This window comes from Vibrio sp. YIC-376, from assembly GCF_052353105.1.
Taxonomy (GTDB): domain Bacteria; phylum Pseudomonadota; class Gammaproteobacteria; order Enterobacterales; family Vibrionaceae; genus Vibrio.
The window spans coordinates 1-49,035 of record NZ_JBBWFK010000024.1 but is presented as its reverse complement, the minus strand read 5'-3'; the positions used below and the strand labels follow the sequence as shown (position 1 = coordinate 49,035).

Genomic DNA, 49,035 nt, shown 5'->3' with positions numbered 1-49,035 from the left:
GGCTAGTCCTTTGATCTAATAGGAGTATCGAAATCTGGATACCTCGACATGCTTCAAGAACCTTCTCCACAACAATACGAACTTGAAATGGTGACGATGGAACAACTTGTTCCCAAAGACCACCTTGTGCGTAAAATTGACTCTGCTATCGATTTTGAATTCATTCGTGATGAAGTCGCCCACCTCTATTGCAAAGACAATGGCCGACCACCTGTAGACCCTGTCCGCCTATTCAAAATTATCCTACTGGGGTACATCTTCGGCGTAAAAAGCGAGCGTCAGCTTGTCAAAGAAATCGAAGTGAATGTCGCATATCGTTGGTTCCTCCGCATGTCCCTCACTGAAAAGGTCATCCATGCCTCGACACTCAGTCAAAACCGTATCCGTCGCTTCAATGGTACGGATGTCTTCGAACGTATCTTTATTAACATCGTTCAACAAGCGATGGCTAAAGGCTTAGTCGCTGGACAAGAGCTCTTTACTGACAGCACTCACCTCAAAGCGAACGCGAACAAAAACAAGCACACCAATAAACAAACGGCAGTCCGAGCGAGTGCATATTTAGATATGCTGGATGAAGACGTTGCACTAGACCGAGCAAAAGAGGGAAAGAAGCCACTTAAAGAACGAACTTCTGAGCAGAAAGCTAATAACACGAAGAGCAGTACGACTGACCCAGAAAGTGGCTTCATGACCCGAGACAATAAGCCGCAAGGGTTCTTCTATCTCGACCATCGCACGGTTGATGGTCAGCATGGCATCATCGTTGATACCCATGCGACCGCGGGGAATGTCAATGACTCCCAGCCTTATATCTGCCGTCTCGACCACACGCTTGAACAGTTTAACCTCAATCCTATCGCCGTTGGTCTTGATGCCGGTTACTTCACGGCCCCTGTTGCTGAATCCCTTGAGCGCCGAGGGATACTTGGCGTGTTCGGCTATCGCCGACCATCACGCACAAAGAATGCCTTCAAGAAGAAACACTTTATCTATAACAAAGAAAAAGACAGCTATCGTTGCCCCAACGGACAGGACCTTATCTACAAGACGACGTCACGCGGCGCTTACCGAGAGTATCACTCAGACCCTAAAGAATGTGCGTTCTGCCCAATGCGTGATGACTGTACTCAAAGTAAAAACATGAAGAAGGTCATCACGAGGCATATCTATACGGAGGCCATGGATAGAGCCAACCAGATGCGGCTCTCTGCTTATGGAAAGAAAACCTACAGGCGGAGAAGTGAAACGGTAGAAAGAAGCTTCGCCGATGCAAAACAACATCACGGTCATCGATACGCTCGCTTTCGAGGGTTAGCCAAGGTGCAGATGCAGTGCTGGTTGGCGGCGGCTGCTCAAAACATCAAGAAGATAGCGTTGGTGGTGAGCACTCTGCGTAAACTCGGCCTAAATCGAGGTGAAATAGCGCAAATCCTCACTTATATACGCCAATTTAAGAACACTAACGCTCTAGAGTTTATCTAACAAAAAATATCGCGATCGCGGCCTGCGGCCGCAAAAAAAACAGAACCCCACCTTAAAAGTGGGGTTCGTCATCAATCTGAAGCCCAATGATTACATTGGGCTTTTTCGTGTAGGGGATGTTAATCAACGTTTGGATTCACACGAACGATATCGCTTTCATGACCACTGAACTGCTTTTTCAATTCTTGCTTAGACTTAAAACTGATTTCCCCGCCGACTGCAACGGTCATATGTTGTGCTTCAGTATTATGTTTTGATTGATACAACATCACAGCTTGCATACACGAGTCTCGCTGCTCTCTAGAAAGTGTTGTACCCTCTGGCCATCTTCCCGTTTCCACTGCATAAACCAAGCGATCATAAACTTCTGGCGTCATCGCTTTTAATAGTTGTTCTGTATCCATAATGTACCTTCTTATTACATTCTGTTCACAGAACATAGCGGGTTAAGAAACTGAGTCAAGGACACAGAAATGAATTGGTGTAACGGATCACAGGCAAAACCATGAAAACAACATACTGGTTACTAACAACCCTCGCCACTCTGGCTATAACAGGTTGCTTTGAACGGAATGTAACCACTGAAAATCTTTGCCAAAACACCCCTGAACTGCGTTGTGAAAACCTCAATATGGATGATGGGCAATGCCGGATTCCGCGCACTAACCTGATTTGGCATCGTTACGAGCAACTCAAAAACCCATCTGAGTCTAATCAAATAAAAGAGTATGGCATCGTCGCTGAATACCGAAAGTGTCTGGAGCTTGCTTCTCAAATCACGCCAATCGATCAAAGCGCTCTAAAACGACAACGCTTCAATGCATTGGTACACAGTATCGATGAGCTGGAGCGTGTCGTCGCAGAACTAAAATCGTCGCAAGAACCGGAGACCTTATATTTTCTTTGGTCACAGACCGGAGACACAAACGCACGTCGCCAACTTTTACAAATGGAAGGTTCAACGAAACTGAATACTGCAGAAATGCAGTACGCCTTAGCCACGTTTTATACCAACAGAGATACTCCTAAAACGCTTATTTTATTAAATAACGCGCTAACGCTGTCGAACAAAGACAATCTAAACCCCGTAATTCTTAAGTCGTTGGCGAGTATTCATCAAGGATTAGGAGATAAAAAGCGTGCTTACGTGTGGGCAATGGTGGCCAAAAGGTTTGATGTTCCCGTTGCTGATGAAAAGCACCTGAAGCGCATGTTCGATTTTAATGATCCAGACCAGTACCGGCAGCTCGACGATCTCGCAAAATCTATCGCGAATAATATCGAAAAGGGAAATTACTCCCCCAACTTAATGCCTCAAAATATTTAAAGTCATAAAACGAAAAAACTCCCGTCTAGCGGGAGTTTTTTATTTGTGCGAGTTGACTATGTTTATAAGTTGACCAATTCAGTTTTGAAAGGATTAAACACTCATAACTGTAATATTGTCATTAATCGTCAGATTTGTTGAAAATTAACGACACTGAGTTTACACAATAGCGTTCGCCAGTTGTCTGTGGGCCATCTTCAAAAACGTGCCCTAAATGACTATCACATGTCGCACATCGTATCTCTGTACGCACCATTCCGTGACTCAGATCATTTAAATAGCGCACCGCTTGATCGTTAATCGGAGCATCGAAACTCGGCCAGCCACACCCTGAATCATACTTGTTATCAGAGACAAAAAGAGGGGCATTACAGCAAGTACAGCTGTAAACGCCAGTTTCCTTATTATGCAATAACTTACCACTGAATGGCGGCTCTGTTCCCTGTTCTCGACAGACACGAAACTCTTCATCAGATAAACGCTCACGCCAATATTCATCGGACTTCGTCACTTTTCTTCCGCTTTGTTCCACTAATTTTAGATCCTTATTTCCTGTTTTTAGCAATGACTTTTTTAGCAAAAAACTTGATTCTCGTAACAGTTGTAGCACATACTTTCTCACCAGGACACCATGTGTAATTAATTTGATACGAGCACTAATCTCGCAGGTTATATTACGCCAACTGAGCTAGAGTAAAAGCAGTAAAAAGTTTAAAAAACGAACATTTGCAAAGAATTGTTAAAAAAAGCGTCGCTTTTTTTTGACTTTAAACAAGTTAAGTCCGATTATCTGTTGCAGATGTTTACTGGATTCTGTAATTTTACTACCAGTTATCTTTAATCAGAAATTAAGTTGTGGAGCAACTATAATGACTATCAAAGTAGGTATTAACGGTTTTGGCCGTATCGGTCGTTTCGTATTCCGTGCAGCGCAAGAGCGCGCAGACATCGAAGTTGTAGGTATTAACGACCTTATCGACGTAGATTACATGGCATACATGCTTAAGTACGATTCAACTCACGGCCGTTTCAACGGTACTGTTGAAGTTGAAGGCGGTAACCTAATCGTTAACGGTAAAACTGTACGTGTTACTGCAGAACGCAACCCTGAAGACCTAAAATGGGATGCAATCGGTGTTGACGTTGTTGCTGAAGCAACTGGTCTTTTCCTAACTGACGAGACTGCACGTAAGCACATCACTGCTGGCGCGAAAAAAGTTGTACTAACTGGCCCATCTAAAGACGCAACTCCAATGTTCGTTAACGGCGTAAACTTCGACACTTACGCTGGTCAAGACATCGTTTCTAACGCTTCTTGTACTACTAACTGTCTAGCACCTATCGCTAAAGTTCTTAACGACAAGTTCGGTATCGAATCTGGTCTTATGACTACAGTTCACGCTACAACAGCAACTCAAAAAACTGTTGACGGTCCTTCTGCTAAAGACTGGCGCGGTGGTCGTGGTGCTTCTCAAAACATCATCCCATCTTCAACTGGTGCTGCTAAAGCTGTAGGCGTTGTACTTCCAGAAGTAAACGGCAAACTAACTGGTATGGCTTTCCGCGTACCAACTGCTAACGTTTCTGTAGTTGACCTAACTGTTAACCTAGTTAACGGCGCATCTTACGAAGCAATCTGTGCAGCAATGAAAGAAGCTTCTGAAGGCGAACTAAAAGGCGTTCTAGGTTACACTGAAGATCAAGTTGTTTCTCAAGACTTCATCGGTGAAACTTGCACATCTGTATTCGATGCTAAAGCTGGTATCGCTCTAACTGACAAATTCGTTAAAGTTGTATCTTGGTACGACAACGAAATCGGTTACTCAAACAAAGTTCTTGACCTAATCGCACACATCTCTAAGTGATTAGCTCTTAACTGAGTTGAAAAAGAGGCGGCTTACAGAGTCGCCTTTTTTGTATCTGGAATTTGAGGGTTGTGTAATCAAGCGCAGCTATAAAAACATCGTGAGCTCGTTACCCCCCTCTCCCAGCGATAGGAAATGAATCAGATGGATTTAAATACCCTTCCTGCCCTAACCGTCCTTTCTGACAACGTCACGGTAGTAGAAGTCGACCAAGTAAAAATTGTTCGTATCATTCACGATAAAGCCACTGCGGGTATTTCTCTGCATGGTGGCCATGTGGTGTCATATAAACCTGCAGGTCAAGAAGACCTGCTCTGGATGAGTGAAAAAGCCGTCTTCGATGGCAAAGCCGCTCTTCGTGGTGGTATTCCAGTTTGCTGGCCTTGGTTTGGACGCATTGCCGCACCTGCTCATGGCTTTGCACGTTCAGCTGAATGGGAACTGGTTGAACACCGTGAAAATGAGAATGGTGTGATTGTTGAACTCGCGCTATTCCCAACGGAAGAGACACACCAAATCTGGCCACATATGTTTGATGCGCGCCTTATCGTTGAAGTCGGTGATGAGCTGAAAGTGACACTAAAAGTGCTCAATATTGACGATGAAGCCTGGAACTTCTCAGGAGCACTTCATACGTACCTCAATGTAGGCGACATTTTGCAAGCTCAGACTACTGGCATGGGCAGCGAATACATCGACAGCCTAAAAGGCGGAGAAGTATGTCAAGGTGGTGAAGTTCTGCAACTGAGCGACACTATCGACCGTGTTTACTCAAAACCAGAAGCTCAAATCTTGGTAAAAGACCCTGTTCTTGAGCGCACTCTGAGTGTGGAAAACCACGGCCACAACTCTGCAGTTCTATGGAACCCTTGGGCTGAAGGTGCTCAATCAATGGGTGACATGGCAGACAATGGTTACCAAACCATGTTATGTGTCGAGTCTGCTCTGCACGCTTCCAGCCTAGAGCAAGGGAAAACCTTGCAGCCTGGTGAAAGCCACGAGTTAATTACTGTGATATCCGCGCAGTAATAATGTTAAAGGCCGGTTTATCCGGCTTTTTTATTACCAGAACATTTTCAAACCACACCATCAAACAAGTGACTTATCCAGAGTGGATGACTGAAGAGCATAACGTCAAGCAATATTGTTCAAGATTGCCACTAGTACACGCATCTAAGTTCTTTTTGTTTCACTTGAAGTCACGCTTTTTGATAGAATTTATCGCCCTACTTTCAGCCTGAGATCGCCATGAACTACCAATGCCCTCTATGCCACCAGCCTCTTGCACTTAACGACAAAACGTTTAAGTGTGAAAATAACCATCAGTTCGACATGGCAAAAGAAGGCTACGTGAATCTGATGCCTGCACATCACAAACGTTCTAAAGATCCCGGCGATAACAAAGAGATGATGCAAGCTCGTCGTCGATTTCTGGAAGGAAATTATTACGACCCAATGCGTCAGGAAGTTGCGCGTCTTTGTTCAGAGTATACTGACGGAACCACTCACCAGTTGTTAGACATTGGCTGTGGAGAAGGCTATTACACAGATCAAGTGCAACAATCCTTACATGCTCAAGATGAGAATGCTGTTACCTTTGGTCTGGATATTTCAAAAGTAGCGATTCGCTACGCTTCCAAGCGCTATCCTCAGTGCCAGTTTAGCGTTGCATCTAGCCATAGACTTCCGTTTTCTGACCAATCTCTGGACGCTATCTTACGAATTTACGCACCATGTAAAGCAGAAGAGCTAAAACGTGTCGTTAAAGACAATGGAGTGGTCATTACCGTTACACCCGCAGGTCGTCACCTGTTCCAACTTCGTGAGCGCATTTATCAAGACGTACGTCTTCATAACGAAGAACCAGAAACCATCGAAGGTTTCGAACTTGAACATCAACAGCAGCTTAACTATATGATGGATTTGAAAGATGGTGACGCGTTTGACCTGTTACAAATGACACCATTTGCCTGGAAGGCAACGGATGAACTCCGTGAAGAGCTAAAGTCGGCTACACTTTTCCGATGCGAGGCGGATTTTATGTTGCGTGTTTATCGTAAAATAGCGCGTTAACAGCACCCCAAAATACCACAACGATATTCATTCTCATTTACATTGATTAATCGCGCTGCCTCCATTAATATCACGCGGACATTTTTGGAGGTCTTCATGCGCTTTTCATTTTTAGGTTTTGCATTAGCAAGCGTACTTACTGGCTGTGTATCTTCCTCGCCAACAATTTCTCAATCCACTTCACCTGAGGTGACCAGCTTTTACGATTACAGGCTGTATTCTCCTTCTGGTGATCCCGTTTCAATAACGACGCTAACACCTGAACTGCAGCAAGCTGACGTCATTCTGATTGGCGAATGGCACACTCACGCCGGTATCCACCGTTTCCAGACGGATATGCTAAAACACTTATCCACCGGTAAGCGCCCTATCGCCCTTTCTATGGAGCAAATAACACGTGATAAGCAAGACGTGCTAGATGCGTATTTAGATGGCCAAATTGGCGAGCAATACTTCATCCAACAGAGTAACGCCTGGCCAAACTATGAGAGTGACTATCGCCCTCTCATCGAGTTTGCAAAGCGTTCTGACATGCCGGTTATTGCCGCCAACGCGCCGAAAAAGATAGTACGTTGCATAGGCCGCCAAGGCGTTGACTACCTGAATAAACTGGATAGCAGAGAACGTAGTTTTGTTGCTGAAACCATCAATACTGGCGACAGCCTGTACAAAGAAAAATTTATGTCCTCTATGCACCACGGCAAACCAGAACAGACAGAAAAGCAATACGCGGCACAAATGACTTGGGATGAGACCATGGCAGAGTCCGTGGTCAATTATCTCGCCAAGCACCGAGGGACTTTAGTTGTTCACATAGCAGGTAATTTCCACACGGAAGGTGGGTTGGGTACGGCAACATCAATTCTAAGCCGTAATCCAAATTTAAAGGTTATAATCATCACTCCAAATGCTGAAATCAGCTCTGATAGCACTGACTACCAACTCGAAGTATTAGCCCCGCCGATACGCTATGTGCAAGAGAACAATCGCATTCAAGCGTTTAAGCATCTTGCGATGCGAAACACAGAGCTTGAATGTCAATAAACCATTAGCGAGTCTGATTTCTCGAGCTACATCATCATCCGCATAGCCTCAGCCTAGTGCATTTCAAGTTACATCAAAAAAATCGGTCTGCTTTTTGCTTTAATCCCCAGATATTCATAGGAGGCGGCAAAAACTGGCCTGATTTTTATCCAATTCATTTAAGAAATGCCACAAGCCGTCGATATATAAAACGATTAGAATTATTACCCGCGCTCATTGACCGAGTGTCGATTTTCAAGGAGTACTCGATGAATCCAGTAGGAAGCAACACCGTTAATTCATATGCGAACCTGCAATCCACCACTACTCAAGCAAAAGAGATTACGGAGGACATTGCCGCGTCACCATTAAAAGTTGAACAAAACAAAGTGACGCTCTCTTCTGAAGGCAAAGCACTCCTTACGGCACTACAAGAAATTGAGCACGAAAGTAAAAAAGCAGAAGCGGAAAATAAAACCGTCAGCGAAAAGGTTGAATCATTCACCCATGGTGCTTTAGGAATGGGGCATCCAACTGAACTTGAAGAAGAAGATGGCTCCTACTCTGCAGGGAAATACCTTTCTGCCGCGCTTAGCGTCGGTGGGATTATTCTCGCTCTTGTGTAGCGGCAATAAATTTGCTCGACACGATAGTAAATCGCATTTGAGTCAACCAATTAAAACAGACAATAATAAAATCCGCTTAAAAATAAAGCGGAAATAAGTGGATGACTTTAGTCCATGCTTCCGACCCTCAAACGTAATTTAAGCCCACTCCAATGGGCTTTTTTCGCCCCTTAAAAACAAACAGGCAGCAGGAAAAAATGACATTCCTGTTAAACTTTTTTGACTTACACAAAACTGTCATACTTCACTGTTTTAATTCCAGCGCTTTTAATAGACAAGGAAAATACAATGAAGCGCTTAGCATACCCTGTTGTTACCGCTCTGGCTGCCTCAACACTCTCTTTTAACGCCCTTTCAGCAGAGATCAAAAACGTAATTTTGATGATTGGTGATGGTATGGGGCCTCAGCAGGTAGGTTTACTTGAAACCTACGCAAACCATGCTCCCCACTCAATTTATAAAGGTAAAACCACTGCCCTTTACAAATTGGCTCAGGAAGGTGTAATTGGATCTTCTTTGACTAATCCTGAAGATTCTATTGTGGTCGACTCTGCTTGCTCTGCAACGATGCTTGCAACTGGAATACCGACTGCGTCCGAGGTGATCGGTATTGATAGTCAGGGCAACCATGTTGAAACCATTCTGGAAAAAGCCAAAAGTAAAGGCAAAGCTACCGGTTTAGTTTCTGACACCCGCATGACGCACGCTACACCAGCTGCGTTTGCCGCTCACCAGCCTCATCGCTCATTAGAAAACGACATTGCAGTCGATATGCTAGAAACAGGCGTGGACGTTCTTCTTTCGGGTGGCCTTCGTCACTGGATTCCTAGCTCCGCGAATGACAAAGGCGACACTTACAACCAGCTTGAAAAAATTACTCAAGGCAATGTTGGACTCAAGTCTAAGCGTGAAGACGAGCGTAACTTACTAAACGAAGCTCAAGAACAAGGCTACAACCTAGCGTTCAGCCGCGACATGCTTGCGGAAGCAAAAGGCGACAAGTTACTCGGACTTTTTGCTAACTCAGGTATGGACGATGGTATCGCTTACAGCCAAGGCAAAAACGATCCAAAACGTATTCAGCCTTCTCTAAAAGAAATGACGGTGAAAGCGCTCGATGTCCTGTCTAAGGATAAAGACGGCTTTTTCCTAATGGTTGAAGGTGGCCAAATCGACTGGGCAGGACACAGTAACGACGCTGGCACCATGCTTCACGAAATGATTAAATTTGATGAAGCGGTGAATTCAGTTTACGAGTGGGCGAAAGGTCGTGATGACACATTGATTGTTGTAACGGCAGACCACGAAACTGGCTCTTTTGGTTTCAGCTATTCTTCGGCGAATCTATCAAAACCAGAAAAGCGCAGCGGCGAAGCCTTCAAAAAACAGGACTACGCTCCTAACTTTAATTTCGGTGACTTCTCTATCCTTGATGGATTGTATAACCAAAAAGCCAGTTACTACGGTATGCTCGATAAATTTGCCGCGTTACCTGAAGCTGACAGAACATCGGAAAATCTAGCTAAGATCATCAATGAGAATAGCGATTTCCCAATCACGGCAGATCAAGCAGAGCACATTATGCAAGACAAGCCGAACCCATACCATGTTGAAGGCCATAGCTATCTGGCACAAGAACAAGTACCGGCCATTCACGATTTTGATGCTTTCTACCCGTATAACGATCGTACAAACTTGATTGCACGTGAACAAGCTACAGGGCAAAACACGGTTTGGGGTACTGGTACTCATACTCATACTCCAGTGAATGTGTTTGCATGGGGTCCGGCTGAAAAGATTCTTCCAGTCTCGAAGATCATGCATCACTCTGAGCTGGGCGAATACCTCAAGCAACAAATTAAGTAATTACTTCTCCACTCTGTGGTATTTGAAACGCTCTCTCGAGAGCGTTTTTTTATGGGTGAAAAAGTTATGGATTGCAATCGGACAAGACAAGTGTCTGGCGAATAGCAAGACGCATACAAAAACGTCTTTTCGAGTAGTTGTGGTTTTTATTACCAATACCTTAGGCAATAAAAAAGCACTCATTGATGTGAGTGCTTTTTCAGTGGTTCACATCGCGGTATTAAGCCTCTTTCTTCTCAACCATATGCAGATGCACATCCTGTTGTGGGAATGGGATAGAAATGCCCTCACGATCAAAGCGCAATTTAACTTCCTTGGTTACATCCCAGTACACATCCCAATAATCATCGGTTTTCACCCAAGGACGAACAATAAAGTCCACCGACGAGGTATTAAGCGTATGCACTTTGATATTTGGCTCAGGAGTACGTAGTACTGCTGGGTGAGAAGTAATGATTTCAGTTAGTACCGATTCTGCCTTGAGCAAGTCATCGGCGTAGCCAATACCAAAAACCATGTCTACACGACGAATACGCTCGTGCGTAACGTTTTTAATTACGTCACCCCAGATTTTACCGTTCGGGACAATAATTATCTGGTTATCAAAAGTTCGAATTGTCGTATTTACTAAACTCATATGGCTTACCTTACCATCGACACCACCGGCGTGAACAAAATCACCAACGTCAAATGGACGGTAAATAAGCAGCATCATACCTGCCGCAAAGTTCGATAATGTATCTTGCAATGCAAAACCAATGATCACACCTGCGATACCGAAACCAGTAAGAACTGGCGCGAGGTTCAAGCCTATCTGCGATAAACCGACCATAATACCTATCACCCAAACGAACTTGCCGGACATCGAGATAAAGAAATCCTGCATCAGGTGAGAGAGTTTTAAGTTCTTAGAAGCCACCGCCTTGCTCATCACTTTACGTGTTAATTTTGCTAATGCGCGAGCAATCACCAAAATTAATACGAAAATAAACAGTTGGAAGAGGTGCTGAGGTGCATTTCCCGCTAGCCAATCCACCGCAGAGTTTGACCAGTGACTAACGATTGACCACACCACTTTACTATCAAGCAAATCGTGTGTAATGCTACCCGTTACTTCGAAAATCTGACGTTTATATTCAGAGGTTTCTATACCAATTTTGTCTGCAATAGAGATTAGATTACGCAAGCTTACAGTTGCGATATCCAGCCTCTGCTTAAAAAGCATTTGACTAAGTTGCTGAGAAGTCTTTTCTGATTCAGGGCTAGAAGAAAGCTGTGTGCTGATAATCTGGCTCTGCTGATGCAAGTATTGCATTGATGCCGACAACAAACGGATGCGTTTATCTACCAGATCTTTAAACTCTTTTTCACCGCGCTTATTTTGAACACCGAGTTTCTCTAACCAAACAAAGTTTTGCCAACTTGCCTCAAAAATAACATCCATGTAACGCTGTATTTCGCGATAGTCATTAACTAACGATAGCTTTTCTTCGTCTTTCGCCTGGCTTAGTTTCTCAACTACCGATTTCGTTTTCGATGTCAGATATTTCGCAGCATTTTCAGTATATTGCTTTTGTGTTTTGACCAGTTTCACCAGCTTATCTTGGGGAATAGTCTCTCCATTAATAGCTGTGGCTAGCTGACTTCTTAGCTCTTGGTTTTTCTGGAAAAGTTGTAACTGAAGTGCGTCACGATCATCACCATTTGTTTGAGTCAGGCTCTGAGTTAAGTCGATAATATCGATATTCAGATTATCGATTGCAGCTTCTGCAGGAGATATAACTGGTGGCTCATCTTTTTCTGCGGCACTTACAGAAAAATGACTCATCATCAAAATGAAAAGAGAAAGTACCGCGAACCAAGGCTTCAGGCGAATTTTCTGGGGGAAGTAAGACGTCATTTTTACCTCATAAAAACTGTGTCTGTTCAAATCGAGCAGAGGCGAATCAGGCAAGTGAAACAACCTTTGTTTATTTTACATTACCTAAAGATAAATACGGGTCAAAAGACTGTAGTAGATGTAAAAGTGAGGTGAGAGACACACTAAAAGTGTGTCAATGATCATAGATGGGTATATTTACCCTCACTTTAATCGCAACCCAAGCATGTCATTAATGCCTTTACTCATACGGTAAATAGCGAACTGACTCATGATTGCTGCTTAGGCTAAACCTGGAATTGGCGCAGCATTAGCCAGAAAGTCTGTGCCCATTTGGCACCACAAAATGGCGACAATGTGGCGACAGATTTTACGAATAGGTGCGTATATACATATTTATTTACGGAGTAGCAGTTTTCATACCCTTGAAAAACCTTTTATCACCTAGGGTCTGTTGGGGTGGTTTAAAATATGCTGTTCCCAATCGACAACATCGATTTCGTACACCACTTTATTACGTACACTTTCACCTGCTGCGTGCATCGCTGACTTTGAGCCAGTGATGAGTGGGTGCCATTCTGGTAACGATTGGCCTTCAGCTAAAAGGCGATACGCGCAAGTATGCGGTAACCACGTAAAGTCATCAATGTCTTCACGGGTTAGCTTTGTGCACTCTTCACCAGAAGTGAAGCGATTTGGATAATCTTTGCATGCGCAAGTTTTGCTGTTTAACCAGCTACATGCCACGTTAGTGTAATAAATTTCGTCCGTGTCTTCGTCCATTAGCTTGTGAAGGCAGCACTTACCACAACCATCACACAGAGACTCCCACTCCTCTTCGGTCATCTGTTCTAACGTTTTACTTTGCCAAAATGGAGTGCTCATACTTTCGGTCTCACCTAGGGGAAATAGGGGCGATTTATACCTCTCTCACAACAAAAGTTCAAGTCTTCAGCAATTGCGAGATTTCAGCGTCTGCCATCACCGGCATTAAATCAACGACATTCTAGTGTCATGATCTATGCTTACACTAACTTAACTCGTTCAATTTGCTATAGGAAAGTAGGGAGTATTTATGGGCATTATTTCTTGGATTATATTGGGGTTGATAGCTGGCGCGTTAGCTAAATGGTTGATGCCGGGCAAAGACGGTGGAGGCTGGATTGCCACGATGTTTCTGGGGATTGCTGGTGCATTTGTTGGTGGCTTTCTGGGAAGCTTCCTAGGTCTAGGCGGTGCAAATGGTATTAATATCGGTAGTATTATCATCGCAACCCTTGGTGCATTTGTTATTTTGTTTGTCTACAACCGTTTTCTCAAGTAATCGACTTTGCGGTGTAAAAAGCAAGGCAGTTATTTTGCCTCTCTTGTGCTTTTTTATTGAGCAGCCCTTCCAATCCACGTCAAAATGACCATAATTGCCCCCTCAATTTTTTAAGAGGTTTACATTATGGATTGTCGATTAGGGTGTGGAGCTTGTTGTATCGCCCCAAGTATCTCATCACCGATTCCAGGGATGCCGAATGGAAAACCCGCAGGCACTCGTTGTGTGCAACTTAACGACGACAACCTTTGTAAACTATTCGGTAAGCCAGAACGACCAAAAGTGTGCCACGATTTCAAACCATGTCCTATGGTCTGTGGGAAAACCAACTTAGAAGCGCTCACAAATATTACTGAACTAGAACAGTTAACTTAGTCCCCTGGCACTCTTTCAAGCTATTACGCCCCACCTTGGTTATCATTTACCCCCATGATAACCAATGTTATTTCACTTATTCATACCCCTTTCGGTTTCATCTCTGAGACACATTCGCTCCTACCATTCCTTTTATTATCTTTTCGTGTCTTACCTCACACTTTATTGAAAATTCTCAACTATGTTCAGCAAGTAAATAAATACAAAATAGGAAATTATATGAATAAGTATCTGGCTGAGGTTTTCGGTACATTCTGGTTAGTACTAGGTGGTTGCGGCAGTGCGGTATTAGCGGCTGGATTCCCAGAAGTAGGTATCGGGCTTTTGGGGGTGTCTCTTGCTTTTGGTTTAACTGTTCTTACTATGGCTTTTGCCATTGGGCATATTTCTGGTTGTCACTTAAACCCTGCCGTGACGGTTGGTCTTTGGGCTGGGGGCCGCTTTGAAACACAAGATGTTCTGCCTTACATTATTGCGCAAGTGATTGGCGGCATCATTGCCGGTGGCGTACTTTATGTCATCGCTGCAGGTCAAATGGGATTTGATATTGCTGCATCTGGGTTTGCTTCAAATGGCTATGGTGAGCACTCACCGGGCCAATACTCGATGCTAGCAGCGTTGGTAACTGAAGTGGTTATGACCATGATGTTCTTAATTGTGATCATGGGTGCAACGGACAAGCGTGCACCTCAAGGTTTTGGCCCCATCGCTATCGGCCTGTGTCTGACATTGATTCACCTTATCAGTATTCCTGTTACTAACACTTCAGTAAACCCTGCACGTAGTACTGGTGTCGCGATTTATGTCGGTGACTGGGCTATCTCTCAACTGTGGCTATTCTGGATCGCACCGATCATCGGCGGTGTATTAGGTGCTGTTATCTACAAAAACTTGCTTGCGTCCGACTCAAACGACTAATCCTCTAACGATGGCCACAATACAAATACAGCAAACCGATAGATAAAAGCCGCTTCATCATTGAGCGGCTTCTATTTTAGTTTTGGATAGTTTAAAGCTTGTGTCGACCCAAAAGCGAGTGTGACAGCGTAGTTCCATCAACGAACTCGAGTTCACCACCAACGGGAACACCATGTGCGATACGGCTTGCCTCTACCTGATGTTCTTTACACAGTTCTGCGATGTAATGTGCTGTTGCTTCCCCTTCAACCGTTGGGTTGGTAGCCAGGATAACTTCAGAAATATCACCTCGACGAAGACGATAATCAAGCACATCCAAACCAATATCACTTGGTCCGATACCATCGAGCGGAGACAAGTGTCCCATTAGGACAAAATATCGGCCTGAATACTGGCCTGTCGCCTCCACTGCTGCAATGTCTGCCGGGCTTTCTACTACACAAATCTGGCCATTTTCCTGGCGTTTTGGGTTAGTACAAATATGGCAAACGTCTTCTTCAGTAAAAGTACGGCACTCTGAACAATGGCCAATTTCCGTCATTGCCTGGTTAAGTGCATCGGCGAGTTGTAAGCCGCCTTTTCTATCTCGCTGTAACAAATGAAAGGCCATACGCTGTGCCGACTTGGGACCAACCCCAGGTAGACAACGTAAGGCCTCCATCAACTGTTCCAGCATATGACTGGTACGCATTGAAAATCCGCTTAAATAATATTCAGCAGATTAGAATGGCATTTTCATACCTGGTGGTAGTTGCATACCGCCAGTTACAGAAGCCATTTTCTCTTTTTGAGTTTCTTCAACACGACGAGCTGCATCGTTAAATGCTGCTGCAATCAAATCTTCCAGCATTTCTTTGTCGTCTTCCATCAAGCTTTCATCGATGTCAACACGACGTACACTGTGGCTACCAGTGATTGTTACTTTAACTAGACCAGCACCAGACTCGCCAGTTACTTCCATATTCGCGATTTCTTCTTGAAGCTTTTGCATGCGCTCTTGCATTTGCTGGGCTTGCTTCATTAAGTTGCCCATACCGCCTTTACCAAACATGTTTATCTCTCTGGTTTAATTGGGTGTTGCATCAGTTAATGGGGATAAAACATTACTTTTTCAACCCCACTCCATTCAATTGTTATACCAATCACAGTAAGTAAGTGGTCAGAAATAGCGTAAGAAAAATACTTGATAACAAGGCAAAATTTTTCGATAAGTAGTTATTCTACAATCAACCTTCTTTTTAAACGAAAAAGGTAACGCAGTTATCGAGTATTTTAACAAGCTAGAATGACCAGCTATTTACTACGATTGATATTAAATAGGGCGCACACTATCTTTATCAAGCTCTGCAGCAAATCTACGTTCAATAAAATGAACATTTGGATCGCTTTCTAAGCTATTCAGTGCTTGTTGCAATTTCTCTTGATAGAGTCGGTCTCGCAGCTCCAGCGGTGTTTCGCCACTTTCGCCAATTTCAACCGTCAAATGGCAGTCCTCACCTAAAATCGTATTTAAGGAATTGAGTAACTCAGCTTGTGCTCTATCTGTATTTAAGTGTGCCTGACTACTTCTCAGCTGCAAAGAAACGGTCGAACCTTCTTTACTATAATGTGAGTTTAGCGCAAGTTGCTCCACCAGCTTAGGCATGTTCATCAGACTGATTAGCTTTGCCCACTCATTTTGTTCTAGAGATTCATCGACCAGCTTTTGCGCCATTTCTGGCGTTTTTACATGCTCAAGAGATTGCTTGAGCTGCGTAGGTGTCAGTTTTGTATTAACTTTTGTCTCGGTAGGCTTACTTGGACGCCAGCGATACGCTTCTTCAACAGCTTGCTCTTCCGCTTGGAGCGTAGAGCTTGGCGACACCTGCGCGGAATTACCGTGTCGTTGCGCTACACGATCAATCACCGATTCTGGTTTTGCAGATGCCGCTTTAGACTTTTTTGGGCCACCACTTTGCTGAGGTGTATTTTGCTGTAGGCCCTGACGCTGTGAGCGCAGTTGATGACGCAAACCACTTAATCCTCCACGAGCAGGAGTGGCTGGTGCACTATCCGCGCCTTGTTGAGGTTGCACCGATTGATTGGAAACTGACTGCACAGGCGCCGGGTTTTCACTCATCGGTGGTGCCATATCATACTGCGGCGGTGCCATATCGTAACCACTTGATTGGTAGTCAGGCTGATATTGCGGCTCTTCTTGAATCGGCACTGGATTATTGGCCATCGGCTGGCTGACTGGTTGAGCAGTCGTTCGCTCTAGAGGCTTATGAGCAGGACGCTGATGCGGTTGTTGAACCGAAGCCTGCGGAGTTGGAGCTGTCTCTGCTTTTCGCTGATTCACATTCGGTGTAGACGCAGACTGTGGTTGCGTCTCCGTAGAAATGACATTGGCACTGTTACTTGCCGACGGACGAAATGCCATCATGCGCAATACAATCATTTCCATGCCGACGCGGCCATTTGGTGACAACGCGAGGTCTTCACGACCTTTGATCGCAATCTGATAGTAAAGCTGTACATCTTGTGGACTGAGCGCTTTACTCAATAATTCGATTTTTTCTGCATCTGGCTGAGCTTGATCTAACGTAGATGGCAAAGCTTGATACATGGCGATTCGATGTAATTGGGTAGCCACTTGTTGTAACAAGCCGTCCCACTCCACGCCAATTGAAGCAAGGTGCTGAATTTTCTCAATTGCTTGTTGAGGCTGTTTACTACTGATCGACTCAAGCAAATGAATAGCCTGATCGGTATCGATCGTGCCTAACATATGGCTAACGATATCCGCTTGCACGACACCATTACCCAAAGCAATCGCTTGATCAGTCAGACTAAGAGCGTCACGCATACTGCCATCAGCAGCGTGAGAAATCATCCCCAGAGCTTTCGGCTCTGCAGATACTTGCTCTTGGCCAAGAATGTAATCAAGTTGCTGGTGAATGTCACCAACACTGATTGGCTTCAGATGGAACTGCAGACAACGAGACAAAATCGTCACAGGTAGCTTTTGAGGGTCCGTTGTCGCCAACAAGAACTTGACGTACTCCGGCGGCTCTTCCAGCGTTTTCAACAATGCATTGAAAGAGTGGCGTGACAACATATGTACCTCATCGATGAGATACACCTTAAAGCGCCCACGAGCGGGTTTATATTGAACGTTGTCTAGCAGTTCGCGAGTATCTTCAACTTTAGTACGCGATGCCGCATCGATTTCTAACAGGTCAACAAATCGACCTTCATCAATTTCACGACAAGTATCGCATTGACCACAAGGTGTTGCGGTAATACCAGTTTCACAGTTCAACCCTTTGGCGAACAATCGACCAATACTTGTTTTACCAACACCACGAGTGCCACTGAACAAGTATGCATGGTGGAGGCGATTTTGCGCTAACGCGTTTTCCAAAGCCGTAAGGACATGTTTTTGGCCCACGACTTGGTCAAACTGATTAGGACGCCATTTTCGCGCTAAAGCTAAATAACTCATTGAATGTATTAATGTCCTTCAAAATCGCAGATGCTGTATACATTTATGCCCAAAGCTTCTAAACGTTTATCACCACCGATTTCAGGTAGATTGATAACGAAAGCAGCGTGCTCAACTTCACCACCTAATTGGCGAATAAGCTTAGCCGTTGCTTCGATAGTACCGCCAGTTGCCAGCAAATCGTCGACAACAAGTACTTTGTCACCTTCTACGATTGCATCGATATGGATTTCTAAAGTATCCATGCCGTACTCAAGCTCGTACGATTGTGCGATCGTTGGACGTGGCAGCTTACCTGGCTTACGCACCGGAACAAAACCAACACCTAACTCAAGAGCTAGTGGCGCACCAAATAGGAAGCCTCTTGCTTCTGTACCCACAACTTTTGTGAAACCCATTTCTTTGTAACGCTCAACCAATAGGCCGATAGTCGCCTGATACGCTGCAGCGTCTTCCAGAAGGCTAGTAACGTCACGGAAAAGGATTCCTGGTTTTGGGTAATCTTGAATGCTTTTAATGCTAGATTTGATCAGTGAAATTGTTTCTGTAGTCATAATACCGGTTTACTTAGATTAGCTCATCGCCCTCTATCTTATCTCAGTATCCCGAGGGCAACGAACAATAGGTTTTCATCACTATGTGCTTATTTTGTGAAAGTCACAGGCGCTGAAAATACAAACGCCCACTCGAAGAGCGGGCACACTATTCCCTACAATCTTAGTGATTTTCTTCCCGGTCAGCAACCGACTCAATCACAGGTAGGCGCATAAAACAGCTGAGTAAAACGATTGCCATTGTTAAAAGTACAATTTTCACCCACATGATGGGAGCAACGATGATAGAAACCGTAAAGCTCAGCACAATAAATATCGAGCCTCGCTGCTTTACCCTGGGATCGATGGCTTTATTCTTATTCCAATTGTGCAGAATAGGACCAAAGGTGTTGTGATTGTGTAACCAATCGCGAAATGCTGGGCTGCCACGCAAAAAACAAGCACTGGCAAGCAATATAAAAGGAGTGGTTGGCAAAAGAGGTAGAACAATTCCGGCAATGCCAAGAATAATGCAGAGTCCACCAACAGTATTGAAAAAATAGCGCTTAATACGAATGGTGAACTCCCGAAAACAATAGCTAGATTCTTAACCTGCGTAACCGTTAAGCACGCGCAGCCAGGTTAGCGTTGCAGGTAGTGTTGGGATCATAAGTACTGCAATGAAACCTAAAAAGTAAAAAATATTATAAGGCTCTTTAAACTCTTTGTCTGCCATGATGTCTCTTCTCACTATTTGACTTTGTTTCTCCCACAACGCAACGTTAAGCATACGTTACACAAATGGGTCATTATTGTTTAGGCACAGACTATACCTTATACAGTCAATAATAAATACAAACAAAAAGTAAGGTTATATAACCTTTAACTAATAAATCGGATGTAATTTGACGAAAAAAAAGCAGTGCAACGCACTGCTTTTGCATCAAATCGGTGTTCTATTCTACGAATCGTGACGAGCGATATTAAGAGTAAAACTTGAGGAACCAAGACATCCGATAGACAATTGTCCTGCTGTACTTAACGGTAAGTCTCGAGTTATAAAGTTTTTCAAACTTCCATCCCCCAAGCGATTTCCTGCGCTAATGTGCTGAGTAACGTCACCATTTGACCATTGGTTGTCTAAACCCGCAGACAAGATGGAGACAGTTGATGATGCCAGGTCAGCAACGCCAAACACTGCATTGACAGCGCCTGCGCATTCTGAACATTCGATCCCCTTCTCCATAATACTTACCATATCTTTCAGATCGGCACTAAAGCTCTTCAAGTTACGCAAGTAGTCATCAAATAAAGCCCTTACCAGCAACGTTGTTCCTACTCCACCATTTTCCTGAGAAGCAGAATCAATCAAGTAGAAAGCAAACTGTCCATTCATCACCCAGCGGTAGTCAAATACCAATGGCATAACGTCTGCTGACTGAAGCAATCGGTATGAACAGCGCCAGTCACCTTGTGAAGTGTCCTTGTCAGGTAACAAAGCATGTAATAGATTTCTCGCAGCATTCGGATTTTGCTGTAAGTATTCTAAATGCCAGTGGAGCTCTTGTTCATCAGGTATCTCTCCGCCATCATCAACTCTAAACCACTGGCTTGAAAAGTCCCGTTGTTCAGAAAAGTGGCAGTCACAATCCTCGAGTGTATTGTCAATCGCCTGAGATAGGTGCTTATAGTTCCCTATTGGTTTAGGCAGAAAGTCTTTAATACCAAAACGTAATGCCTTGGCGACATCCGACATTTCATCCGTGCCGGAAACCACAATAAGCGGCAAATATGGATATTCTAGGCTAACTTCTTCGACGAACTCTATGCCATCTAACAGGGGCATAGATAAATCACATAAGACAAGATCGGGTTGGCGTTCCCTAAGTTGTTGAAGTGCGTCTAAGCCGTTTTCAGCTTCTACTACTTCAAAACCCTGACTTTCTAAATAGGCATTGGTTACATTACGAAAAATAGCATCATCATCAACTAACATGATTAGCTTATGATTAACCGCTTCCCGTGCCGAGACCATTGCCGTTTGACTGTGAGCCTTATACATACCTTTACACCTCACATGGGTCAGTCAAAAAACAAATTTTCTACAATGTGCTTATTATTGTTGTATTTTCATCCAGCAAAATCTTCCCCCGACAATCCCTCGAGTGATTTCACCTTTTAATAAAACGTAGTCTGAAAAAAGCGTTTATACAAATATTCTACAAGCTATCTAAATTTGCTCAGAAACGCATGCTGTGGTCAAATGGTGCAACATGTTGACTTAAAGCAATCTTTAATTACAAAGTTAATTATAAATTAGCCTTAAATCGTAATTTAATGTGTCAGGAAATATGAAATTAGATGATCTAAACCTGTTTCGGCTGGTTGTCGAAAACGGGAGCTATACTGCAACTTCGCGAAAAACCATGATCCCGGTAGCAACCATCACCCGACGCATTCAAGCGCTAGAAGAATCCGTTAATCTTCGACTATTGAACCGTCACGCACGCAAGCTATCTCTAACAGAGGCAGGGGAACGTTTTTACAAGGAATGCTCACCTCTCTTACAAAGGCTTACTTCGACCGCAGAGGAAATTACAGACGATTGCCGTGGGGCATCGGGCAGGATCAAAATATCTGCACCGTCTAACCTGACCAAGCGAATGATGATGCCGATGTTCAATGGGTTTATGAAACAATACCCAGAGATCAATATTGATCTGACCACAGAGACCAACGCCGATAAACTGGATCCTACTGAATGGGATGTCATTTTCCGCGTCGGCCCTCAACGTGACTCAAGCCTGATTGCTCGTAAAATCGGTGAAGTAAAAGATATTTTAGTCGCCAGTCCTGACTACCTTGCTGTACATCCAGCACCAGAGCATGCTGAAGAACTTTCTAACCACGCGCTTTTAAAAGGTTACCCTTTAATTAAGTGGGCGTTAAATAACAGCAAGGGTGAATCTGTTGTCAACACAGATCGTGCTCGCTTCCAGGCTAATGCACTAAATGTCGTGCGCAGATCCTGCTCTGAAGGATTGGGGATTACGCTCATGCCGGATGTCATGATTAAAGAGTACATCGAACGCGGTGACTTAGTACGTGTATTAGCGGACTGGAGCGCAAACCCGCGTGATATTTACATGCTTTATAACCACAAAGATCACTTACCTGAAAAAGTACGTCTGTTCATCGATTACGTGATCGCTTACAACATTCACTAATGTATCTTGAATGTCGTCAGAAACAAAAAAACCAGAGCAAAAGCTCTGGTTTTTCAATTTGAAAGGGGGCGAAAATTACGCGCCTTCGTTATGCAATTCTAGGTTTGCCAGGTCTTGCTGAATCTCGCGCTGTGTCTTGGCATCATCGTTACGCAGACCATCCAGGAAGTCCAGATACTGCTGGTCAATATCGCCAGTTACGTACTCACCATTAAACACTGAAGTATCGAACTGTGTGATATCTTGGTTGCCAAGGCCAACTGCTTCAACCAAATCTTCAAGTTTTTGGTAAATCAGAGCATCGGCACCGATTTGCTTACAGATAGTCTCGTTGTCACGACCGTGCGCGATTAACTCAGTCGCGCTTGGCATATCGATGCCGTAAACGTTCGGGAAACGAACTTCCGGAGCTGCAGACACCATGTAGACTTTGTTCGCGCCTGAATCACGTGCCATCTCAATGATCTGCTCTGAAGTTGTACCGCGAACAATAGAGTCATCCACCAAAAGTACATTCTTGTCTTTGAATTCAGAGCGGATTGCATTCAGCTTACGACGCACCGATTTCTTACGCTGTTGTTGGCCCGGCATGATAAACGTGCGGCCTACATAACGGTTTTTCACAAAACCTTGACGGTATGGCTTGTCGATCGCCTGAGCGATTTGCAAAGCGATGTCGCAAGACGTTTCTGGAATTGGGATAACTACGTCAATATCAAGATCGGCGTATTCTTCACGAATACGGTCACCAAGTTTTTTGCCCATTTCTACACGAGCACTGTAAACAGAAATCTTGTCGATGAATGAATCAGGACGAGCAAAGTACACGAATTCAAAAATACATGGGTTTAGCTTTGGATTGTCTGCACACTGCTTGGTAAACAGTTCACCATCGAATGTCGCGTAGACTGCTTCACCTGGTGCAATATCACGCATGAAGTCGAAACCAACGGCATCAAGAGCGACAGATTCAGACGCTACCATGTATTCCGTTCTGCCATTTACTTCACGTTTACCCAAACATAGAGGGCGAATACCATTCGGGTCACGGAATGCAACCATACCGTGACCAATGATCATTGCTGTTACGGCGTATGCGCCGCGAATTGTACGATGAACGTTGGTAACCGCGCGGAATACGTCTTCTGTCGTTACATTCCCTTTAACAGAATCGATTTCGTGAGCAAGGACATTCAGCAATACTTCTGAATCTGATGTCGTGTTGATATGGCGACGGTCTTTTTCAAACAGCTTTTGGCGAACTTGATTAGCGTTCGTTAAGTTACCGTTGTGGGCAAGTGTAATACCGAAAGGAGAGTTTACGTAGAAAGGCTGAGCTTCTGAAGCACTTGAACTACCAGCAGTTGGGTAACGAACATGGCCGATACCAACGTCACCTTGCAAGCGTTGCATATGTTTTGCTTCGAACACATCCTTGACTAAACCATTCGCCTTACGCAGACGAAAACGATTGCTTTCTATGGTACAAATACCCGCGGCATCTTGGCCACGATGCTGTAACACCGTTAACGCGTCATAAATAGACTGGTTTACAGGGGTTGTGCCCACGATTCCAACAATACCACACATGTCCTAATCCTCGATTTGCGACAGTAGCTGGCACTACTACATAGTGCCAGACAGAAAACTTGATGTTGCTTGTAAATGCTCGAAGAATGGAGCGATCACACGTTTGAACTCAGGAACTAACTGTGATGCTTTCCACCAATCCGAGCTTGGGAATGCAGTAAACGCATCCATAAAAAACAGCACCGCAGAAACGATTAACACTCCGCGTAAACCACCAAATACCATTCCTAGAAGTCGGTCGGTACCTGATAGCCCTGTTTTTTGTACTAGTTGACCAATGACGTAATTCACCACTGCACCAACGATTAAAGTTGCGACAAATAACGCCGCAATCGCCGCTCCGTTTCGAAACATATCGTCTTCGATGTTGGTGAAATACACCGCTAATTTGGTGTAGTAGTTACTGGAGACAAAAAACGCTCCAAACCAAATAATCAAAGACAACGCTTCTTTAGCAAAACCGCGAACTAAACTGATCAAAGCTGAAAACCCGATCACCCCTAAAATGACAAAATCTAACCAATTCATATTTTCTTCATCTTAAGTTGGCGCGCATTTTAACAGAAAAAATGCTGACGCAAACGTTTTCTTATGGATTTAACGGCTTAAATTTAAGCAATTGACCTTTTGAGCCGGTAATTTTTTGTAATTCTTGAACTTGTCGTTCAAGTTTACTTTTCGACACATCAGGACCAACAATTACACGAGTAAAGCCATTTTCTTTCTTCGCGTGAGCTTGATAACCTCGCTTCTGAAGATCCTCAACTAATGCGACCGCATTGTCATGATTCTTTAGCGCCATCAACTGAATGATCCAACCAGAATCTTCATATTGATTTTTTTCTTCAACTGGACGCGGAACCACTTCAACTACTGCTGGTTGCTTAGTTTGTTCAGCTTGAGCCTTCGGTTTAGACGTTGTCTCAGGCTCAGCTACGGCAACTTGAGGTTCTTCTGACTCTTGTAGCACAGCTTCTACTGGAGATTCTGGTAGTGCAATGTCATCTTCAACTGGCTCTAATATCTCGAAGTTTTCCACATCGCTATCAAGCTCAGGTTTGATAGGAATACTGGCAAATTCTTCTTTGTAGTGAAGCTTTTTACCATCTAGTACGTCAGGAAGCACAATAACGCCCACCGCAACCAGAATGATAGTGCCGACCAAACGACTCTGAAATTTACTTGCCATCAAATTACCTTTGGTTATTTATTACTTGATTGCCAATGCTCCAGTACCTCACCCACGGTATGGAATGAACCAACCACCAATATAACGTCTTCCTCTCGAGCGTTCTCTTTCGCACGTTCAAACGCTTCTACAGGAGTTAGGTACTTAATCTGCCCCTCAGGTAGATACTGACACAATTCATCCGCTGACGCGGCACGAGGGCCTGTAAGCGATGCTGGGTACCATTCAGTAGCAATGGCAGCCAAAGCTTCTATGGTCGATTTAATGTCTTTATCGTGCAGCATCGCAATTACGGTATGAATGTTTTTATCCGCATACTGTTGCTTCACTTTTTCCACTAAGTACTCTGCCGAATGTGGATTGTGTGCAACATCAAGTACGATTACTGGCTCATTTTGTAGAACCTGCATTCGACCTGCGAGTCGGGCATTATTCAAGCCATTGACGATGTTTATGTCAGTGATTTGCAATTCTGAAGCGCCAAGCGCCATTAGTGCGGTTGCCGCATTTGGTAACGGTAACGACGGAACGGGAAGATTTTCAAGGTCAAAAGCACCACTCGTCCACTTCCAGCCTTTTTCAGTGAGCTGATAATCGAACTGGATACCGACTTGGAAGAACTCAGCACCGATGTCATCCGCGTGTGCGGCTACGGTTGCAGGAGGTAATGGCTGGCCACAAATCGCTGGCTTACCCGGACGGTAAATACCTGCTTTTTCGAAACCAATTACATTGATGTCGTCCCCCAACCAATCAACGTGATCGATGGCCAGACTGGTGATAACAGATACATCGTGATCAACGACATTTGTTGCATCCAAGCGACCGCCTAGACCGACTTCAAGTAGAACGACATCCACCTTTTCACTTTGGAAAATACGCAGCGCCGCCAAGGTCCCGAATTCGAACAGACTTAAGCTGATGTCACCTCGTTGCTTTTCTATGTAGTCGAACGCTTTACAATGCTTCGCGTCTTCCACGTCGACGCCATTGATGCGCACACGCTCATTGTATCGAATAAGATGCGGTGAACTGTAAACGCCTACTGTGAAGCCAGCGTCTAGCAGAATCGCTTCCATTAACGCACACGTTGATCCTTTGCCGTTGGTTCCGGCAACAGTGATAACCGTTGGAGCAGGTTTGGTGAGATTGGCTTTGTTTGCTACCGCTTGAACACGGTCTAAGCCAAGGTCGATTGCTGAGGAATGAATATTTGCTAAATAATCAAGCCACATCTCTAGAGAGGATGTGGCTTGAGGAATTGAGTTTTGTGTCATCTAACTTTAACCATTAATTTCTTTGGCTTTATGTTAGTTGATACTTTACCCTTTTTCGTCCGCTTCTGGTACAGAATAAACTTCTTCATTTGGAGATTCGTTAACCGAAACAACCAAAGGAGACTTGTGATTAGTCATCTTAGCAATAAGACCACCCACACGCTGACGCATTTCGCGGCGATCAACGATCATATCGATTGCACCGTGCTCAAGCAGGAACTCACTGCGTTGGAAGCCTTCTGGAAGATCTTCACGTACTGTCTGCTCGATTACACGACGACCCGCAAAGCCGATAAGAGCTTTAGGTTCACCGATATTAACGTCGCCAAGCATCGCCAAACTTGCAGACACACCGCCCATAGTTGGGTCAGTCAGTACTGAAATAAATGGCAAGCCTTTTTCTGATAGACGCTCCAATGCTGCGCTGGTTTTCGCCATTTGCATCAGAGACATCAATGCCTCTTGCATACGAGCGCCACCACTTGCAGAGAAACAAACTAGTGCACAGTTGTTTTCGATTGCTGCTTCGACCGCTTTCACGAAACGAGCACCAACCACAGAACCCATTGAACCACCCATGAAAGAGAATTCAAATGCACAAGCGACTAGAGGTACACCCAACAGTTCACCCTGCATTACTATCAATGCATCTTTTTCACCGCTGCTCTTTTGTGCCGCAGAGATACGCTCTTTATAGCGCTTAGAGTCTTTAAACTTCAGTTTGTCTTGAGGCTCAAGATCTGAACCTAACTCAACACGGTCACCTTCGTCCAAGAATGTTTCCAAACGACGACGCGCTTTCATACGCATGTGATGGTTACATTTAGGACATACTTCTAGGTTACGCTCCAGTTCAGCATGGTAAAGAACCTGCTCACAAGAGGTACATTTAGTCCACACACCTTCTGGGATAGAAGCTTTACGTGAACTTACAAGATTACTTTTCTCTAAAATCTTTTCAAGCCAACTCATGGAAGACCTTTTCTCTCAACTCTTCCGCTTCATTGCGAAAGATATAAATTCGTAATAACAACGACGGATTAAACCATATCTTGCCGCTACTGTAGATAAAAAACTGGTTGTACCTATTTTTGTTATCATTAATAGCGCATAGTTTCCGAGCGATTCCAGTCCAAACTACCGATATTTTGAAGCAAGTTTATAAATTTAGTTCAAATTATCTGGCAAAAATAACGGTCCGATCGGAACACGCGGTAAATCATATTCTTGCGGATAATCCACATCTACCAAATATAAACCTTCTGCTTTTGCTGTTGCACCCGCAACTTTGCGATCTTTTGCCTCTAGTAGCCACTTGATCCACTCTGGTTTTTCTTCACCGCGTCCCACTTTGATCAAGCTACCGGTGATATTACGAACCATATGATGAACAAACGCATTCGCTTTGATATCAATGACCACGTAATTGCCATGACGCGTCACGTTTAAGTGCATCATGTTACGGAACGGGCTAAGAGACTGACATTGCGCAGCACGGAACGACGAAAAATCGTTTTCGCCCAACAAATATTGCCCTGCTTCATGCATTTTTTTCTCATCCAGTTCACCGTGGTAGTGACTGACGCCAGAGTTTAAGATACCTGGACGCAACGTATGATTAAAAATGATGTAACGATAGCGGCGTGCTGTTGCTGAGAATCGTGCGTGGAAATCATCAGAAACTTCTTTAGCCCAGCGAACAGCAATATCACTTGGCATGTTCGCATTCGCGCCCATCGTCCAAGCCACCATTTTACGATCTACGTTGGTATCGAAGTGAACAACTTGACCTGTACCGTGTACGCCAGCATCAGTACGACCTGCACACTGAACTTCTACAGGATGATTCGCAACGATGGACAACGCTTTTTCCAGCTCTTCTTGAACACTTTTAACTTCTCTTTGGCGTTGCCAACCAAAGTAGTTTGTACCGTTATATTCGATACCTAATGCGATTCTCATCTTAACCTTCGAACTCTAAAATGGGGCGGGAAGTATATACGTAACTCATTCCAGATACAAAAAGGGCAGCTCGCGCCACCCTATTTTATTTATCGACGGTTAATGGTGTCGATGAGGTTCTTTGCTTCACGACGAACTTCGTCTTCACCGTATACAATGGCTTCTTCCAATAACTTGATCGCCCCTTTCGGGTCGTTCATTTCAAGGTATATCTTGGCCAAATCCAGCTTCCCAGCACCTTCTGCGTCGGAATCAACGTCGATGTCGCTGATATCACCAATCACATCAGGAAACTCATCGAGTCCGACATCCAGATTCAACTCTTCTTCCTCAAACTCGCCCCCTTCCAAATCGACCTGCGCCATCAGCTCATCAATCGTCATAAATTGGTTCTTCTGCGGGTCGAAGTCAGCGAGGTCAGTTTGTTTTCCCCAGTTTTCTTGTTCGATCTCCGGCTGCGTTAAGGCTTCTTCTGAACGCCAAACATCGCGCTCATCTTCCGGTACATCTTCAGCCTCTGATGTAATTGCGCTGGTGGCGGCTGGTTTGAACCCATCCCAATCATCACCAACATCAAGCATAGTTTCAATATCCATACCTGCACTATTGATGGTATTACTGTCTAACTTGCCATCAAAAACTTCTGAATCACCTTTCTCTGAAAGCAAGTTCGCCATATCTGACTCATCAAATCCACCAAGTTCTGGTTCCTTTCTGATATCAAGCGATTCATCTTCGCTGTCGAATCCACCTTGGTGCGCGAAAACTTCAAATAACGCATCATGGTCGTTGTCTGATTGAAGCTTTATTTTAGGGAGTTCAGATTGAACTTGCTCCGATGAAACTGCAGCCGACATAGAAGCCAACGCTTCCTCTTCACCAAATTCAGGTAACTCTAACTCGTCAAATTCAAACTCATCTTCTGCTTCTGATGCTGTTACATCCGCTTCAGGTTCTGATTCCGGTAACTCTGGCTCATCCGCCATTGAAGCCAGCGCTTCTTCTTCACCGAATTCAGGCAGTTCTAACTCGTCAAACTCGAACTCTTCTTCTGCTTCTGACGCTGTTGCATCCGCTTTAGGCTCAGACTCCGGTAACTCTGGCTCACCCGCCATTGAAGCCGGCGCTTCTTCTTCACCGAATTCAGGCAGTGCTAACTCGTCAAACTCGAACTCTTCTTCTGCTTCTGACGCTGTTGCATCCGCCTCAGGCTCAGACTCCGGTAACTCTGGCTCAACCGCCATTGAAACCAATGCATCTTCTTCACCGAATTCAGGCAGTGCTAACTCGTCAAACTCGAACTCTTCATCGGCTTCTGACGCTGTTGCATTCGCCTCAGGCTCAGACTCCGGTAACTCTGGCTCACCCGCCATTGAGGCCAACGCATCTTCTTCATCGAATTCAGGCAGCTCTAAATCGTCAAAGCCAAATTCTTCTTCGCTGCTCTCACTAAGCGTGGCTGCAACAGGCTCTTTTTCCAGATTTGTCTCAGATTCTGGCTCAAGATCATCCAGCAACCAATCTTCTTCCGATGGCATACCGAATTCGTTTTCAACAGCATTAGGCGTTGGCGTAAATGTTGATTCGGTCTCTGGCTCTTCTTCGGAAACTTCAGAGCTTTCTGCAGATGGTTCTACAAGAGCTTCGTCATAAGCTTCTTTGTTTTGACCTACCGTTTCTGTTTCGGTTGGTATGGCTTCTCTGTCCGACTCTTCCTGTTCTCCAGGCAGAGCATCTACATCAGACAAGGTCTCGTTGTTGTCTTGAGCTGTTGATTTAATGTCATCGTGATTTAATTCAAACAGTTCATCCAACTCACGCATCAAAGGATCATATTCTAGAGAAATATCCTCTATATCATCCAACAATTCATGATTTACGAGTTCGTCGCTTGTTTGCTTCTCAGGCTCGTGCAGCTCCGGCGTTTCAAGCACATCTTTTGCCTGATTTTCATTAAGTAAAGCGTCAATATCTAAGCCCGATTCAAGCTCAACATCTTCTTCATCAGCTTGCCCGGTAGGAACCTCTGCAGTTTTGTCTTCAAATCCCAGAGAGGCAAGAATATCGTCCTCTTCACGCTTAAGTTGCTCTGTCTCGGAAACCTCATCTTCGCGAATCAGTTCATCAAAAGGATCAAGCTCACTTATTGCTTCATCGTCTAGCTCGGTGCTTACTTCAGCACTCAATAGTTCATCCAATAAATCGGTACTGTCGGCATCCAGCTCGTCAATATCTTCACCATTAAGTCCAGCTAATGATTCCAACTCGCTCAATGGGTCAAACGCTTTGTCAGACTCTTCATCATCAAATTCGACAATGTCATCCAACAAATCAGTACTGTTTTCATCTAGTCCAATATTGGCGGACACACCTTCAAAATCTTCCAGATGAGCGAGGAGGTCATCGTGATCGGTTTGAGAGTGTGTAATTTTCTTGTCGAATTCAAACGATGGCTCCGACTTAACATCAGACTTTTCAGAATTCGTCTGCTCATACTGTGCCAACAGCTTATCGATTTCATCATCTGACGCTTCCCCTGCAGAGAAAGCAGTGTCTATGGCTGGCGGTGTATCAAGATCCAAATCGAGGTCATTACTATCAAGTTCAGCAAACAGCTCATCGAGCATTGCCTGGTCAACATGATGGCCTGGTAATGGGTCTGATGAGGCATCTTCAGCCAACAGTTCTTCGAACTCATCATCTGTTGTTTTATCCGATCTGTCATCGTCAGACAGGTCAAAATCAGGGTCATCAAGGGTTTCAAGCTCGTGAGGTACTTTGTCTAGTGCTCGCTCCATTTCCTCAAGCCCAAGAGCTTTCTCATCTCCGTTGACTTTTATGCCCGTCGGAGAGGATTCAAACTCATCAAAGCCTACATCAAGAGCTCCATCATCATCGATTCTGGCAAATGGGTCTTCGCCATCTTCACCTTCCAGATTGAAATCAAGCTCTTCATCTTCGAGGCCAGCAAAAACATCGTCCCCTAGTTCAGGAATGCTGTCTTTAACTGAGGAAGTGTCACTATCATCAGTGAATAAGTCATCTTCGAATAAGTCATCATCCAGACTCAACTCTTCTTCAAGTTCACCCACTGCCGCCAGACCGACAGGTGCGGCAAGAGGATCAACAACTGGTGACTGCTGCTGTGCCACTTGCTCTTCGTTCTCTTTCGCACGACGACCAAGCAATATAACTATCAAGAACGCGATTAATGCCCCTGGAATAAGAGCCGCTAACCCAACCAACCAGCCATTAGACAAAAATTTATCAAGCGTACTTGGTTGCATGCGTTGCTGTTCCGCTGCACGTTGACGCTCTTCTGTCAGCAGTTTTTCCACTTCGGTACGAATACGCCCTTCGTCGTTAAGCTCACTTTTCAGAGTTTGAACTTCATTTTGTACTTCTGACAACATCAGACGTAAACGATGGTTTTTCTCTTCCAGTGATGCCAGTTCGCTCTGAGAGCCCTGCAGCTTATTTTTTAATTCGATGACCTGCTGCTCACCTTGTGGGGAGGTATTTACTGCAGAAATGGGACTCGTCGGCTCAGTGGTCTTAACAGGTTCCTCTTTCTGAGGAACGACCGCTTTTGGCTGAAGAGAACCCGTTTCTTCCGTTGATTGTGGTTGTGGCTTTGGTGGCTGTGGCTTTGGTGGCTGTGGCTTTGGTGGCTGTGGCTTTTGCGTCTGTGACTTTGGCTGTTGAGTAACAGGCTGAACTGACGCAGTTTTTTTAACAGGCGTAGGCTGTGTTAGTTTTGCCTCATGCGCCTTCATAATAGCAATGGCTTGCTCTGTGGTCGCACTTTGCACTTGCTCCAAAGAAGGTACACGAAGTCGGCTTCCTGGGATTAGCTCATGAATATTTTGATTTTCAAACGCCTGAGGGTTGATTCGATAAATGGCAAGAAGCGTCTGTTGAATGGAAACGCTACGTGAAGGTCGTATTTGAGAAGCAATCGACCACAAAGTTTGGTTTTCACCCGTTGGCCCAATAAAACGAGAAGGCTGAGAATTTACAGGAGGAACAGGTAATGCTCTTTCAATCTCTTCCGCGTAGCGAGGCGATGATTGCACTTCACCTGACGGTCCAACCAGACGAATTCCTTCGGCTTGAACCACTGACGATATCTGAGTCGCGCTCATCAACACTAAGGTTGTCAATAAACGCTTATAAATTTGACGCATAGAAGGCTCAGTTTTGTGCTTGATACAATGTGAAAGGGTGATCCGTTAAATATATCGGATATATCAAGCAAAACTATAGCTTTAGGAGGAAAAAATGTGTGAGTGTCACCATATTCGTACTAATCTCACACAATTGTTCTCAGATAGGACAAAAAAGCCCCGCATGAGGCGAGGCTTATCGTTAAGTAACTAAGTTACTTAGTAGTAATCGCGGATCAGTACTTCTGCGATTTGAACTGCGTTTGTTGCCGCGCCTTTGCGTACGTTGTCAGCCACAACCCACATGTTGATACCACTGTGATGACTGATGTCGTTGCGAATACGCCCCACCATCACGTGATCCTTACCACCCGCATCGCGAACTTGAGTCGGGAAATCTTCACCGTGGAACACTTCAACACCCTCAGTTTGCTCAAGTAGGTTAATCACTTCCTGCGCATCGATTGGCGAACGAGTCTCAACGTGAACCGCTTCCGCATGACCGTAGAACACTGGTACACGTACACAAGTCGGGTTTACGGTAATACTTGGGTCATTGAAGATTTTTTGCGTTTCCCACACCATTTTCATTTCTTCTTTGGTGTAGCCGTTTTCCATCATCTGATCGATCTGCGGAATACAGTTAAACGCGATCTGTTGAGAAAATTGTTTGGTTTCAGCTGGCAGGCCATTCAGTAGTTTAGCAGTTTGACCTGCAAGCTCATCAATACCAGCTTTACCCGCGCCTGATACAGATTGGTAAGTAGCAACGTTAATACGTTCGATACCGACTGCGTCATGGATTGGTTTTAGTGCCACCAGCATTTGGATGGTAGAACAGTTAGGGTTAGCGATGATATTACGGTTACGGAACTCTGCAATTGCTTCAGGGTTTACTTCTGGAACAACCAACGGAATGTCATACTCGTAGCGGAAGTGTGACGTGTTGTCGATCACAATTACACCTTCTTCAGCCGCAATTGGAGCCCATTTTGCTGACAAATCACCGCCTGCCGAGAACAAACCAATGTGCGCTTGAGACCAATCAAACTCTTCAACGTTTTGTACGCGTACGGTTTTACCATTGAAGCGGTAAGTCTTGCCTTCACTGCGCTCACTCGCCAAAAGGTACAGTTCTCCCACTGGGAATTTGCGTTCTTGAAGCACTTCTAAAATTGTTTCACCGACCGCGCCGGTCGCACCTAAAATGGCAACATTGTATTGTTGGCTCATTGACTTACCTCGATCTGAAAACCTAATTCTGCTAATGGCGCAAGATTGCATGATTGATTGCCCATTAGCGTGACAGCGCTGTATTCGCGGCGATCCCAGTAGTTTTTACGCATCAGGTCAAACGCACCCGGCTTACTGATTTCGCGACGGAAAAGAGCGTCATCTTTACGCACATCATAGATTAACTGCGTGATATTATGCAGTGTTGCTTCATCCCACTCACGGTCCAAATACATTTTTGGTACAGGTGCGGTTGGCAATAAATCGCTGGCATGCGCACGTAATTCGTTGTTTAAAAACTCACAGTAGCTGTTGAAAATCATTGTCGTACCACGAGCTTTCCCCTCCAAACCATAGCCTGCAACGTGAGGGGTTGCGAATGCTAGCAGAGGCAGAAGCTCCATATCAACCTCTGGTTCAAATTCGAACACATCCAGTGCCGCTGTGAAGCCATCGTTTTTCTGTAAACGACGTTTCAATGCACTGTTATCAACGATAGGGCCGCGCGCTGCGTTAATTAGAATTTGGTCAGCACGCAGACCATTAAGTACGGTCTCATCAAACATGTGATGAGTTGGGTGTTCGCCATCTTTTGTGATTGGCGTGTGCAAGGTGATGATGTCTGATGCTTCAATTAACTCGACAAGCGGCGTAAAGCTACGAGGATCACCCTCTTCCTGCTTGAACGGGTCATTGATCAATACCTTAAAACCCATCCCTTTTAGGCATTTTTCAAGATAGCTACCCACTTGGCCAGCACCAATAATACCGACCGTCTTGTCAAAGACTGAAAAACCCTGCTGCTGTGCCAGCACCATCATTACACTGAACACATACTCGGCAACACCCACTTTGTTACACCCCGGCGCCGCAGTAAAGAAAATGCCTTTTTCTTGCATAAGTGCCTGATCAACATGATCCATTCCTGCTGTTGCAGTACCAACAAACTTCAGTTTGTTCGCTTTACTGATCAGTTCAGCATTCACTTTAGTTACCGAGCGAATCATAAGTGCGTCAATATCGATCAAGTCATCAGCCGTTAGTGAACGGCCCGGTTTTAGAATCACTTCACCGATTTGGCTGAACAGTTCTTCAGCATACGGCATGTTTTCATCAACAATAATTTTCATAGCGCCAGCGTTTTAAGATCCATTTTTTAGAATTGCAGTGATTGTGCCTTTTTCCCGAGAAATCTCAAGAACTATACCCAAGTGGCTTCACGATACAGGATGAAGAGCGTAGTCATGGCTACGAGTTCAAGAAAAGTAACACCGTGGAATAGCAAGCTCTTTCCAAGTTCTTTGGGTATAAAAAATAAAAAGCCCGGCATTAAGCCGGGCAAGGTTCCAGAACAAAAGGATCTTATCCCGCTCTCCTTGGGATAAAGTCTGCGTCTGTTCGACCAGTTAGACTGATCAAGCTCTGGAAACTGGTTTGTTGAGGTTCATGTCGTCCGACGAATACCCCCAACAATATCGATTAGCGTTGTTGCTGACTAACCTTGGTATTTCTTGATAACTAGCGTTGCGTTAGTACCGCCAAAACCAAAGCTGTTTGACATTACGGTATCAATTTCAGCGTCACGAGTTTCAGTTACGATATCTAGGCCTTTCGCAGCTTCGTCCAAGTTTTCAATGTTGATGCTTGGAGCAATGAAGTTGTTGTTTAGCATTAGCGTTGAGTAAATTGCCTCGTGAACACCCGCAGCACCCAGAGCGTGGCCAGTCATTGCTTTAGTAGCAGAAATTGCTGGGCTGTTGTCACCAAATAGTGCTTGAATCGCACCCAGTTCTTTCACGTCACCTACTGGTGTAGAAGTACCGTGTGTGTTGATGTAATCGATGTGGTCAACGCCTTGCATTGCCATCTTCATACAACGAACTGCACCTTCACCTGATGGAGCAACCATGTCGTAGCCATCAGAAGTCGCGCCGTAACCTACGATTTCACCGTAAATTTTTGCGCCACGTGCTAGTGCGTGCTCTAGCTCTTCAACAACGACCATACCGCCGCCACCAGAGATTACAAAACCATCACGGTCTGCATCGTAAGTACGCGATGCTTTTTCTGGCGTATCGTTGTACTTAGTCGATAGTGCACCCATTGCATCAAACATCATGGTTTGAGACCAATCTAGCTCTTCACCACCGCCTGCAAATACGATGTCTTGTTTGCCAAGCTGGATAAGCTCCATAGCATGACCAATACAGTGTGCAGAAGTTGCACAAGCTGAACTCATTGTGTAGTTCACACCACGAATTTTAAACGGTGTAGCAAGACAAGCCGAAACAGTAGAAGACATAGTACGTGGAACCATGTAAGGGCCAACACGCTTCACACCTTTCTCACGCATAATATCGGTTGCTACCGTTTGGTTTAACGCAGAAGCACCACCAGAACCAGCAACGATACCTGTACGATCGTTTGAAACTTGCTCTTCTGTCAGGCCAGCATCTTCAATAGCTTGCTGCATTGATAGGTATGCATACGCAGCCGCATCACCCATAAAGCGCATCTGTTTACGGTCGATGTGTTCCGCAGGGTTGATTTTTAGATCACCCCAAACTTGCGAACGAAGACCGTGTTCTTTGAACTGCTCAGACGCAGTGATGCCAGATTTGCCCGCTTTAAGAGACGCTAGAACTTCTTCGACGTTGTTACCGATACTTGAAACAATACCCATACCGGTGATTACGACTCGTTTCATTATGACATTCCTAATAATTCAAAAATCTGCTAGATAATAACTAAGATAGCTAACAAAAGTGGTCAGCTTTCCCATAAATTCGTACAATCATCCCATTGTTACCGCGCCAAATCACAAATTTGCACCAATATGACTTCAATAAAAAATGCACAACTTGGTTGGAACGAGTCTGGTACGCCAGTTTCTGACCAGTTTGATGATGTTTACTTCTCTAACGTAAACGGTCTTGAAGAGACACGCTACGTTTTCCTCAAAAAAAATCATCTTCCGGAAAGATGGCAGGATTTTGACCAACGACGCTTTGTCATTGGTGAAACCGGATTTGGCACCGGACTGAACTTCTTAGCGGTATGGCAATGGTTTAATGAGTTTCGTCGTGAAAATCCTGAAGCGACCTTAAAAGAGCTGCATTTCATCAGTTTTGAAAAATATCCGCTCAGTCAGGCTGACCTCAAAAAAGCACATCAAGCTTGGCCAGAGTTAGCAGAGTATGCAGAGAAACTGCAAAAGCACTACCCGGCAGCCGTTCCTGAATGTCACCGTATTGTTCTGGAGGATGGCGCAATCACACTCGACCTCTGGTTCGGTGATATCAAAGACTGCATGCCACAAGTGCCTTATGGGGAATCAGGCTTGATCGACGCCTGGTTCCTGGACGGCTTTGCCCCAAGCAAAAACCCAGAAATGTGGAATCAAAACTTGTTTAACGGCATGGCTAAGCTGGCAAAGCAAGATTGTACCGTCGCGACGTTTACCGCAGCAGGATTTGTGCGCCGTGGGCTAATCGAAGCTGGATTTTCGATGGCGAAAGTAAAAGGATTTGGTACCAAACGAGAAATGATTGCCGGTGCAATGACACAGCGTCACGCACACTCAAATCATTTGCCATGGTTTAACCGAGTTGCAGCAAGTAAGCATGGTTCAATCGCCATCATTGGCGGCGGCATTGCCAGTGCAGCCTTAGCAAAAACACTGTGTCGTCGAGGCCAAAACGTCACGCTTTACTGTAAAGATGAGCTACCTGCAGAAGGCGCATCAGGCAACCGCCAAGGTGCCATTTACCCGCTTCTTAACGGTCCACATACGGGGGTTTCTCGTGTGTTTGCACCCGCGTTTCTCTTCGCACGTCAGTTTGTTGAGCAAGCCGCACAAGAGATCAGCTTTGACCACGATTGGTGTGGCGTCACCCAACTGATGTGGGATGACAAATCCACTGCAAAGTTAGAAAAAATACTAGAAGGCCACTTTACGCCTGATTTGGTTCGTAAACTCTCTGCCCAAGAAACAGCAGAGACTATTGGTTTACCCGTTGATATGCCTTCGTTGCACTATCCAATGGGAGGATGGCTATGCCCATCTCAGCTAACACGCGGACTAATCGCGCAGCTTGAAAAGCAAGATAACTTTGAAGCTAAGTTAGGGCATAAAATTGAAGTGTTAACTTGGAATGAAGCATCCCAAACTTGGACTCTGACAGCCAACGGCCAAACCTTTGAACACGACACCGTTGTAATTGCGAATGGTCATGAGTTCAACACATTGAGCCAATCCGCTGATTTGCCAATGGGTCAAGTGAAAGGTCAGGTAAGCCATGCTCCTGCAACGGAAACGCTCGTTAAACTGAAGTCGGTTCTTTGTTATGACGGCTACATGACGCCAGTAAATCCGAACAATCAGCACCTGTGTATTGGTGCCAGTTACGATCGCAGCCACTTAGATTACGAGTTTGATGCTAAAGCACAGCAAGACAACTCAGATAAGCTAGTAAAGTGTGTACCCAACCAAGCATGGACCAAAGAAGTCGACACAACAGGTAACTTATCACGCCAAGGCATTCGCTGTGTTAGCCGCGACCACTTACCATTTGTCGGTAATGTAGGTGATTTTGAGACCATCAAAACGCAATACGCTGAATTACAAAATCAGAAAGAAGAGGAAACTGAAGCCATTCACCAGTTCCCTAACCTGTTTTGCTTCCTAGGATTAGGCTCTCGCGGACTGAGTTCTGCCCCACTAATGGCAGAACTGCTGGCTTCACAAATCTGCGGTGACCCGCTTCCACTGCCAGTCGATGTGTTAACAGAGCTACACCCAAGCCGGATGTGGGTTCGTAAGCTGCGTAAAGGCAAAGCGATTACCGAGCTTTAGTGAAGTTGAGGTAAATACTAAAAAGCGTGGTCTGGAATATCTTAATAACCAAGTGTTATTGGGAAAATCCCTACTAACCACGCTTATCTCGAAGGAATGACAGTGTTTAGAAACAGTGGGGGCTATATACTACTTACCAAACACATGTGTCATTCCCGAGAATTAGGAAAGGTTAACGCCGTCTTTATGCCAACTGCGCCACTGCTTGCTTCACTTGTTCAGTGATTTCTGGGTTTAGGCTCTCACCAGTTTCTACATCAAAATTCTCGTAGAAGTTTGGTACTGACAAAGATGCTTTTACATCTGCGCCAAAGAAATGTGCAGAGCCAGTTGCCGCCGCTAATACGCTTTGCGCGCCGCCAGGGCCTGGAGAAGTAGCAAGGTAAACAACCGGTTTATTTTGGAAAACGTTACGTTCAATACGCGTAGACCAGTCAAACAGGTTTTTATAAGCTGCTGCGTACGAGCCATTGTGCTCGGCAAAAGAAACCACGATAGCATCCGCTTGTTCCAGCTCTCTCAAGAACGCAATCGCGCCCTCTGCCTGACCTATCTCTTTCTCTGTGTCTTCGCTAAACATTGGAACTTGATAGTTGTTTAAGTCCAATACGTTCACGTGAGCGCCTTCGACTTGTTTAGCCGCGTACGTTGCAAGTTCTTTGTTGATTGAAGTTGAGCTGGTAGAAGCACCAAATGCGACAATTTTCATGGTTGTATCCTTTTGTTCACTCTTTATGCTATCCAGAATAAAGTTTGAACGACTGACCTACAACCACAAAAATTTTAAGGAGAGATTCAAAATTTTCGAAGTAGATTACTACTTTGAAGCAAGTGGAAAATGATTTGCTTTAATTAAGCCTGAGCCTCTAGCTCTTGCCATAGATCTTTAACGATAATGCGATCAGATGGACTTAGCTCTGTGCGTGCCTCGTCTAAACTATTTGCAATACGAGCTTTCAGTTCATCAATGTCATTGATGCCATCTTCTTCACAAGATGCAGCAGACAAAGAGATGTGACCACGCAGATAACCACCAGCAAACAATTCATCATCTGACGCTGTCTCAATACGAGCATCAATCAGTTCCAGTAGTTTTTCTTCAAATTCAATAATCATGGTGTATCTCTGAGGTTATTTAACGATAAAGTCAGACGCTTCCAGCGGCTTAGTTTGGTAAAAAGTGCGCAGGGCTTCTGAAAGCATTTTTACTCGCGGTGGTAATCCTGCTTCCAAAACAGCTAACACTTGCTTATGCACTTTATGCATAAAACCAAGCCTATCTGGTTCAAAATCGCCGTGTAGATTGTCACAACTAACGGTAAAAGGGAAGCCAGCACTTTTCGACAGCAACCATTCGTACGCTTGAGGACGCACTTCCACTCTTTCAAACTCAGCTTGGACCTCTTCGGTACGACCATCTGGTTCATACCAGTAGCCAAAATCCTCCAACAGACGTCGTTCAGGGCCAGCTACGCACCAATGTGAGATTTCATGAAGCGCTGAAGCATAGAATCCACGAGCAAAAATAATCCGATGATGAGGGTGCTCGTCATCAGCAGGAAGGTAGATGGGTTCATCACCACCCAACTCTAGTTTCGTATTAAAAGATTCAAGAAATGTGTTGTTAAATATGGTGATAAGGTCTTGATAGTCGTGGGTCATCATCGATTCAGTCGTTTATACGGGCGTACGCTGCGTATTGTCGCTGTTTTTATCCAGATCGTAAAGCCACACAACAGGTTTGGTTATTAGCTGGATTTATCTGAAGTCGTCTTTCCCCATATAATTTCTCATTCGTCACAGATCACATTTCCCACTACACTCACGCCTTATTTTATGCTCTCAGATGACTAGAGCATATTGATAGGGTTGAGGCCCTTCCCCCCCCCCCCAAAGCCTCATCCCTTGTTGGTATTTGATGTTGAGTGTCTCTTATGCTGCTAAGTGTGTTGTATGTCATTGGTATCACGGCTGAAGCCATGACTGGTGCGTTAAGTGCCGGACGAAGAAAAATGGATTGGTTTGGTGTTATGTTAGTAGCAAGTGCAACGGCAATCGGTGGTGGCACTGTACGTGACATTCTACTTGGTCATTACCCACTTGGCTGGGTAAAAAACCCAGAGTATCTTGCTATTACTTGTCTCGCGGGTATTTTGACAACTGGATTAGCAAAGTGGGTGATCAAGCTTAAAGGGCTGTTTATTCGTTTAGATGCGCTCGGTTTGATCGTATTTAGTATCATTGGCACCAAAATCGCGCTTGATATGGGACTGCATCCTGGCATCTGCATGGTATCGGCATTGGTGACTGGCGTCTTTGGTGGCTTGCTTCGTGACTTGATCTGTCGTCAAACCCCGTTGGTGCTGCACGAAGAGTTGTATGCATCCATCGCCTTGATCGCGTCAGGTTTGTACTTAGCCTTGTTAGAGTTCAACGTCCCAGACGTCACTGCGACTATCGTGACGCTGGTAATTGGCTATGTGTTGCGCATGGCGGCAGTGCGATTTAAATGGCGCTTACCCTCTTTCCATCTAGAAACAGAAAGTTCGCTTCACTAAGCTGATGCTATAAAGTGCAGATAAAATAAAAGGTTGCTTTAATAGCAACCTTTTTTGTATTCACATCAACGCTTAAATTTTTGGCGTTTCTGTAGTGACGTTATAGTTCTGACCACGGTGACGCAGTAAGTGATCCATAACGACAATAGCCAACATTGCTTCAGCGATTGGCACAGCACGAATACCTACACAAGGATCGTGACGACCTTTGGTAATCAGCTGAGTCGGTTCTCCATCTTTGGTTATCGTGTCACCCGGAACAGTGATACTTGACGTCGGCTTAAGCGCAATATTTGCCACAATATCTTGTCCGGTAGAGATACCACCAAGAATACCGCCTGCATGATTGCTACCAAAACCTTGTGGAGAAAGCGTATCTCGGTGCTGACTGCCTCGCTGCTTGACAACATCAAAGCCATCACCAACCTCAACACCTTTCACCGCATTAATGCTCATCAGCGCATGAGCGATATCGGCATCCAAACGGTCAAATACTGGCTCACCAAGGCCAACAGGTACATTGGTTGCTACAACCTGAATCTTAGCGCCAATGGAGTCGCCTTCTTTTTTCAGGTCACGGATTAGCTGGTCAAACGCTTCCACTTTGTCGACATCAGGACAGAAGAACGCGTTATTTTCGATTTCATCCCAATCGACTTTGTCGATAGAAACATCGCCCATTTGCGCTAGGTAAGCTCGAATTTCTACACCAAACTCATCTTTCAGGTATTTTTTCGCAATCGCACCTGCCGCAACACGCATCGCAGTTTCACGAGCTGACGAACGGCCGCCACCACGATAATCACGAATGCCGTATTTTTGATGATAAGTGTAGTCAGCGTGCCCCGGGCGGAACTTATCTTTAATGTCTGAGTAATCTTTCGAGCGTTGATCCGTGTTTTCAATCAAAAGACCGATTGATGTGCCCGTTGTTTTACCTTCAAACACGCCAGAAAGTATTTTCACTTCATCCGGCTCACGACGCTGTGTAGTGTAACGTGATGTGCCAGGACGACGACGGTCAAGATCCACTTGCAGATCTGCTTCTGTAATTTCTAGTCCCGGAGGACATCCGTCTACGATACATCCCAGTGCGATACCGTGACTTTCCCCGAATGTCGTCACTCGGAAATGTTGTCCGATACTGTTTCCTGCCATTACTTCCTCAAGTTATTGTCGCCACGTCTGCTTGAACTCAGACGCAACTGCTTTTCAATTCTTCGTGGATTCATAGTGGCTTTATTACGTTTTGATGTAAAGAGTAAATATTCACTTAATCGCGAGAGAAAGCGCATAAAAAAACACCGAGCACTGCGCTCGGTGTTTTAAAGGTTTGCTTTGAGACATTATTAGTCTTTGTACAGTCTGAATTCTTCTGCACATTCAACCAGTTGGTCGTGAGTCAGCATAAATACGCCGTGACCACCATTCTCAAACTCAATCCAGGTAAATGGGATATGAGGATATTGTTCCATCATGTGAACCATTGAGTTGCCAACTTCACAGATCAGGATGCCGTTGTCCGTCAGGTAATCAGGCGCATTAGCAAGAATACGACGAACCAGTTTCAGGCCATCTGTACCCGCAGCAAGACCCAACTCAGGCTCATGAGTAAACTCGTCTGGCAAGCTATTCATGTCTTCTTGATCCACGTATGGTGGGTTCGACACGATCAGGTTGTATTTCTCTTTTGGAAGATCACGGAACAAGTCTGAACGGATTGGGAACACTTGCTGTTCCATACCGTGATCCTGAACATTTATTTCAGCCACTTGCAGCGCGTCTGTTGAGATGTCGATAGCATCCACTTCCGCATCCGGGAATGCATGCGCACACGCAATAGCGATACAACCACTGCCAGTACACATGTCCATGATACGAGTTGGCTCTTCCACCAACCAAGGTTGGAACTCAGCTTGAATCAGTTCACCAATTGGAGAACGTGGCACAAGTACACGCTCGTCAACAAAGAACTCAAGACCACAGAACCACGCTTTGTTAGTTAGGTAAGCCGTTGGCGTACGATCGTTAATGCGTTTTACAACACGCTCAACAATGCGCAGACGCTCACTGCTCGTCAGGCGAGAGTTCAATACATGTGGAGGCACATCAATAGGCAAGTATAAGGTTGGCAGGATAAGCTGAACTGCTTCATCCCACGCATTGTCTGTGCCATGACCGTAAAACAGGTTCGCTGCGTTAAAGCGACTTACTGTCCAACGAATCATATCTTGAAGGGTATGTAGCTCCGATACCGCTTCTTCTACAAAAATCTTATCCAAAATTGCCTCCGAAAAGCGCTACAATACTGCCAATAAAGTTTATTAATGAAATTGTTTACCCTAATGAGCAAAAAAGACACCGAGCACGATGACGATTTCGCCTTGTTTAAGGAAGCAGTACAGGGCGTAAAAAAGTTGCAACAGGATACCATAATCCAGCAACCAAAAAAAAATTCTAAGCAAAAAGAAATCAAGCGCTCAAATCGCGAAGCGAGTGACTCCGAATTTTACTTTTCCGATGAGTTTGTTCCTCTTTTGAGTGAAGAGGGACCAACTCGTTATGCACGTAGTGATGTATCTACCTATGAGGTAAAGCGTCTTCGCCGCGGTGTTTATGTGCCTGATGTGTTCCTCGACATGCATGGAATGACGCAACTGGAAGCCAAGCGTGAACTTGGCGCGATGATCGCTTACTGCGTAAAAAACGAGATTCACTGTGCCTGTGTCCAACACGGGATTGGCAAGCATATTCTCAAGCAAAAAACACCTCTGTGGCTGGCTCAACACCCTGACGTTATGGCCTTTCATCAAGCGCCATTAGAGTTTGGCGGTGACGGCGCACTACTCGTCTTGCTCTCTATCCCTGAGAAGTAATAACAACAAAGGCAGGATTATCCTGCCTTTTGTTTATCTGATATCTATGGCGTGATATGCCAAAGTATTTCACCCTGTTGGGTTTGAGGATCATATTCCAAACAAACCAAACCCGATGTTTTGAACATCAGCGGTTCCATATCACTTACAAACTCTGCGGTTAAATAACCAACCAAAGGTAAATGTGAGACAAACAGCAATGATTCAAGTTTCTCTATTTCAATCAATGCATTAGTATAGTCGAATACGCATTCAGATTGACCATACGGTGTGATATCTTCAATGGTTTCAATGCTTTTAGCTGAAAAGTGCTCGCTGATTTCTTGCCACGTTTGCTGGGCACGAATGTACGGGCTCACTAGTACTTTGTCGAATTGAGTACAACCTTGCTCTTTACAAGCTCGGGCGACAGCCTCTGACTCATCTCTGCCTCTTTGGGTCAGTTGTCTGGCTGCGTCAGAATCCGCAAAGTGTTCAGCTTCGCCATGACGCATAATGAATATTTTCATGTTATTTCCTATGGATAGCTAACGCTACCAAAAGGTTGACTGCTATCTTTAATAAGATAATCGGGGCTAAATTAATAATGACGAAACAAATATACTGATATAATTATCGGCTCATTATACCAATTCGCTTGCCAAAGATAGCGACTTTCTTAACAATCTATTAAAAAAGAATATACTCAGTTCATCACTGACTTTAACCGTGTAATGAACTCAGTGCATTCCTTCAAACAGCCCTACCCCATACGCAAAAGCGATGGGCCTATGCAGTAGTCTTACGAAGAACAAAAACGCAGAGAGCAGTATTTGTCGAAGCGCAACATTGCGCTGCCCCTGTGAGGGTTCATAATTACTATAATGCGAAATCTGGAGACGCATCGTGCACTTAAGTCCAAACGATTCAAATCAATACCGCTACATTACTCTGAGTAATGGTTTGCGTGTGTTGATGATTCATTCCGATACCGCTCAACAGTCAGCAGCCGCACTAGCAGTGAACGTCGGACACTTTGACGACCCTAATGATCGCCAGGGTCTGGCACACTATCTAGAACACATGCTTTTTTTGGGTACGGAAAAATACCCTAAAGTAGGCGAATTTCAAAGCTATATTAGCCAACACGGCGGTACGAATAACGCATGGACCGGGACAGAGCACACATGTTTCTTTTTCGATGTGACCCCGAATGCGTTTGAAAGTGCCTTAGATCGCTTCAGCCAATTCTTTACTGCACCGTTGTTTAACGAAGAGGCATTGGACAAAGAGCGTCAGGCCGTTGATTCAGAATACAAGCTAAAACTTAATGATGATTCACGTCGCTTGTATCAGGTAAATAAAGAAGTTATCAATCCTGAACACCCTTTTTCGAAGTTCTCTGTCGGCAATTCAGATACGCTCAGTGACAGAGAGGGAAAATCCATACGTGAAGAAATAGTGGAGTTCCATCACTCTGAATATTCTGCGGATTTGATGACTCTGACTCTGTTTGGTCCCCAATCTCTTGATGATCAGCAAATTTGGGTGGAACGCATGTTCTCTGAGATTCCCAATCATCAATTAAGAGGTAAGTCTATCGATGTACCGATTGGCACGGAAAATAGCACCGGTATATTCGTTCAGATTGAACCTATCAAAGAATTCAGAAAATTAATTCTAACCTTCCCGATGCCCGGAATGGATGAGTTCTACGGCACTAAACCACTCTCCTATTTTGCGCATTTACTGGGCTATGAAGGTGAAGACAGCTTAATGCTTCAACTTAAGAGTAGAGGCTGGATCACCTCCCTATCTGCCGGTGGCGGCGCAAGTGGCAGCAATTATCGCGACTTCACCGTGAGCTGCACACTCACACCAATGGGATTAGATCATGTCGATGGCATCGTTCAGGCGATTTTTCAATATTTGACTTTGGTGAGAAAAGAAGGCTTAGACGAATGGCGCTATCTTGAGAAACAGGCAGTGCTCGAATCCGCATTTCGTTTCCAGGAGCCTTCACGGCCGCTCGATTTTGTCAGCCATCTCGTCGTCAATATGCAGCATTATCAGCCGCACGACATCATTTATGGCGATTATAAAATGGCTGGTTATGATGAAGATCTGCAGCGCTCGCTGTTAAAGTACTTTACCGTCGACAATGTTCGAGTGACGTTGATAGCCAAAGGCTTACATTATGACCGCACTGCAGAATGGTATTTTACACCATACTCGGTAACACCATTTACCAGCGAACAGAAACGTTTCTTTAAGCAAATCGATCCGCGTTGGCAATTTGAGTTACCTCAAAAGAACCCGTATATCTGCTACAACCTCGACCCTATGCCATTAGAAAATGGTGGCTCACTACCTGAGTTAATTGAAGAGCTGGAAGGCTTCCGGCTGTGGCATTTACAAGATGATGAATTTAGAGTGCCAAAAGGCGTGCTATACGTCGCGATAGACAGCTCGCACGCGGTCGCTTCACCAAAAAACATCGTAAAAACCCGCCTCTGCGTTGAAATGTTTCTCGACTCATTAGCTCAAGAAACATATCAAGCCGAAATTGCTGGTATGGGTTACAACATGTACGCCCATCAGGGCGGTGTCACATTAACGCTATCAGGATTCAGCCAAAAGCTTCCACAGCTGCTGGAAATGATTTTGCGTCGCTTTGCGGCTCGTGAGTTCAGCCAAGCTCGATTTGATACCATAAAACAGCAACTACTGCGTAATTGGCGAAATTCAGCTCAAGATCGCCCTATTTCACAGCTATTCAATTCATTAACTGGATTATTGCAACCAAATAACCCTCCATTTGCAACCCTTGCTGAAGCACTTGAGCAAATTGAAGTCGATGAGCTCTCAGTGTTCGTAGAGTCGATTCTCGCCGAACTGCACATAGAAATGTTCGTCTATGGCGACTGGCAGCGCCAGCAAGCACATGACATGGCAAACACGCTAAAAGATGCATTGAGAGTAAACGAACAGCGCTATGAAGAAGCATTGCGCCCATTAGTGATGCTGGGTCAAAAAGGCAGTTTTCAACGAGAGGTAAACTGCAACCAACAAGACTCTGCTGTGGTGATTTACCACCAATGCGAGGATATTGAGCCACGCAGCATCGCGCTTTACTCTCTGGCAAACCACTTGATGTCGGCCACGTTCTTCCACGAAATTCGCACCAAGCAGCAATTAGGCTACATGGTGGGTACTGGGAACATGCCGCTAAACCGTCATCCTGGCATCGTCCTCTATGTTCAATCTCCAAACGCAGCGCCGGCAGAGCTGGTTACCTCAATCGATGAGTTCTTAAATGCCTTTTATATGGTGCTTCTTGAGCTCAGCGATTATCAGTGGCACACCAGTAAACGCGGTCTGTGGAATCAGATTGCCACGCCAGATACCACACTTCGCGGTAGAGCTCAGCGCCTTTGGGTAGCCATTGGTAATAAAGACACTGAGTTTAATCAGCGGGAAAAAGTATTGGCCGAGCTTAAAAAACTCACTCGTGCGGATATGATCCGTTTCGTCGTGAACGAGCTAAAACCTAGGACGGCTAATCGATTGGTCATGCATTCACAGGGCCAGGCTCACATCGACGAACCCCGAATACATTTAGGACAAGAGATTGGCTCCATTGATGAGTTCCAATTAAGGCCAAAAGATTGCGGTTTAGGATGAGAATTAGCAGAAAATTGAATTAATACCATTGCAGCTTATGCTCTAATTAGCTTATGCTCCAACTGGCTTACACGCGAATTACAACAACTTGCACATGAGGCATTTATGAAAAAACTACTATTACTTGCTGCTGTTTTACTGCCACTAGGAACTGCCCATGCAGAAATCACCGTGAAAGGTGATGGCTTTGAACTGAGTAAAGACTGTGTTCGTCTAAGCGGCGATAATGTTTCTGTCAAGTCAGATGACTGTACTTCTAAGAATTGGGACAAAGACAAAAAGGGTAACGCCAGCGTTCATGGTGATGACAACCCGGGTCAAGGCCACGACAAAGATAAGAAAGACAAGAAGAAATAATGAGTTCTATGACCCGTCCTGATATGGGTTGACACTTTTTAACTAAAACGCTCGATGTACTTCATCGGGCGTTTTGTATTTTAAAGCCGTATGAGGCCTCATTTGATTATAGATCTCTACGGATTCTGCTACCATCGTCCTCGCTTCTTCCAGATCTTTCGGTTTCCTCAGTAAGAACTCCATTTTGAGTATCCCATTTACTCGCTCTGCTAAAGCATTCTGATAACAGTCATAGCCGTCAGTCATCGAGCAAGTCACTTTATGTTTCTTATGGATATCTTGATATTCCTTCGAACAGTATTGTGAGCCTCTATCTGAGTGGTGTATTAGCTTTTCTTCACTCTGCCGTTGTCTGAGAGCTGAGATAAATGCCCGCTTAACTGATTGCGTTTTCATGTTGTCATCTACATAGTAACCAACGATCTTCCTTGAATAAGCATCCGTAACCAGGCTGACATAACTCTCTCCATTTTGAGTCGGTAAGTAAGTTATATCAGCAACCCACAGTTGTTCTGGCTTCGTTGGTGTCAGCCCATCTTTCACTTTGTTTGGATGGCAGAAGAACCGATGACGACTGTCAGTTGTTCGATGATAAGCCCGTCTTGTTCTCACCAACATACGATGCCTTCTGAGAAGCTCAAAGAGCTTATCTCGACCTATCTGAATGCCCTTTATCTCTGCTAAGAATTTCAGTTTCCGCGTACCAATGCGTGGCTGCTTCATTCTGACTTCATGGACAAAGCCAATAACAACATGCTCATGATGTTCACAACGAGTCTGAGTCTGGCACTGCTTGTAATAGGCTTGACGAGAGATTTGCACTAACTGACAAAACTTCGTGACGGTCAAACCTGTTATGACTTTCTTTTGGACAACGCTTCTTTTTGCTTTTTTGTCACTCTAACGCCATAGTCACGTTCCATAACGTTCACTACAGCTTCAAAGAAATCGGCTTTGAGCTGTGCGTCTTTGAGTTGCTTCTCAAGCTCTTTAATACGTTGCTCAGGTGTGGGAGGTGAATTGAACTCGGCCATAGAGTCTTCTTTGGACATAAAGTTAGGTGTCCCTTTAGACCAATCTAGTCGACCATGCTTACGAAGCCAAACTAAAACCGTGGAGCAACCTTGGATACCGTACTTCTCTTGAGCTTGCTTGTAAGTGAGGCTTCCTTTTTCAACCTCATCAACTACGGTGAGTTTAAAAGCGAGGGAGTAATCGCGCTGAGTTCTTTTAGTGGTTGATTTCATAACACTCTCCAATTTTTTGGGTTGGAAAGTGTCAACCTTATTTAGGACGGTACA

Annotated in this window: 45 protein-coding genes; 17 read left to right on the top strand and 28 right to left on the bottom strand. The window is 44.7% G+C overall.

Features of this window, described 5'->3' with window-relative positions; all coding sequences use genetic code 11:
* Window positions 1-48: 48 nt before the first annotated feature.
* A complete protein-coding gene (locus WJM94_RS23505) occupies window positions 49-1,485 on the top strand; it encodes an IS1182 family transposase (protein ID WP_444493534.1) in 1,437 nt (478 codons plus the stop codon).
* A gap of 119 nt (window positions 1,486-1,604) precedes the next feature.
* Here the strand turns inward: WJM94_RS23505 and WJM94_RS23500 are convergent, their stop codons facing one another.
* Window positions 1,605-1,889 (bottom strand): YeaC family protein, encoded by a 285-nt coding sequence (locus tag WJM94_RS23500; RefSeq protein ID WP_444496574.1) that lies wholly within the window; start codon window positions 1,887-1,889, stop codon window positions 1,605-1,607.
* A gap of 101 nt (window positions 1,890-1,990) precedes the next feature.
* On the opposite strand from WJM94_RS23500, the gene WJM94_RS23495 reads away from it, so the two are divergent.
* On the top strand, window positions 1,991-2,812 hold the full coding sequence (locus WJM94_RS23495; RefSeq protein ID WP_444496573.1) for a DUF2989 domain-containing protein: 822 nt from the start codon (window positions 1,991-1,993) through the stop codon (window positions 2,810-2,812).
* A gap of 121 nt (window positions 2,813-2,933) precedes the next feature.
* Here WJM94_RS23495 and msrB read toward each other — a convergent pair whose 3' ends face one another.
* Complete coding sequence (gene msrB / locus WJM94_RS23490) at window positions 2,934-3,344, bottom strand: peptide-methionine (R)-S-oxide reductase MsrB (RefSeq protein ID WP_444496572.1); 411 nt, start codon at window positions 3,342-3,344, stop codon at window positions 2,934-2,936.
* Between the two features lie 337 nt (window positions 3,345-3,681).
* On the opposite strand from msrB, the gene gap reads away from it, so the two are divergent.
* From gap to WJM94_RS23460, 6 genes are all read left to right on the top strand, one after another.
* On the top strand, window positions 3,682-4,677 hold the full coding sequence (gene gap, locus WJM94_RS23485; RefSeq protein ID WP_444496571.1) for a type I glyceraldehyde-3-phosphate dehydrogenase: 996 nt from the start codon (window positions 3,682-3,684) through the stop codon (window positions 4,675-4,677).
* A 144-nt stretch (window positions 4,678-4,821) separates the two neighbouring features.
* Window positions 4,822-5,706 (top strand): D-hexose-6-phosphate mutarotase, encoded by an 885-nt coding sequence (locus WJM94_RS23480; protein ID WP_444496570.1) that lies wholly within the window; start codon window positions 4,822-4,824, stop codon window positions 5,704-5,706.
* Window positions 5,707-5,925: 219 nt separating this feature from the next.
* A complete protein-coding gene (rlmA, locus tag WJM94_RS23475; RefSeq protein WP_444496569.1) occupies window positions 5,926-6,750 on the top strand; it encodes a 23S rRNA (guanine(745)-N(1))-methyltransferase in 825 nt (274 codons plus the stop codon).
* A gap of 96 nt (window positions 6,751-6,846) precedes the next feature.
* Entirely contained in the window at window positions 6,847-7,794 is a 948-nt protein-coding gene (locus tag WJM94_RS23470; protein WP_444496568.1) for a ChaN family lipoprotein, read from the top strand.
* A gap of 248 nt (window positions 7,795-8,042) precedes the next feature.
* Entirely contained in the window at window positions 8,043-8,399 is a 357-nt protein-coding gene (locus WJM94_RS23465; RefSeq protein WP_444496567.1) for a hypothetical protein, read from the top strand.
* Between the two features lie 288 nt (window positions 8,400-8,687).
* Complete coding sequence (locus WJM94_RS23460; protein WP_444496566.1) at window positions 8,688-10,265, top strand: alkaline phosphatase; 1,578 nt, start codon at window positions 8,688-8,690, stop codon at window positions 10,263-10,265.
* A gap of 220 nt (window positions 10,266-10,485) precedes the next feature.
* On the opposite strand, the gene WJM94_RS23455 is transcribed toward WJM94_RS23460, so the two are convergent.
* Together WJM94_RS23455 and WJM94_RS23450 are read right to left on the bottom strand one after the other, a co-directional pair.
* The gene (locus WJM94_RS23455) at window positions 10,486-12,096 is read right to left on the bottom strand and encodes a mechanosensitive ion channel family protein (RefSeq protein WP_444496578.1); all 1,611 of its coding nucleotides are present in this window, start codon (window positions 12,094-12,096) and stop codon (window positions 10,486-10,488) included.
* A gap of 492 nt (window positions 12,097-12,588) precedes the next feature.
* Window positions 12,589-13,029, bottom strand: coding sequence for a YcgN family cysteine cluster protein (locus WJM94_RS23450; RefSeq protein WP_444496565.1), 441 nt, complete (start codon window positions 13,027-13,029; stop codon window positions 12,589-12,591).
* A 190-nt stretch (window positions 13,030-13,219) separates the two neighbouring features.
* On the opposite strand from WJM94_RS23450, the gene WJM94_RS23445 reads away from it, so the two are divergent.
* The 3 genes from WJM94_RS23445 to aqpZ all read left to right on the top strand — a co-directional run bounded on the left by WJM94_RS23445 (window position 13,220) and on the right by aqpZ (window position 14,761).
* Entirely contained in the window at window positions 13,220-13,468 is a 249-nt protein-coding gene (locus WJM94_RS23445; RefSeq protein ID WP_444496564.1) for a GlsB/YeaQ/YmgE family stress response membrane protein, read from the top strand.
* A gap of 126 nt (window positions 13,469-13,594) precedes the next feature.
* On the top strand, window positions 13,595-13,843 hold the full coding sequence (locus WJM94_RS23440; protein WP_444496563.1) for a YkgJ family cysteine cluster protein: 249 nt from the start codon (window positions 13,595-13,597) through the stop codon (window positions 13,841-13,843).
* A 219-nt stretch (window positions 13,844-14,062) separates the two neighbouring features.
* Window positions 14,063-14,761 carry an aquaporin Z gene (aqpZ, locus tag WJM94_RS23435; protein ID WP_444496562.1) on the top strand — a complete coding sequence of 233 codons (699 nt, stop codon included), beginning with the start codon at window positions 14,063-14,065 and terminating at the stop codon, window positions 14,759-14,761.
* 91 nt (window positions 14,762-14,852) lie between these two features.
* Here aqpZ and recR read toward each other — a convergent pair whose 3' ends face one another.
* From recR to WJM94_RS23400, 7 genes are all read right to left on the bottom strand, one after another.
* Window positions 14,853-15,452 (bottom strand): recombination mediator RecR, encoded by a 600-nt coding sequence (gene recR / locus WJM94_RS23430; RefSeq protein WP_444496561.1) that lies wholly within the window; start codon window positions 15,450-15,452, stop codon window positions 14,853-14,855.
* Window positions 15,453-15,482: 30 nt separating this feature from the next.
* The gene (locus tag WJM94_RS23425) at window positions 15,483-15,812 is read right to left on the bottom strand and encodes a YbaB/EbfC family nucleoid-associated protein (RefSeq protein ID WP_005460082.1); all 330 of its coding nucleotides are present in this window, start codon (window positions 15,810-15,812) and stop codon (window positions 15,483-15,485) included.
* Window positions 15,813-16,073: 261 nt separating this feature from the next.
* On the bottom strand, window positions 16,074-18,248 hold the full coding sequence (dnaX, locus tag WJM94_RS23420) for a DNA polymerase III subunit gamma/tau (RefSeq protein ID WP_444496560.1): 2,175 nt from the start codon (window positions 18,246-18,248) through the stop codon (window positions 16,074-16,076).
* A gap of 8 nt (window positions 18,249-18,256) precedes the next feature.
* Window positions 18,257-18,802, bottom strand: a complete 546-nt coding sequence (gene apt / locus WJM94_RS23415) for an adenine phosphoribosyltransferase (protein ID WP_444496559.1) — start codon at window positions 18,800-18,802, stop codon at window positions 18,257-18,259.
* Window positions 18,803-18,965: 163 nt separating this feature from the next.
* Window positions 18,966-19,352, bottom strand: a complete 387-nt coding sequence (locus tag WJM94_RS23410) for a YbaN family protein (protein ID WP_444496577.1) — start codon at window positions 19,350-19,352, stop codon at window positions 18,966-18,968.
* Between the two features lie 36 nt (window positions 19,353-19,388).
* Window positions 19,389-19,517: a hypothetical protein gene (locus WJM94_RS23405; protein WP_259344848.1), complete on the bottom strand. Its 129-nt coding sequence runs from the start codon at window positions 19,515-19,517 to the stop codon at window positions 19,389-19,391.
* Between the two features lie 225 nt (window positions 19,518-19,742).
* Complete coding sequence (locus WJM94_RS23400; protein WP_444496558.1) at window positions 19,743-20,843, bottom strand: response regulator; 1,101 nt, start codon at window positions 20,841-20,843, stop codon at window positions 19,743-19,745.
* Window positions 20,844-21,132: 289 nt separating this feature from the next.
* On the opposite strand from WJM94_RS23400, the gene WJM94_RS23395 reads away from it, so the two are divergent.
* Window positions 21,133-22,008, top strand: coding sequence for a LysR family transcriptional regulator (locus tag WJM94_RS23395; RefSeq protein WP_444496557.1), 876 nt, complete (start codon window positions 21,133-21,135; stop codon window positions 22,006-22,008).
* A 75-nt stretch (window positions 22,009-22,083) separates the two neighbouring features.
* Here WJM94_RS23395 and purF read toward each other — a convergent pair whose 3' ends face one another.
* The 10 genes from purF to fabB form a co-directional block, all read right to left on the bottom strand.
* On the bottom strand, window positions 22,084-23,598 hold the full coding sequence (gene purF / locus WJM94_RS23390; protein ID WP_444496556.1) for an amidophosphoribosyltransferase: 1,515 nt from the start codon (window positions 23,596-23,598) through the stop codon (window positions 22,084-22,086).
* Window positions 23,599-23,634: 36 nt separating this feature from the next.
* Complete coding sequence (locus tag WJM94_RS23385) at window positions 23,635-24,126, bottom strand: CvpA family protein (protein ID WP_444496555.1); 492 nt, start codon at window positions 24,124-24,126, stop codon at window positions 23,635-23,637.
* Window positions 24,127-24,187: 61 nt separating this feature from the next.
* Complete coding sequence (locus tag WJM94_RS23380) at window positions 24,188-24,787, bottom strand: SPOR domain-containing protein (RefSeq protein ID WP_444496554.1); 600 nt, start codon at window positions 24,785-24,787, stop codon at window positions 24,188-24,190.
* Between the two features lie 14 nt (window positions 24,788-24,801).
* The gene (gene folC, locus WJM94_RS23375; RefSeq protein WP_444496553.1) at window positions 24,802-26,064 is read right to left on the bottom strand and encodes a bifunctional tetrahydrofolate synthase/dihydrofolate synthase; all 1,263 of its coding nucleotides are present in this window, start codon (window positions 26,062-26,064) and stop codon (window positions 24,802-24,804) included.
* Between the two features lie 45 nt (window positions 26,065-26,109).
* Window positions 26,110-27,036: an acetyl-CoA carboxylase, carboxyltransferase subunit beta gene (gene accD, locus WJM94_RS23370; RefSeq protein WP_444496552.1), complete on the bottom strand. Its 927-nt coding sequence runs from the start codon at window positions 27,034-27,036 to the stop codon at window positions 26,110-26,112.
* Window positions 27,037-27,231: 195 nt separating this feature from the next.
* Window positions 27,232-28,026 carry a tRNA pseudouridine(38-40) synthase TruA gene (gene truA, locus WJM94_RS23365; protein WP_444496551.1) on the bottom strand — a complete coding sequence of 265 codons (795 nt, stop codon included), beginning with the start codon at window positions 28,024-28,026 and terminating at the stop codon, window positions 27,232-27,234.
* Window positions 28,027-28,115: 89 nt separating this feature from the next.
* Window positions 28,116-32,213, bottom strand: a complete 4,098-nt coding sequence (locus tag WJM94_RS23360) for a FimV/HubP family polar landmark protein (RefSeq protein WP_444496550.1) — start codon at window positions 32,211-32,213, stop codon at window positions 28,116-28,118.
* 198 nt (window positions 32,214-32,411) lie between these two features.
* Entirely contained in the window at window positions 32,412-33,425 is a 1,014-nt protein-coding gene (locus WJM94_RS23355) for an aspartate-semialdehyde dehydrogenase (protein ID WP_444496549.1), read from the bottom strand.
* A complete protein-coding gene (locus tag WJM94_RS23350) occupies window positions 33,422-34,555 on the bottom strand; it encodes a 4-phosphoerythronate dehydrogenase (protein ID WP_444496548.1) in 1,134 nt (377 codons plus the stop codon). The genes WJM94_RS23355 and WJM94_RS23350 overlap by 4 nt, the downstream gene beginning before the upstream one ends.
* Before the next feature lie 365 nt (window positions 34,556-34,920).
* Entirely contained in the window at window positions 34,921-36,132 is a 1,212-nt protein-coding gene (fabB, locus tag WJM94_RS23345; RefSeq protein WP_444496547.1) for a beta-ketoacyl-ACP synthase I, read from the bottom strand.
* 129 nt (window positions 36,133-36,261) lie between these two features.
* On the opposite strand from fabB, the gene mnmC reads away from it, so the two are divergent.
* Window positions 36,262-38,280, top strand: coding sequence for a bifunctional tRNA (5-methylaminomethyl-2-thiouridine)(34)-methyltransferase MnmD/FAD-dependent 5-carboxymethylaminomethyl-2-thiouridine(34) oxidoreductase MnmC (gene mnmC / locus WJM94_RS23340; protein WP_444496546.1), 2,019 nt, complete (start codon window positions 36,262-36,264; stop codon window positions 38,278-38,280).
* Window positions 38,281-38,464: 184 nt separating this feature from the next.
* Here mnmC and WJM94_RS23335 read toward each other — a convergent pair whose 3' ends face one another.
* The 3 genes from WJM94_RS23335 to WJM94_RS23325 form a co-directional block, all read right to left on the bottom strand.
* Window positions 38,465-38,989, bottom strand: coding sequence for an NADPH-dependent FMN reductase (locus tag WJM94_RS23335; RefSeq protein ID WP_444496545.1), 525 nt, complete (start codon window positions 38,987-38,989; stop codon window positions 38,465-38,467).
* 143 nt (window positions 38,990-39,132) lie between these two features.
* Window positions 39,133-39,396 carry a YfcL family protein gene (locus tag WJM94_RS23330; protein WP_444496544.1) on the bottom strand — a complete coding sequence of 88 codons (264 nt, stop codon included), beginning with the start codon at window positions 39,394-39,396 and terminating at the stop codon, window positions 39,133-39,135.
* Window positions 39,397-39,411: 15 nt separating this feature from the next.
* Window positions 39,412-39,942: an elongation factor P hydroxylase gene (locus WJM94_RS23325; protein WP_444496576.1), complete on the bottom strand. Its 531-nt coding sequence runs from the start codon at window positions 39,940-39,942 to the stop codon at window positions 39,412-39,414.
* Between the two features lie 272 nt (window positions 39,943-40,214).
* Between WJM94_RS23325 and WJM94_RS23320 the strand changes: the two genes are divergently transcribed.
* Window positions 40,215-40,838 (top strand): trimeric intracellular cation channel family protein, encoded by a 624-nt coding sequence (locus WJM94_RS23320; RefSeq protein WP_444496543.1) that lies wholly within the window; start codon window positions 40,215-40,217, stop codon window positions 40,836-40,838.
* A 72-nt stretch (window positions 40,839-40,910) separates the two neighbouring features.
* Here WJM94_RS23320 and aroC read toward each other — a convergent pair whose 3' ends face one another.
* Together aroC and prmB are read right to left on the bottom strand one after the other, a co-directional pair.
* Window positions 40,911-41,996 carry a chorismate synthase gene (gene aroC / locus WJM94_RS23315; RefSeq protein ID WP_444496542.1) on the bottom strand — a complete coding sequence of 362 codons (1,086 nt, stop codon included), beginning with the start codon at window positions 41,994-41,996 and terminating at the stop codon, window positions 40,911-40,913.
* Between the two features lie 191 nt (window positions 41,997-42,187).
* Window positions 42,188-43,120: a 50S ribosomal protein L3 N(5)-glutamine methyltransferase gene (gene prmB / locus WJM94_RS23310; RefSeq protein WP_444496541.1), complete on the bottom strand. Its 933-nt coding sequence runs from the start codon at window positions 43,118-43,120 to the stop codon at window positions 42,188-42,190.
* A 63-nt stretch (window positions 43,121-43,183) separates the two neighbouring features.
* Here prmB and smrB point away from each other — a divergent pair, with 63 nt between their 5' ends.
* Window positions 43,184-43,714 (top strand): endonuclease SmrB, encoded by a 531-nt coding sequence (gene smrB / locus WJM94_RS23305; protein ID WP_444496575.1) that lies wholly within the window; start codon window positions 43,184-43,186, stop codon window positions 43,712-43,714.
* Window positions 43,715-43,758: 44 nt separating this feature from the next.
* Here the strand turns inward: smrB and sixA are convergent, their stop codons facing one another.
* Window positions 43,759-44,223: a phosphohistidine phosphatase SixA gene (sixA, locus tag WJM94_RS23300; RefSeq protein WP_444496540.1), complete on the bottom strand. Its 465-nt coding sequence runs from the start codon at window positions 44,221-44,223 to the stop codon at window positions 43,759-43,761.
* A 376-nt stretch (window positions 44,224-44,599) separates the two neighbouring features.
* Between sixA and WJM94_RS23295 the strand changes: the two genes are divergently transcribed.
* Together WJM94_RS23295 and WJM94_RS23290 are read left to right on the top strand one after the other, a co-directional pair.
* Window positions 44,600-47,377: an insulinase family protein gene (locus WJM94_RS23295; protein WP_444496539.1), complete on the top strand. Its 2,778-nt coding sequence runs from the start codon at window positions 44,600-44,602 to the stop codon at window positions 47,375-47,377.
* Between the two features lie 105 nt (window positions 47,378-47,482).
* Entirely contained in the window at window positions 47,483-47,734 is a 252-nt protein-coding gene (locus WJM94_RS23290) for a CG2 omega domain protein (protein ID WP_444496538.1), read from the top strand.
* Between the two features lie 42 nt (window positions 47,735-47,776).
* On the opposite strand, the gene WJM94_RS23285 is transcribed toward WJM94_RS23290, so the two are convergent.
* A protein-coding gene (locus WJM94_RS23285) for an IS3 family transposase (RefSeq protein WP_444494826.1) occupies window positions 47,777-48,981 on the bottom strand; the annotation gives its coding sequence in 2 pieces (ribosomal slippage) (window positions 47,777-48,615 and window positions 48,615-48,981; 1,206 coding nt in all).
* Window positions 48,982-49,035 lie beyond the last annotated feature (54 nt).

Excerpts from the sequence above, each read along its gene's own strand:
- truA (WP_444496551.1), bottom strand. The coding sequence starts at position 28,026 with ATGAGAATCGCATTAGGTATCGAATATAACGGTACAAACTACTTTGGT.
- WJM94_RS23460 (WP_444496566.1), top strand. The coding sequence starts at position 8,688 with ATGAAGCGCTTAGCATACCCTGTTGTTACCGCTCTGGCTGCCTCAACA.
- folC (WP_444496553.1), bottom strand. The coding sequence starts at position 26,064 with ATGACACAAAACTCAATTCCTCAAGCCACATCCTCTCTAGAGATGTGG.
- fabB (WP_444496547.1), bottom strand. The coding sequence starts at position 36,132 with ATGAAACGAGTCGTAATCACCGGTATGGGTATTGTTTCAAGTATCGGT.
- purF (WP_444496556.1), bottom strand. The coding sequence starts at position 23,598 with ATGTGTGGTATTGTTGGAATCGTGGGCACAACCCCTGTAAACCAGTCT.
- WJM94_RS23385 (WP_444496555.1), bottom strand. The coding sequence starts at position 24,126 with ATGAATTGGTTAGATTTTGTCATTTTAGGGGTGATCGGGTTTTCAGCT.
- WJM94_RS23495 (WP_444496573.1), top strand. The coding sequence starts at position 1,991 with ATGAAAACAACATACTGGTTACTAACAACCCTCGCCACTCTGGCTATA.
- WJM94_RS23335 (WP_444496545.1), bottom strand. The coding sequence starts at position 38,989 with ATGAAAATTGTCGCATTTGGTGCTTCTACCAGCTCAACTTCAATCAAC.
- recR (WP_444496561.1), bottom strand. The coding sequence starts at position 15,452 with ATGCGTACCAGTCATATGCTGGAACAGTTGATGGAGGCCTTACGTTGT.
- WJM94_RS23455 (WP_444496578.1), bottom strand. The coding sequence starts at position 12,096 with ATGATGAGTCATTTTTCTGTAAGTGCCGCAGAAAAAGATGAGCCACCA.
- WJM94_RS23355 (WP_444496549.1), bottom strand. The coding sequence starts at position 33,425 with ATGAGCCAACAATACAATGTTGCCATTTTAGGTGCGACCGGCGCGGTC.
- WJM94_RS23445 (WP_444496564.1), top strand. The coding sequence starts at position 13,220 with ATGGGCATTATTTCTTGGATTATATTGGGGTTGATAGCTGGCGCGTTA.
- WJM94_RS23405 (WP_259344848.1), bottom strand. The coding sequence starts at position 19,517 with ATGGCAGACAAAGAGTTTAAAGAGCCTTATAATATTTTTTACTTTTTA.
- gap (WP_444496571.1), top strand. The coding sequence starts at position 3,682 with ATGACTATCAAAGTAGGTATTAACGGTTTTGGCCGTATCGGTCGTTTC.
- WJM94_RS23465 (WP_444496567.1), top strand. The coding sequence starts at position 8,043 with ATGAATCCAGTAGGAAGCAACACCGTTAATTCATATGCGAACCTGCAA.
- apt (WP_444496559.1), bottom strand. The coding sequence starts at position 18,802 with ATGACTACAGAAACAATTTCACTGATCAAATCTAGCATTAAAAGCATT.
- WJM94_RS23320 (WP_444496543.1), top strand. The coding sequence starts at position 40,215 with ATGCTGCTAAGTGTGTTGTATGTCATTGGTATCACGGCTGAAGCCATG.
- WJM94_RS23450 (WP_444496565.1), bottom strand. The coding sequence starts at position 13,029 with ATGAGCACTCCATTTTGGCAAAGTAAAACGTTAGAACAGATGACCGAA.
- WJM94_RS23500 (WP_444496574.1), bottom strand. The coding sequence starts at position 1,889 with ATGGATACAGAACAACTATTAAAAGCGATGACGCCAGAAGTTTATGAT.
- dnaX (WP_444496560.1), bottom strand. The coding sequence starts at position 18,248 with ATGAGTTATTTAGCTTTAGCGCGAAAATGGCGTCCTAATCAGTTTGAC.
- WJM94_RS23350 (WP_444496548.1), bottom strand. The coding sequence starts at position 34,555 with ATGAAAATTATTGTTGATGAAAACATGCCGTATGCTGAAGAACTGTTC.
- aroC (WP_444496542.1), bottom strand. The coding sequence starts at position 41,996 with ATGGCAGGAAACAGTATCGGACAACATTTCCGAGTGACGACATTCGGG.
- WJM94_RS23505 (WP_444493534.1), top strand. The coding sequence starts at position 49 with ATGCTTCAAGAACCTTCTCCACAACAATACGAACTTGAAATGGTGACG.
- WJM94_RS23480 (WP_444496570.1), top strand. The coding sequence starts at position 4,822 with ATGGATTTAAATACCCTTCCTGCCCTAACCGTCCTTTCTGACAACGTC.
- WJM94_RS23395 (WP_444496557.1), top strand. The coding sequence starts at position 21,133 with ATGAAATTAGATGATCTAAACCTGTTTCGGCTGGTTGTCGAAAACGGG.
- aqpZ (WP_444496562.1), top strand. The coding sequence starts at position 14,063 with ATGAATAAGTATCTGGCTGAGGTTTTCGGTACATTCTGGTTAGTACTA.
- WJM94_RS23330 (WP_444496544.1), bottom strand. The coding sequence starts at position 39,396 with ATGATTATTGAATTTGAAGAAAAACTACTGGAACTGATTGATGCTCGT.
- WJM94_RS23425 (WP_005460082.1), bottom strand. The coding sequence starts at position 15,812 with ATGTTTGGTAAAGGCGGTATGGGCAACTTAATGAAGCAAGCCCAGCAA.
- smrB (WP_444496575.1), top strand. The coding sequence starts at position 43,184 with ATGAGCAAAAAAGACACCGAGCACGATGACGATTTCGCCTTGTTTAAG.
- WJM94_RS23400 (WP_444496558.1), bottom strand. The coding sequence starts at position 20,843 with ATGTATAAGGCTCACAGTCAAACGGCAATGGTCTCGGCACGGGAAGCG.
- WJM94_RS23380 (WP_444496554.1), bottom strand. The coding sequence starts at position 24,787 with ATGGCAAGTAAATTTCAGAGTCGTTTGGTCGGCACTATCATTCTGGTT.
- WJM94_RS23325 (WP_444496576.1), bottom strand. The coding sequence starts at position 39,942 with ATGACCCACGACTATCAAGACCTTATCACCATATTTAACAACACATTT.
- WJM94_RS23290 (WP_444496538.1), top strand. The coding sequence starts at position 47,483 with ATGAAAAAACTACTATTACTTGCTGCTGTTTTACTGCCACTAGGAACT.
- accD (WP_444496552.1), bottom strand. The coding sequence starts at position 27,036 with ATGAGTTGGCTTGAAAAGATTTTAGAGAAAAGTAATCTTGTAAGTTCA.
- WJM94_RS23470 (WP_444496568.1), top strand. The coding sequence starts at position 6,847 with ATGCGCTTTTCATTTTTAGGTTTTGCATTAGCAAGCGTACTTACTGGC.
- WJM94_RS23360 (WP_444496550.1), bottom strand. The coding sequence starts at position 32,213 with ATGCGTCAAATTTATAAGCGTTTATTGACAACCTTAGTGTTGATGAGC.
- sixA (WP_444496540.1), bottom strand. The coding sequence starts at position 44,223 with ATGAAAATATTCATTATGCGTCATGGCGAAGCTGAACACTTTGCGGAT.
- rlmA (WP_444496569.1), top strand. The coding sequence starts at position 5,926 with ATGAACTACCAATGCCCTCTATGCCACCAGCCTCTTGCACTTAACGAC.
- mnmC (WP_444496546.1), top strand. The coding sequence starts at position 36,262 with ATGACTTCAATAAAAAATGCACAACTTGGTTGGAACGAGTCTGGTACG.
- WJM94_RS23440 (WP_444496563.1), top strand. The coding sequence starts at position 13,595 with ATGGATTGTCGATTAGGGTGTGGAGCTTGTTGTATCGCCCCAAGTATC.